The 57,671-nt window shown below is 40.6% G+C and carries 55 protein-coding genes and 1 pseudogene (1 of these 56 only partly in view); 25 read left to right on the plus strand and 31 right to left on the minus strand.

Going from position 1 to position 57,671, the window contains the following annotated elements:
- The 4 genes from ACM0OY_RS07260 to ACM0OY_RS07275 all read right to left on the minus strand — a co-directional run.
- Positions 1-1,048, minus strand: the 5' portion of a protein-coding gene (locus ACM0OY_RS07260; protein ID WP_414568186.1) for an SdiA-regulated domain-containing protein. 1,409 nt of this gene lie to the left of the window's left edge; 1,048 of the gene's 2,457 nt are visible here — the first part of the coding sequence; it begins with the start codon at positions 1,046-1,048; the stop codon falls past the left edge of the window.
- 645 nt (positions 1,049-1,693) lie between these two features.
- Positions 1,694-2,713 (minus strand): aldo/keto reductase, encoded by a 1,020-nt coding sequence (locus ACM0OY_RS07265; protein WP_414568187.1) that lies wholly within the window; start codon positions 2,711-2,713, stop codon positions 1,694-1,696.
- A 202-nt stretch (positions 2,714-2,915) separates the two neighbouring features.
- Positions 2,916-3,251, minus strand: a complete 336-nt coding sequence (gene petJ, locus ACM0OY_RS07270; RefSeq protein ID WP_414568188.1) for a cytochrome c6 PetJ — start codon at positions 3,249-3,251, stop codon at positions 2,916-2,918.
- Between the two features lie 150 nt (positions 3,252-3,401).
- Positions 3,402-3,626 (minus strand): hypothetical protein, encoded by a 225-nt coding sequence (locus ACM0OY_RS07275; protein WP_414568189.1) that lies wholly within the window; start codon positions 3,624-3,626, stop codon positions 3,402-3,404.
- 179 nt (positions 3,627-3,805) lie between these two features.
- On the opposite strand from ACM0OY_RS07275, the gene ACM0OY_RS07280 reads away from it, so the two are divergent.
- Positions 3,806-4,606 carry a histidine kinase gene (locus ACM0OY_RS07280; RefSeq protein ID WP_414568190.1) on the plus strand — a complete coding sequence of 267 codons (801 nt, stop codon included), beginning with the start codon at positions 3,806-3,808 and terminating at the stop codon, positions 4,604-4,606.
- A 191-nt stretch (positions 4,607-4,797) separates the two neighbouring features.
- On the opposite strand, the gene ACM0OY_RS07285 is transcribed toward ACM0OY_RS07280, so the two are convergent.
- The 4 genes from ACM0OY_RS07285 to ACM0OY_RS07300 all read right to left on the minus strand — a co-directional run bounded on the left by ACM0OY_RS07285 (position 4,798) and on the right by ACM0OY_RS07300 (position 8,288).
- Positions 4,798-4,989, minus strand: a complete 192-nt coding sequence (locus ACM0OY_RS07285) for a YqaE/Pmp3 family membrane protein (protein ID WP_414568191.1) — start codon at positions 4,987-4,989, stop codon at positions 4,798-4,800.
- A gap of 147 nt (positions 4,990-5,136) precedes the next feature.
- Positions 5,137-5,535 carry a phage holin family protein gene (locus tag ACM0OY_RS07290; protein WP_414568192.1) on the minus strand — a complete coding sequence of 133 codons (399 nt, stop codon included), beginning with the start codon at positions 5,533-5,535 and terminating at the stop codon, positions 5,137-5,139.
- Between the two features lie 214 nt (positions 5,536-5,749).
- The gene (locus ACM0OY_RS07295) at positions 5,750-6,115 is read right to left on the minus strand and encodes a 2Fe-2S iron-sulfur cluster-binding protein (protein WP_414568193.1); all 366 of its coding nucleotides are present in this window, start codon (positions 6,113-6,115) and stop codon (positions 5,750-5,752) included.
- A gap of 13 nt (positions 6,116-6,128) precedes the next feature.
- Positions 6,129-8,288: a Tex family protein gene (locus ACM0OY_RS07300; protein WP_414568194.1), complete on the minus strand. Its 2,160-nt coding sequence runs from the start codon at positions 8,286-8,288 to the stop codon at positions 6,129-6,131.
- Positions 8,289-8,602: 314 nt separating this feature from the next.
- On the opposite strand from ACM0OY_RS07300, the gene ACM0OY_RS07305 reads away from it, so the two are divergent.
- From ACM0OY_RS07305 to ACM0OY_RS07335, 7 genes are all read left to right on the plus strand, one after another.
- On the plus strand, positions 8,603-8,857 hold the full coding sequence (locus tag ACM0OY_RS07305; protein WP_414568195.1) for a hypothetical protein: 255 nt from the start codon (positions 8,603-8,605) through the stop codon (positions 8,855-8,857).
- Between the two features lie 2,076 nt (positions 8,858-10,933).
- Positions 10,934-11,314 carry a DMT family transporter gene (locus tag ACM0OY_RS07310; RefSeq protein ID WP_414568196.1) on the plus strand — a complete coding sequence of 127 codons (381 nt, stop codon included), beginning with the start codon at positions 10,934-10,936 and terminating at the stop codon, positions 11,312-11,314.
- A 37-nt stretch (positions 11,315-11,351) separates the two neighbouring features.
- Positions 11,352-11,708, plus strand: a complete 357-nt coding sequence (locus ACM0OY_RS07315) for an EamA family transporter (RefSeq protein ID WP_414568197.1) — start codon at positions 11,352-11,354, stop codon at positions 11,706-11,708.
- Between the two features lie 75 nt (positions 11,709-11,783).
- On the plus strand, positions 11,784-13,088 hold the full coding sequence (locus ACM0OY_RS07320; protein WP_414568198.1) for an NAD(P)/FAD-dependent oxidoreductase: 1,305 nt from the start codon (positions 11,784-11,786) through the stop codon (positions 13,086-13,088).
- Between the two features lie 41 nt (positions 13,089-13,129).
- Positions 13,130-13,954 (plus strand): glycosyltransferase family 2 protein, encoded by an 825-nt coding sequence (locus tag ACM0OY_RS07325; protein ID WP_414568199.1) that lies wholly within the window; start codon positions 13,130-13,132, stop codon positions 13,952-13,954.
- Positions 13,955-14,730: 776 nt separating this feature from the next.
- On the plus strand, positions 14,731-16,203 hold the full coding sequence (locus ACM0OY_RS07330; RefSeq protein ID WP_414568200.1) for a TldD/PmbA family protein: 1,473 nt from the start codon (positions 14,731-14,733) through the stop codon (positions 16,201-16,203).
- 219 nt (positions 16,204-16,422) lie between these two features.
- Complete coding sequence (locus tag ACM0OY_RS07335; protein ID WP_414568201.1) at positions 16,423-17,763, plus strand: TldD/PmbA family protein; 1,341 nt, start codon at positions 16,423-16,425, stop codon at positions 17,761-17,763.
- 115 nt (positions 17,764-17,878) lie between these two features.
- Here the strand turns inward: ACM0OY_RS07335 and ACM0OY_RS07340 are convergent, their stop codons facing one another.
- Positions 17,879-18,319 carry a pentapeptide repeat-containing protein gene (locus tag ACM0OY_RS07340; RefSeq protein ID WP_414568202.1) on the minus strand — a complete coding sequence of 147 codons (441 nt, stop codon included), beginning with the start codon at positions 18,317-18,319 and terminating at the stop codon, positions 17,879-17,881.
- 374 nt (positions 18,320-18,693) lie between these two features.
- On the opposite strand from ACM0OY_RS07340, the pseudogene ACM0OY_RS07345 reads away from it, so the two are divergent.
- Positions 18,694-18,867: pseudogene (locus ACM0OY_RS07345) on the plus strand (Uma2 family endonuclease); the annotation flags it as partial.
- Here ACM0OY_RS07345 and ACM0OY_RS07350 read toward each other — a convergent pair.
- From ACM0OY_RS07350 to ACM0OY_RS07360, 3 genes are all read right to left on the minus strand, one after another.
- Complete coding sequence (locus ACM0OY_RS07350; RefSeq protein ID WP_414568261.1) at positions 18,864-19,979, minus strand: aspartate carbamoyltransferase catalytic subunit; 1,116 nt, start codon at positions 19,977-19,979, stop codon at positions 18,864-18,866. The pseudogene ACM0OY_RS07345 and the gene ACM0OY_RS07350 sit on opposite strands and share 4 nt — an antisense overlap.
- A 171-nt stretch (positions 19,980-20,150) precedes the next feature.
- Complete coding sequence (mgtE, locus tag ACM0OY_RS07355; RefSeq protein ID WP_414568203.1) at positions 20,151-21,503, minus strand: magnesium transporter; 1,353 nt, start codon at positions 21,501-21,503, stop codon at positions 20,151-20,153.
- A 561-nt stretch (positions 21,504-22,064) separates the two neighbouring features.
- Positions 22,065-22,199: a hypothetical protein gene (locus tag ACM0OY_RS07360; RefSeq protein ID WP_255264324.1), complete on the minus strand. Its 135-nt coding sequence runs from the start codon at positions 22,197-22,199 to the stop codon at positions 22,065-22,067.
- A gap of 344 nt (positions 22,200-22,543) precedes the next feature.
- Between ACM0OY_RS07360 and ACM0OY_RS07365 the strand changes: the two genes are divergently transcribed.
- Both ACM0OY_RS07365 and ACM0OY_RS07370 read left to right on the plus strand, forming a co-directional pair.
- Positions 22,544-25,756: a glycoside hydrolase family 15 protein gene (locus ACM0OY_RS07365; protein ID WP_414568204.1), complete on the plus strand. Its 3,213-nt coding sequence runs from the start codon at positions 22,544-22,546 to the stop codon at positions 25,754-25,756.
- Between the two features lie 202 nt (positions 25,757-25,958).
- Positions 25,959-26,144 (plus strand): UPF0175 family protein, encoded by a 186-nt coding sequence (locus tag ACM0OY_RS07370; RefSeq protein ID WP_414568262.1) that lies wholly within the window; start codon positions 25,959-25,961, stop codon positions 26,142-26,144.
- A gap of 75 nt (positions 26,145-26,219) precedes the next feature.
- On the opposite strand, the gene ACM0OY_RS07375 is transcribed toward ACM0OY_RS07370, so the two are convergent.
- The gene (locus ACM0OY_RS07375; protein WP_414568205.1) at positions 26,220-26,585 is read right to left on the minus strand and encodes an ARC6/PARC6 family protein; all 366 of its coding nucleotides are present in this window, start codon (positions 26,583-26,585) and stop codon (positions 26,220-26,222) included.
- 73 nt (positions 26,586-26,658) lie between these two features.
- On the opposite strand from ACM0OY_RS07375, the gene ACM0OY_RS07380 reads away from it, so the two are divergent.
- Entirely contained in the window at positions 26,659-26,802 is a 144-nt protein-coding gene (locus ACM0OY_RS07380; RefSeq protein ID WP_414568206.1) for a hypothetical protein, read from the plus strand.
- 23 nt (positions 26,803-26,825) lie between these two features.
- Here ACM0OY_RS07380 and ACM0OY_RS07385 read toward each other — a convergent pair whose 3' ends face one another.
- From ACM0OY_RS07385 to ACM0OY_RS07400, 4 genes are all read right to left on the minus strand, one after another.
- Positions 26,826-27,491, minus strand: a complete 666-nt coding sequence (locus ACM0OY_RS07385; RefSeq protein WP_414568207.1) for a hypothetical protein — start codon at positions 27,489-27,491, stop codon at positions 26,826-26,828.
- Positions 27,475-29,442 carry a hypothetical protein gene (locus ACM0OY_RS07390; RefSeq protein WP_414568208.1) on the minus strand — a complete coding sequence of 656 codons (1,968 nt, stop codon included), beginning with the start codon at positions 29,440-29,442 and terminating at the stop codon, positions 27,475-27,477. The genes ACM0OY_RS07385 and ACM0OY_RS07390 overlap by 17 nt, the downstream gene beginning before the upstream one ends.
- Before the next feature lie 4 nt (positions 29,443-29,446).
- Complete coding sequence (locus tag ACM0OY_RS07395; protein ID WP_414568209.1) at positions 29,447-29,902, minus strand: hypothetical protein; 456 nt, start codon at positions 29,900-29,902, stop codon at positions 29,447-29,449.
- A gap of 299 nt (positions 29,903-30,201) precedes the next feature.
- Positions 30,202-30,516 carry a YkvA family protein gene (locus ACM0OY_RS07400; RefSeq protein ID WP_414568210.1) on the minus strand — a complete coding sequence of 105 codons (315 nt, stop codon included), beginning with the start codon at positions 30,514-30,516 and terminating at the stop codon, positions 30,202-30,204.
- Between the two features lie 272 nt (positions 30,517-30,788).
- Between ACM0OY_RS07400 and ACM0OY_RS07405 the strand changes: the two genes are divergently transcribed.
- From ACM0OY_RS07405 to ACM0OY_RS07415, 3 genes are all read left to right on the plus strand, one after another.
- Entirely contained in the window at positions 30,789-31,514 is a 726-nt protein-coding gene (locus tag ACM0OY_RS07405; RefSeq protein ID WP_414568211.1) for a MotA/TolQ/ExbB proton channel family protein, read from the plus strand.
- A gap of 47 nt (positions 31,515-31,561) precedes the next feature.
- Complete coding sequence (locus tag ACM0OY_RS07410) at positions 31,562-32,203, plus strand: ExbD/TolR family protein (RefSeq protein WP_414568212.1); 642 nt, start codon at positions 31,562-31,564, stop codon at positions 32,201-32,203.
- A gap of 487 nt (positions 32,204-32,690) precedes the next feature.
- Entirely contained in the window at positions 32,691-33,053 is a 363-nt protein-coding gene (locus tag ACM0OY_RS07415; RefSeq protein ID WP_414568213.1) for a phage holin family protein, read from the plus strand.
- A 68-nt stretch (positions 33,054-33,121) separates the two neighbouring features.
- On the opposite strand, the gene psb29 is transcribed toward ACM0OY_RS07415, so the two are convergent.
- Positions 33,122-33,829 carry a photosystem II biogenesis protein Psp29 gene (gene psb29, locus ACM0OY_RS07420; protein ID WP_414568214.1) on the minus strand — a complete coding sequence of 236 codons (708 nt, stop codon included), beginning with the start codon at positions 33,827-33,829 and terminating at the stop codon, positions 33,122-33,124.
- Between the two features lie 203 nt (positions 33,830-34,032).
- On the opposite strand from psb29, the gene ACM0OY_RS07425 reads away from it, so the two are divergent.
- On the plus strand, positions 34,033-34,629 hold the full coding sequence (locus ACM0OY_RS07425; protein ID WP_414568215.1) for a chromophore lyase CpcT/CpeT: 597 nt from the start codon (positions 34,033-34,035) through the stop codon (positions 34,627-34,629).
- 72 nt (positions 34,630-34,701) lie between these two features.
- Here ACM0OY_RS07425 and ACM0OY_RS07430 read toward each other — a convergent pair whose 3' ends face one another.
- Complete coding sequence (locus tag ACM0OY_RS07430) at positions 34,702-35,070, minus strand: STAS domain-containing protein (protein ID WP_073639831.1); 369 nt, start codon at positions 35,068-35,070, stop codon at positions 34,702-34,704.
- A 277-nt stretch (positions 35,071-35,347) separates the two neighbouring features.
- The gene (gene hemF, locus ACM0OY_RS07435; RefSeq protein ID WP_414568216.1) at positions 35,348-36,382 is read right to left on the minus strand and encodes an oxygen-dependent coproporphyrinogen oxidase; all 1,035 of its coding nucleotides are present in this window, start codon (positions 36,380-36,382) and stop codon (positions 35,348-35,350) included.
- Positions 36,383-36,835: 453 nt separating this feature from the next.
- Here hemF and ACM0OY_RS07440 point away from each other — a divergent pair, with 453 nt between their 5' ends.
- From ACM0OY_RS07440 to ACM0OY_RS07475, 8 genes are all read left to right on the plus strand, one after another.
- A complete protein-coding gene (locus ACM0OY_RS07440) occupies positions 36,836-37,360 on the plus strand; it encodes an SRPBCC family protein (RefSeq protein ID WP_414568217.1) in 525 nt (174 codons plus the stop codon).
- Between the two features lie 275 nt (positions 37,361-37,635).
- Entirely contained in the window at positions 37,636-38,706 is a 1,071-nt protein-coding gene (locus tag ACM0OY_RS07445; RefSeq protein WP_414568218.1) for an Mrp/NBP35 family ATP-binding protein, read from the plus strand.
- 142 nt (positions 38,707-38,848) lie between these two features.
- Positions 38,849-40,162 carry a rod shape-determining protein RodA gene (gene rodA, locus ACM0OY_RS07450; RefSeq protein ID WP_414568219.1) on the plus strand — a complete coding sequence of 438 codons (1,314 nt, stop codon included), beginning with the start codon at positions 38,849-38,851 and terminating at the stop codon, positions 40,160-40,162.
- 130 nt (positions 40,163-40,292) lie between these two features.
- Entirely contained in the window at positions 40,293-40,490 is a 198-nt protein-coding gene (locus ACM0OY_RS07455; RefSeq protein WP_073639826.1) for an NAD(P)H dehydrogenase subunit NdhS, read from the plus strand.
- Positions 40,491-40,589: 99 nt separating this feature from the next.
- Entirely contained in the window at positions 40,590-41,246 is a 657-nt protein-coding gene (locus ACM0OY_RS07460) for an HAS-barrel domain-containing protein (RefSeq protein ID WP_414568220.1), read from the plus strand.
- A 146-nt stretch (positions 41,247-41,392) separates the two neighbouring features.
- Positions 41,393-43,528, plus strand: a complete 2,136-nt coding sequence (locus tag ACM0OY_RS07465; protein WP_414568221.1) for a cation:proton antiporter — start codon at positions 41,393-41,395, stop codon at positions 43,526-43,528.
- A gap of 346 nt (positions 43,529-43,874) precedes the next feature.
- Positions 43,875-44,825 (plus strand): UDP-glucuronic acid decarboxylase family protein, encoded by a 951-nt coding sequence (locus ACM0OY_RS07470; protein ID WP_414568222.1) that lies wholly within the window; start codon positions 43,875-43,877, stop codon positions 44,823-44,825.
- Positions 44,826-44,973: 148 nt separating this feature from the next.
- Positions 44,974-46,362 (plus strand): UDP-glucose dehydrogenase family protein, encoded by a 1,389-nt coding sequence (locus ACM0OY_RS07475; protein WP_414568223.1) that lies wholly within the window; start codon positions 44,974-44,976, stop codon positions 46,360-46,362.
- A 307-nt stretch (positions 46,363-46,669) separates the two neighbouring features.
- On the opposite strand, the gene ACM0OY_RS07480 is transcribed toward ACM0OY_RS07475, so the two are convergent.
- Positions 46,670-47,464 (minus strand): DUF2993 domain-containing protein, encoded by a 795-nt coding sequence (locus tag ACM0OY_RS07480; protein ID WP_414568263.1) that lies wholly within the window; start codon positions 47,462-47,464, stop codon positions 46,670-46,672.
- A gap of 202 nt (positions 47,465-47,666) precedes the next feature.
- Between ACM0OY_RS07480 and ACM0OY_RS07485 the strand changes: the two genes are divergently transcribed.
- The gene (locus ACM0OY_RS07485) at positions 47,667-49,133 is read left to right on the plus strand and encodes a hypothetical protein (protein WP_414568224.1); all 1,467 of its coding nucleotides are present in this window, start codon (positions 47,667-47,669) and stop codon (positions 49,131-49,133) included.
- A gap of 94 nt (positions 49,134-49,227) precedes the next feature.
- Here ACM0OY_RS07485 and ACM0OY_RS07490 read toward each other — a convergent pair whose 3' ends face one another.
- The 10 genes from ACM0OY_RS07490 to ACM0OY_RS07535 all read right to left on the minus strand — a co-directional run bounded on the left by ACM0OY_RS07490 (position 49,228) and on the right by ACM0OY_RS07535 (position 57,446).
- Positions 49,228-49,434 carry a type II toxin-antitoxin system HicB family antitoxin gene (locus ACM0OY_RS07490; RefSeq protein ID WP_414568225.1) on the minus strand — a complete coding sequence of 69 codons (207 nt, stop codon included), beginning with the start codon at positions 49,432-49,434 and terminating at the stop codon, positions 49,228-49,230.
- A gap of 28 nt (positions 49,435-49,462) precedes the next feature.
- Positions 49,463-50,077 carry a hypothetical protein gene (locus ACM0OY_RS07495; RefSeq protein WP_414568226.1) on the minus strand — a complete coding sequence of 205 codons (615 nt, stop codon included), beginning with the start codon at positions 50,075-50,077 and terminating at the stop codon, positions 49,463-49,465.
- 10 nt (positions 50,078-50,087) lie between these two features.
- Positions 50,088-50,510, minus strand: coding sequence for a type II toxin-antitoxin system VapC family toxin (locus ACM0OY_RS07500; protein WP_414568227.1), 423 nt, complete (start codon positions 50,508-50,510; stop codon positions 50,088-50,090).
- Positions 50,497-50,757: a CopG family transcriptional regulator gene (locus ACM0OY_RS07505; RefSeq protein WP_414568228.1), complete on the minus strand. Its 261-nt coding sequence runs from the start codon at positions 50,755-50,757 to the stop codon at positions 50,497-50,499. The genes ACM0OY_RS07500 and ACM0OY_RS07505 overlap by 14 nt, the downstream gene beginning before the upstream one ends.
- Positions 50,758-50,805: 48 nt before the next feature.
- Complete coding sequence (locus tag ACM0OY_RS07510) at positions 50,806-52,056, minus strand: competence/damage-inducible protein A (RefSeq protein ID WP_414568229.1); 1,251 nt, start codon at positions 52,054-52,056, stop codon at positions 50,806-50,808.
- A 106-nt stretch (positions 52,057-52,162) separates the two neighbouring features.
- Positions 52,163-53,446, minus strand: a complete 1,284-nt coding sequence (glyA, locus tag ACM0OY_RS07515) for a serine hydroxymethyltransferase (RefSeq protein ID WP_414568230.1) — start codon at positions 53,444-53,446, stop codon at positions 52,163-52,165.
- A 386-nt stretch (positions 53,447-53,832) separates the two neighbouring features.
- Positions 53,833-54,084, minus strand: a complete 252-nt coding sequence (locus tag ACM0OY_RS07520; RefSeq protein WP_414568231.1) for a hypothetical protein — start codon at positions 54,082-54,084, stop codon at positions 53,833-53,835.
- Between the two features lie 3 nt (positions 54,085-54,087).
- Entirely contained in the window at positions 54,088-54,954 is an 867-nt protein-coding gene (locus ACM0OY_RS07525) for a hypothetical protein (RefSeq protein ID WP_414568232.1), read from the minus strand.
- A 163-nt stretch (positions 54,955-55,117) separates the two neighbouring features.
- A complete protein-coding gene (locus tag ACM0OY_RS07530; protein WP_414568264.1) occupies positions 55,118-55,894 on the minus strand; it encodes an RNA polymerase sigma factor SigF in 777 nt (258 codons plus the stop codon).
- 718 nt (positions 55,895-56,612) lie between these two features.
- Positions 56,613-57,446: a photosystem II manganese-stabilizing polypeptide gene (locus ACM0OY_RS07535; protein ID WP_414568233.1), complete on the minus strand. Its 834-nt coding sequence runs from the start codon at positions 57,444-57,446 to the stop codon at positions 56,613-56,615.
- Positions 57,447-57,671 lie beyond the last annotated feature (225 nt).

Raw genomic sequence — 57,671 nt, forward strand, 5'->3', positions numbered from 1 at the left:
CAAAGAAGTTGGCATCAGTTCCAGTCACAGTCAGGTTATTTGTTCCTAGTCCATCGTCGGTAATGGTAATGTCTGCCACTTTCAGCCGGGTTGTGGTGCTGGTGTTCTCCGCGATCGCTATAACCGGATTGTTCAGCACTACAGCAGTAGGGGCTTGATTCGGAACTGAGGAAGGTGCGTAGACCCAGAGTTGCGGGTGATTGATATCACCACCGCCGTTCTCACTGACGACATAAAGATAACCATCTTTGTCCATCGTCAGACCTTCATGCTGCTGATCTACAACAGACAGGGGATTACCTGGATTGGAGACAATCGTCAGTGAACTGTAGATATTTCCGGAGCGATCGATTTCGACGATTTTGCCTGATTCTTGGCTTAGCACCAGCAGGTGACTGTAATCAGCTTGTCCGTTCAAAGACGATAGATTCGACAACGCGTAAATATCCGCAAAGTCCAAAAGGTTGGCCAATGCTGGATTAAAAAGGTCAGTCGAGTTCACTGTGGTGGGTGAACCGTTTGTCGCGGTGCCGGCTGCAAAATCGATGCCTGTTTGAAATATTCCTTGTGGTTGCGTCTCCTTGACGGCGATGAATCCGCTCGTTAGCGGGTCATAAGATATGCCTTCAATCCCAATATTTCCGACCGTTGTACCGAGCTTGACGGTTTGCACGTCGTTTTTGGTAAGCGTAGTGTTTGGTACGTAAGTAAACAAGTTGGCCTGCCGATCTCGCTCCTCAATCAAGACGAATTTGCCGCCGCCGATGTAGGTAAGTCCTTCCGTATCATAGAAGTCCGTACCTTGGGGACTATTGCCAGGAGCCAACGTCATTGAGTCGATCAATTGCCCCGTCTTCGATACTTGAACGATGGACGTGCTACCGTCGCCGACGACGAACAGCGTATCGGTGTCCCAGTTGTAGGTCACGGCTGAGACTTCCTGAGCCAGCAGACTGTTGGCAGGTGCAGTGGTGCGCGTAGGTTCGGGCAGGTCGTACCGGCCGATCAGGGTATAGGTGGACAGATCGACTGAATTAATTGCTGACATTACTATTTGTCCTTAGAAGGGTAAAAGTTTGCAGGAGGATATGGTGCAGAGTGAGGTAACCCGTTGAGGTGGAACAGTAATATTCCCCTCGACCCTAACAAACCTGCAATATGGTCTGGGAAAACTTGCTATCAATAGCTTGTAGCGATTTTTAAGTCAGATTTATATGAGAGTGCAATTTTAGTGTGTGTTATCGCTACAAAAACAGAAGTGTTTATTAACTTGATTAACGATTTTTACCGCGCAATACTCATAAAATAGTTGAAACAACAGCTTTTACTGGACAATACACTTTAAATTCAAATAAAAGTTTAAGAAAAATTTAAGAAGAGTTTATGGATAATCGCAGATATGATGAAAAAAAATTAGGACTTACGCACTCATAAGGAGAAAGTAAGGCTTTGCGATTACTTCGCTCAGATCGTAATCACATAAAATCCTAGTCTATGCCTAAGTCCTGAAAATGTGACAATGTGAGACGTTGTAGAGTTAGAGATGAAATGAGCACTACAGCATTTGGGCAATGCATTGAAACTGACTTTAGTGGGCCATGACAAATATCATGAGATGGCAAAAAATGACTTAGATTTTGATAGTCTGAGCCAAGGATCGATGCTTGAAAGCATTGATTCAAAATTATGTCTGTTATCGTCGATATTCATCCCCACAATCGCCGATTAGCTGATATAAATCCCGTGATTGGCGAGAGACAGCATTAATGCGATCGCCATCCTCAGCATCTAAACTAAAACTAAAGATTTTGGCGTTATCTTCTATATGTTCAGATACGCCAAGTCTCGCACCAACTATTACACCTCCCACAGTTGGTCGATCTAAAATGTAACGCACTGCCACATTGGCAATACTTACTCCATGCTTATTGGCAATTTCCTTGAGGATAGCAAGCAACTCCTGAAATAATTGCCAACCACCCCAAGCATCAATCATATTTTTGTATTTTTTCAAGCTAGCGGTAGCTAAATCAAATCCTCGTGGTTCTGGTTTACCCAAATAGTTTTCTGATAACAAACCACCGCAAACTGTACCATAAGTAAAAAGTTTTATATCATGCTGCTGACAAAATTCAACCATCTTGACCTCGGGACGGCGATCGACAAGTGAAAATTGTACTTGGTTAGAAACAATTCTAATGCCTGCTTCGGTAATAATTTTTAAGTGTTCAGTGTCAAAATTAGTCAAAGCTAAATGCTTAATTTTGCCCTCAGTTTGCAGTTCTGCCATATATTTAAGGGCATCTAGATAATTTTTATCTCGATATTCCCACCAATGGAATTGCATCAAATCTAATGATTGCACATTCATCCTTCTCAGGGAAATATCAATATTTTCCTCGACGAATTGTTTGGTCATTTTCCCAGGACGAGGCACCCATTTTGTAAAAGCTTGTATTTGGGATAAAGCATCTTTGCCACGGGTATCAACTAGCTGACAGCGAAACTCACCAATAAAATCTTCTGCGGGCCCGTAATGATCTGCTAAATCCCAAGTGGTAAAACCTGCATCGAAATATTTGAACATACTATCAATGGCAGCTTGGGGATTAATACGCCCGTGTGCGCCAGAGACTTGCCACATGCCATTTAATATGCGGCAAATGTTTAAATCAGGGGTAAATTGGAGACGACTAGCTGCGGGTAAATTCATTTTCAAGTTAGGAGTTAGGAATTAGGAGTACAGACGCGATTAATCGCGCCTGTACAAGAGTTAGGAGTTAATAATTAGTGATCTGACAGGGTTATTTTTACAAGATTTTGCACTTTTCTACTTTATTATGAATCATTTAGGACTGCTAGAGGTAATAAGCACCAAAGTCTTAACTCCTAACTCTTAACTCCTAACTTTTTTTTTAACGCCAGCCTTTTTCAGCTTGTTCAATAACATAAGCAGCAACATCTTGAATTTGCTGTTCAGTCAGGCGGTCCTTGTAGGCTGACATATTACTTTTACCGTTGGTAACTATCGATATAACTGCCTCTATTGAATCCATACCATATTTCTTGAGGGCTTGCTTTTTGAGGTTTTTACCTCGCCTGACTATGTTACCACCATTAATATGACAACCAGCACAATGAATACTGAATATTTGTTCGCCGTTAGCTGTGTCTGCTGCATTAGCTGGGAACGTCAAAGTACTCATCAATAATAGAAAAGTTACTACTACCAATGTTAGGAGTTTTTTCACTCAGCTTCTCCGGATTTTAAAATACTGCTTGCAAAAAAGTGTCAGAAAACATACAGTAGATTTCAAGTCAATGAAGTACATAAACTAAGTCTCTAAGCCAGGTATCAAGGCTGTTTTAGTTCAGAATTATGACTTCTGAATTCTGCTGTTTTACAGAGATTCAAAGTCAGATGTGAATCCAGTAAATCGTGTACAATCTTCCTGAAAAGCTTCGGCATCACTAACATCGTCAATTTTATATGACATGATGCGGGTGCCGTCTGGCATTTTTTTGGAACCGATTAATTCACCTTGATATTTTTGGGCGATCGCTTTAAATTCAGTACCATAGACCTTCCAAGCATCAGCAGAACAAGTAATATTTACTCGCCACATATTTGATTCTCAATTACTACCAGCAAATATTCATCATCTCACAAATAGGCAACACTTCTTTGGGTTTGGGGTTCTCTATCTAAAGGAAGTGCCTAGCCAAATATCACCACGCCATAATGAGTATGTAGAAGCATGTCTATAAATTTTTATCCCAATTAGTAAAATCTCCAGAGTTGAAAATGCCTAACAATATCAAACAACAAATTCAAACAGACTTGCAACAAGCTAAAGAAACCGGACAATTAAGAACTGAACGGATTCGAGAAATTGTCAAATCCGCAGTTTCTCAAGTAGCTTCTGAGTTCAAACAAGGTTCTAGTGAAATTCGTAACCTTGTTAAAGATGCGGTTTCTGCTGTCATTGATAACTTCCAAGAAAAAGGTGGCGAACTCAAAGATGAAGTGACAGCTTCCATTGAAGGAGCCTTGGAAGGAATTAATAGTAAGAGGCACGAATCTATTGTTCAAACTCAGGCAGATATCAAGCGGCTACAGGCTCAACTAGATGGTGAAGAAGAACAACTTCAGCAAGAAGTTGATGTAATTTTAGCAGAAATTGAAGAAACAAATAAGGAAAAACCTGCTAGTACCAAAACTGCAATTGATTCTGCTATCAATGCCATTAAAGATAGTGATGAAATGGCATTGTTAAAGAAACGTTACGCGCAACTACAAGCACAGCTAGCCATTGTTCGAGCTAATATGGCTGCACGCTATGGCGGACGTTCTATGGAGGTTCAAGATTATCTAAACGAGGCTAAACACTGGTATAATCAAGCTCGTCCCCAAGCTGAAACTCTTGCTGCACAGGTAGGACAAAAGCGATCGCAGTTAGAAGACAAGCTCGGTGAAGCAGGTACATCTTTAGCTAGAAAAGAATTCCAGATTAAACAAACTTTGAGGGAGTTACTGTTAACTGCGGCTGACTTGTTCAAAGATAAGGAACCTGCTGATAAAGAACGGGAAACTATCCATAAATAGACAGCTTTAGTATTTATCTATTAACTGTTTTTTTATAGGGTGCGTTATGCCAAAGGCTAACGCACCTCTTAATTTATGTAATCGACTGCTTTAGCAACGTATCCGTATCATTCTTAAAATGAAATGGTGCGTTACAACTTTAGTTGTAACGCACCCTACTTCAGATTTCCGACAATAATTAATCTTGCCTATTAGTAAATACGTCCTTCTCGGCTAAGTTGTTCATCATGCTTGGCAATAGCCCAAACTGCATGAATACTACCAGGAAACCAACCAAGAAGTGTAAGCAAAATGTTGATAATCAGTGTTGGGCCTACTCCAACTGTCAAGAAAACGCCTAAAGGAGGCACTAACAAACCTAAAAGATAATGAACTATTTTCATGATGTTGTTACAATTGTGTGAATTTGTTTAATTACATTCTCTGGAAGATACCGAATTAGAAAATCCATCTAATGAGTTATCTTAATTCGGGGATTTTATTTAGGAGTAGAAAGGTGAGTAAATTAGCGTTTCTACTCCCGCCAATATTTATCTAGAAGGTAATTCACCTTGGGTTTTTACGTTTCCACTGCCGGTTAAAAGGTTTCTTTCAACAAAGTAGTTGTTAATCAAGGTGTTAGCAAAAGATAGAATCACAGGACCAAGAATAAAACCGATAAGTCCGTGAACTGAGAACCCAGGAACTAGGGCTGCTGCTAACCAGAAGCAAAAACCGTTGACGATCAGGGAAAATGCTCCAAATGTTAAAAAGTTGAGGGGTAGAGAAAGAGTAGAAATAATCGGTTTTAATGAACCGTTAATTAAACCGATTACGAAAGCGGCAATTAAAGCTGCGGGAAAATTAGCAATGTCAACATCTGGAACAATTAAATCAACAATTAACAAGCTTAAAGCTGTGGCTAGGGCAGTTAAAAATGGTGTCAACATTGTTTTTACCTAATAAAGATTTTCTCTTTTGAAACTTCTTATTTCATCTTTAACTAGGCGTTAGATTTTAACCTCTCTTGAAAGATAGAATTTGATTCTATCCTTAGGCCGAACATAAAAAAACTATAGTAGGGACGCACATCTGTGCGCCCCTACAGTGTAACGTTTTTCAAGTAGGGTTACATTTGTTTAACCTACCTGAAAAATTTAATATTTATTTAATATCATCAGGTAACGATCGCTCAGATTTTCCAGACTCAGGTTTATAGTAAAGGGCTGATTTATATAAAACTTGTTCTTGATGGGTTTCTAAAGTGCAATCAGACAAGGGATAAGTTACACAAGTAACAACATAACCAGCCTGGATTTCATTTGGAGGCAGAAATTTTTGCTCACTTTGATCGACTTTACCGCTGACAAGTTTGGCGATACAGGCAGAACATTCGCCTTGTTTGCACCCAGATGGTAGGCGAATATGAGCGTCTTCTGCCATATCTAGAATATATTGATCGTCTGGTACTGGAATGGTGCAATCTAATCCCAGACTAGCATTGATGAGTCGGACTTGATAAACTGCCATCTGCTGTTTCTAATTACTGCTTAACTGCTTTCATGGACAAACTAATTCGCTTTAATTTCTCGTTGATTTCTAGTACTCGCACTTTCACAACTTGTCCCACCTTCACAATTTTCTTGGGATCGTCTACAAATCGATCAGCAAGTTGGGAAATATGCACCAAACCATCTTGATGTACGCCGATATCAACGAATGCACCGAAGTTGGCGACATTGGTAATCATTCCTTCTAGTTCCATTCCTTCCTTTAAGTCGGTAATTTCCTTAATTCCTTCTTTGAAGGTGGCGTACTTGAACTCAGCACGGGGATCTCTCCCTGGTTTTTCTAGTTCGTTAAGGATATCGCGCAGTGTCGGTTCTCCGACGCTATCGCTTACGTATTTTTTCAGGTTGGTTTTTTTGAGTTTTTCGGCAATTTGCGTAACCTGATTTAATGGCACATTTAAATCAGACGCGATCGCCTCTACTACAGAATAACTCTCTGGATGCACTGCTGTATTATCTAATGGGTTCTCACCACCGCGAATTCGCAGAAAACCCGCTGCTTGTTCAAAGGCTTTTGGCCCCAATTTGGCAACTTTCAACAGTTGGCGGCGATTTTTAAAGGCTCCGTGCTGGTTGCGATGGGCGACAATATTATTGGCAACCGTTGGGGTAATGCCAGAGACGGAAGTCAGCAGTTCTTTGGAGGCGGTGTTTAAGTCTACACCTACGTAGTTAACGCAGCTTTCTACAGTTTCATCCAATTTCTTTTTCAACAACTTTTGATCGACATCGTGCTGGTATTGTCCCACACCGATAGATTTAGGATCGATTTTCACCAGTTCCGCCAAGGGGTCTTGCAAACGCCGGCCGATACTAATTGCACCACGCACAGTAACATCTAAATCGGGAAATTCTTCCAACGCCACTTTACTAGCAGAATATATAGATGCACCAGACTCATTCACTATCACCTTAATTGGTTTGCGTTCTATAGTTTGTAAGACTCCTGAGACAAACTCCTCTGTCTCTCGGGACGCTGTACCATTACCAATGGCGATTAACTCAATTTTGTACTTTTCAATCAAATTTTTGATGCTTTGTGCAGCTTTGAGTCTTTGTTCAGCCGCTTGGTGGGGAAATACAGCTTGGTATTCCAAAAATTTCCCCGTTTGGTCGAGTACTACAACTTTACACCCAGTTCTAAATCCGGGGTCTATGGCTAGAGTTGGTTTCATTCCTGCCGGTGCAGACAACAGCAACTCCCGGAGATTTGCTTCAAATGTCTTGATTGATTCCATGTCTGCATAGGTTTTTTTCTCAGAAATCACCTCTCCCATTAGAGAGGCTTTCATTAAACGGTTGAATGCATCCTTCAACATCGCCTGATAAAAATCCCGTATTGTCCGGACTTTAGTTTTAATTTCTTGGGACTCAAGATAATAAAGTATCGTATCCTCATCGAAAGCAATTTCAAAGCTTAATACTTTCTCAGCTTCACCCCGACACAAAGCCAGCATATTGTGGGGTGCAATATTTTTTACCTTTATTTGATAGTTTCGGTACATTTCAAACTTAGTTGTACCTTCGGGATAATCATCTTTGATGCGGGAGATAAACACCCCTTCTTCGAGAAAATAATCACGGATATGTGCGCGTAACTCAGCTTTTTCAGCTACCTCTTCCGCTAAGATGTCAGCAGCACCTTTGAGGGCTTCTTCTGCTGTTTTTACACCGTTGGTTTCAGAAATATACTTAGATGCTGCTTCTTCTAAAGAAGCACTTATAGCATTTTTGACATTTAACGACTTGATGAACTCCGCTAGGGGTTCGAGTCCTTTTTCCCTAGCGATGGTGGCGCGGGTGCGTCGCTTTGGTCGATACGGTAAGTATAGATCTTCAAGTTCTGTTTTTTGTAAACAAGATGTGATTTTCGCTTTGAGTTCGTCTGTAAGTTTACCTTGTTCAGCGATCGCATTCAAAATGACAGACTTACGTTCTTCCAGTTCTGTTAAATAAGTATATCTATCGGCCAGATCGCGAAGTTGCACTTCATTCATCTCCTGAGTGCGCTCTTTACGGTAACGTGCAATAAACGGAATCGTTGCACCCTGCGCCAAAAGTTCTAGGGCGTTTTGCACCTGATGGGGTTTGAGGTCTAATTCAGTAGCCAGTAATTGAGGAATGTTCAGCATCTAGTTTTTCAGTTGAAAATCCTACTTCTCAAGGTAATATGCTAAATGGTTTTCCCGACACCAGCCCAAAGTTTTAAGCTAATTTACCGGATAATTCCTTTCTTTAATTTCCGTAAGATAACAGCTAGCGTGCGGCTTTGTGTCACTCTCCTAAGGTGTATAATACAAAATTGCGTAATCTTGATTTTTTATAAGATTTATATCGATGGACTATTGTGGCTAAAACCTTCTTAGATGTAAAATTAACCACAACTCCAAAAACAATTTCAATTTTTTTATAAGCACCACAATTTTTAGTCCATAGGTGATTGACAATGGCTTTGTTTTTCCTGATACCACTGTGTACTGCTTTAGCTACTGGCTACCTATTTAAAAAGAGTAGTGATGAGATTGCATATCTCGCGGGTGTTTTTGCAGCTATTAGCCTGATTTTAAGTTTAGTATTAGCACCCTGGCAGATTCAGTTTGGACTATTAATCATTGTCTTGATTATTACTAACAAGCTTTTGCAAGAAAATGACTCTAAACAAACTCAACTTACACAAAAAACACCTAGAGAAACTAAATGATCTCAAGCAACAGTGATTAAATTTTTCTCAACTTTAAAATGCTGGCAATTATCAGACAGCTAAGCGAAGAGAGCCGTAAATACAGGCTTTTTTGCCTGTGAGCATAGTTCTGATTACCTTGAACTTACTTTTGAAATATAAAATTTCCTAACAAAGTAGCTCGATTTTCTCCTTCAGGACATTAACCTGATGGTAGGTAAGGCAGACCAAATTTTCAGACTGTAGTTACAACTAAGTTTCGCTATCAAATTGCCTTTGACGATCGAATTGGAAGTACGATTCGATGGTCGAGTTTGTATCTAAAGTAACTCTCAAAGAAGTTCGCTCTCAAATCTCCGAATTGGTAAATTATTACGGCTAGATAAAAAACGATTCAATTTCTCATTTTGTCTCTGTATTTTCCGCTCGAAAGCAGTATCTTTTAGTTCTATATTTAGCCATCGGTTTGGCTGCTCTTCAAGTTGAAATTCTGCTCTAGGAAAGTAAACCTTAGGCTTTATAATTTGTTTAGATTCTGAAGCTCAATTCCAGCTTCTCCAAGTTTTGTATCAAATAAGTGCTTTATAAATGTACACTTTTTCGGAGATAAAAATTTATCTAGCAGATTAAGTCTATTAGGTTTCTTGTAAAAGTTGTTCTTTTCGCTTTCTCCTTAGCACTTTTGCATTAGACAAAGAATGATTTATGCAACAGACTCTAGTGAGTTGCACTCGCTAGGAAAAATCAAAATTTTTCTTGCTTGCAATGCACCATGTACTATGCCCTATTTTTAATGAAACTACTGACGGTAAAAACCCATAACCAAAGATCAAAAAGGTTTCTTCGCCTATTCTCCACTCTCTACTTTCTATTTTGAAGGCAGTCTCTTGTATGAAGTTTTTGTTTAGATGGATTTTGATAAAGTAAATTTTTGATGTTGAACTACTATTTTTAGAACTTCAACAGCCAACAGTCAATAAAAATACATATTTTCGCAAGTAAAAATTTATATAGAAGAGACTGTCTATTTTATGAAGTTTTTGTTTAAGTAGATTTTCAGCAAGTAAATTTTTGATGAAGTGCGACGATAAATTTGCAACATGCCTTTCTCGTGGTATTCTAGTAAGTAATTACATGTAACAATAACTTTTGAGAAACAACTCGAGTTAAAAGTATATGTAAGCAATAAAAATCAATAAAAATCAATCAAACACAATACTAATCATGTAAAAAGACTCGAATCAAATTCAACTGCTATGAACTCCGATTATTTCAGCCGACGCTAGTTTAAATTAACGCTTACTCTCATCAGAGCCAGAATTTGGACATTGAGTAAAGTTTAGATAAAACTGTAAAGCAATTCATCTATTTCAAGGCTTTCTTCTAGAGTCTAAGAGATTTTGCTAATTCTTGTATTCCGATGTCCAAATAGAGCAAGTAAACAAATTCAGCTACCTAGTTTCCAGCCTAGCTTACAACTATATATGTGAGTAAGGAGACACTTTATATACACGAGCAAAAATTAATAAACTCTCCAGTATCAAAATTGAAGGAAATTATTAATTTAGGTAAGTTCTGATATAAAGTTAATGGCTGGACAATTTCAGTAGTGTATTCAACCAGATTTCTACAGGAAGATACATACAACTGATGAAACTTTATGAATGGATTGATCTTTTCGCAATCCATGTTTACTTGGTTAAATGTTAAGAATAAGTATTTACTCAAAACTTAGCGATCGCCCATTGGTAAACTTTATCTAAGGTGAACTTTTGGCAAGGCTCTTAACCTTTGCTACATTTGCATCCTTTATGACCTTTGTCTAGATATTAGTCCTGAAGTATAGCTGGGTGGCTGCGAAAATATGGGATGCTGGCATGATACAGCAACTATCCTATCTCCAAAGTCGATAGTACTTAGTTTTTAGCTTTTAGGATATGAGCTTCAATGGTCATTTTGATCTCAGTCCCTTCAAAGTAACCTTCTGAATTTTATTGTCTATTTACTGAAGTGGGAGGTCAAAATGTTAAGGAAGTGTGACCGAAATGCAAAATTTTTAAGTATATACTTACTATTACCATTGAGGTAAATCTATTTATGAAATCTATATTACAAATTTCCCGCTTTCAAATAACTTCGTATATCATCTTACTTGTCAGCATTTTATTTAGTATTTCTGGACAATTGCTGATGAAGCACACCATGACTAATAGTCATCAAGGACTATTGAATTGGGAATTTCTTCAACAATTGGCATTATCTGTGACTGTTTATTGTTTAGCAATAGTAACTTGGATATTAGCTCTGCGAACTGTCAAATTGAGTATTGCTTATCCAGTAACTAGCTTAAACTACGTCGGCATACTTTTAGGATCGTATTATTTTTTTAATGAGGTGATAACACTAACTCGAATATTAGGAGTTCTCACTATTTTTGCTGGTGTTCTTTTAGTGGTTATTCCTCTGAATAAGTCTTAATAATTTTATAGTTAATTATCACAAAAAGTATTAAAAAATGGACATCATTAACTGGCTAAATTTAATGCTTGTAGTTTTGTTTGGAACGGTAGCTAATGTATCGCTAAAGTATGGACTTTACATAACTAATTCTAACAAAGAAGCAACCGCATCCATCCGGAACCTGATATTCTCTCGTTATTTTGTAATTTGGTTTATTTGCTATGGATTCATGACCTTATTGTGGCTGTATGTATTGCGGACAGTTCCTCTGAGCCAAGCATTTCCAGTTCTGGGATTAATGTATGCACTTATACCTATTGCTTGTTACTATCTTCTCAAAGAGAAGGTTGTATTGAGCCAGTGGCTAGGAATTTCAATTATTATCACTGGTGTAATACTTGTTGTACATTAATAGCTGAATCCGCTATGTAATGTTAACAAAGTCGGAAGATAAATTTGAACAACATACCTAGAAAAATTTAATTTTATGAAAATAGGCATTATTGGCGGAGGAATAACTGGGTTAGTATTAGCGCAACGCCTTTCAAACCAAGGACATATAGTAACTGTTTTTGATAACAACAATCAGCTTGGTGGACTTACTACCTATCATGATTACGGGTTATTTACCTGGGATCGCTTTTATCACGTTATCCTACCTTCTGATACTCACTTAATAAATTTTATCAGAGATATTGGGCTTGGAGATAAACTACGTTGGCATCGGAGTCTAACAGGGTTTTATGACAAGAAAAAATTTTATTCTATCAGTAACGCTATAGAATTTCTGCGCTTTCCTCTGTTTGGGTTGATTGGTAAAATTAGATTAGCTTTTACTCTTTTATATGGTTCGCGCTTGAATAACTGGCGACGCTTAGAAAAAATTTTAGTTGAAGATTGGCTATTAAAACTCGGTGGTAAAAACACATACGAAAAGCTTTGGAAACCGTTACTTCTATCAAAATTAGGGGAGAACTATAAACGAATATCAGCTGTTTTTATTTGGGCTTATATCAGAAGACTATTTTCAGCGCGGGATTCTTCATTAAGTAAAGAACAACTTGGTTATGTTTCTGGCGGTTACAAGACTGTAATAGACCGTTTAGAAGAATTAATTAATTCGGCTGGAGGTCATATCCGCACAAGTACTGCGGTGGAATATATCGCACCTGCTCAAGAGGGTGGAATTTGGGTAGAATCTCAAGGGAAAAAGGAACATTTTGATAAAGTAATTTTTACTGGTCCGGTTAATATCTTGCAACAAGTTGTTGCCAATGAACTGGTGAAAGTTTCCCAGACTGGCGAAACAGTAGAGTACCTGGGTGTAATTTGCATGGTACTTATTACTCGTAAAGCATTAGTTCCTTATTACGTAGTAAATATTGCCGATAGAAATGTTCCGTTTACCGGAGTTATCGGTATGAGTAACCTAGTTTCTTTGCAAGAAACGTCAGGCTATCACATGACATTCCTACCAAAATATATACTTTCCACTGACCCGTTGTTAAAAAAGCCAGATGAGGAATTACAGCAATTATTTTTCCAAGGTCTACGTTTGATGTTCCCAGAACTCAAACAAGATGACATTGTGGCAGCACACATAAATCGAGCTATGAAAGTACAGCCATTGCAAGTTTTAGACTATTCCAGTCTTGTTCCCAAAGTGAGTACTGAAAACGCTGATTTTTTTGTTGTCAATACATCACAGTTCGTGAATGATAGCGTCAATAACAACGCAGTTGTCAGACACGTTGATGAATTTCTCAAAAAATCAACATTACTAAATTATTGAAATTTGAGTACTGATATTTTCAAAATCACACGAGGCATTTTATGAGTCTTTTTGTTCTTTTACCTGCATACAACGAAGAAGAATCAATTCCCCCATTGTTCCAAAGATTTCAGGCATTGCAGGAAATCTCTCAGATGGACATCCAACTGATTTTGGTTGATGATGGCAGTAGCGATCGCACTGCTGACACTGCGATAGAAGAATCTCAATCGCTGGGTATATCGCTGAAATTAGTACAACATTCTAAAAATGCTGGTTTAGGTCAAGCAATTAAAACAGGCTTCACAACTTTCTTGGAAATTTCTCAAGAAGGAGATTTTTTAGCCGCTATGGATTGCGATGATACTCAACCACCAGAACTCTTAATCAAGATGTATGACACTATGATCGCTGGTGGTTATGATATCGCGATCGCATCTAGATATCGCAAAGGCTCTAAAGTCATAGGGTTATCAAAATTTAGAGAGTTCATGAGCTACGGAGCCAGTTGGCTATTTAGAATTGCAGCCCGCGTACCAGGCGTGAGAGATTACACTTGCGGCTACAGACTGTATAACCGCACTTTCCTCAGTAAACTTGATATTTATTATGGCGACAATCTCTTTACAGAAAGTGGATTTGCTTGCATGATAGATTTACTGCTCAAAGCCAAAGTATTCAAACCCAGAATCGTAGAAATTCCAATGGTTTTAAGATATGACCAAAAGCCAACTGCTAGCAAAATGAAAGTTCTTAAGACTATTGTTCGGACACTGAAGGTTTTGTTTAAAAATCTATCATCTACAAGACCAATTCCCAGTTTAGATCAAACTTTTGAGGGTAGAGAAACAGTCAGAATTCCCTTGAAAATAGCAAATCGTAAATAAACCTGACAAGGAGAGTGTGGATCGAATTAACTTCATCAGCAAACAAAATTACATATTTACTAGGAGTTATAATAATTCCTAATTCGCAATTATCACCCCATCCCTGTTAGCTTTTTGTAGCTCTTTTGGTTAACAAAAGTGCAAGCCAAATAGATATAAGTGCATCTCATTTATTTGAACCACAATCTCCTCACGGGGCGTACATATGTACGCCCCTTGATGGTTTAATTGGCTCAAAATTAGACTTCTTGCAGAAGTTTTGATGAATCTAGGTGTAGGTTGGGTTGAGGAACGAAACCCAACACCAATATTTATTGGCAATGCTATGAAACTCTTAGCCGTATTGTCGCAAAATACAGTTTACCAAACTATAATTTGATTTCGATTCGTGGATCATAGCGATCGCTCCCTCAAGTGCATTACTTAGAGATCTTTGCTCTCCTCGTGCAGCTACGGTGTACACACAAGTCAGATCCAGTTTTATTCCAATACGCTTGGGATAAGCCAGAAAGCCCTCATGTAGAGACGCGATTTATCGCGTCTAAAAGACTGACACGTTCACAAGACGCGATAAATCGCCGTCTCTACAGAGAATTTACTCGTCAATTATTCGTTCACAGACTACTATTTCCGACTTGTGTGTACACCGTAGCCTCGTGCGGTGAGGAAACCCCTACTGCCTTGCTGCCACCTGTGGCTTTCACTCATTTGTTAGACTGAACACACCAGGATTTTTCAGTCAAATCTCTGAATTCCGCCAGCAGACGAGGCTACCCATGCTTACAAGTACGCTACTTCTCTCGAATCAACTTCCCACTCTACAATATTCTTCCACCCCAGAGCGTTTCGATGAAACCTGGGAAGCCCCACTGGCTACCCTCCTGGGACTAGGACGCGCCGCTGGTGCTGACTTCATTGAATTCTTCTTAGAACGCCGCAACTACATTAGTTGTCTTGCAGAAGAAGACGCCATCACCAGTATCTCACCGAGTTTGTCTACAGGCGCGGGAGTCAGAGTATTTCGCGGTAAAGCCGACTGCTACGTCAGCACTAATGACCTTTCCTTTTCGGGTTTGAAAGCAGCCTTAGAAAAAGGCCTTTCGATTATGGGATTACAACTACCCGCACCTAGTTCCTTTATCCCAGAAATCAACCTCGAATTACTTAGAGATTACGCCACCAAAAGAGCCAAAGATGCATGGCTACCAGTATGTAGTTCCATTCGCGAAATGGGAGAAGTCCTGCTGGATGGTACTGCTTACCTGAAGCAAAAAGCTAGCCATGTGCAATCGCGCCGTGCTAGTTATTTTCGAGATTGGCAAGAAGTCTTAATCGCCGCCAGTGACGGTACTTTTGCTCGTGATATTCGCCTGACTCAATCAGTAGGATTTAACCTGTTGTGTGCCGATGGTGCTAATCGTACCTCAATTGGCGATCGCGCTGGCAACACTAGTGATGCAGACTTCTTAAGAACCTGGAATTATCAACAAGCTGCTGAAAAAATAGCAGAATCCGCAGGAAAAATGCTCTACGCAGATTACGTGGAATCAGGAACTTACCCCATCATTATGGCCAATCATTTCGGCGGCGTAATCTTCCACGAAGCCTGCGGACACCTCCTAGAAACCACTCAAATTGAGCGCAATACCTCTCCCTTTGCTAACAAAAAAGGCGAAAAAATTGCCCACGAAAGTTTAACAGCTTGGGATGAAGGACGTTCTGAAAATGCCTTCGGAACAATTGATATGGATGACGAAGGTATGCCCGCTCAAAGAACCCTATTAATTGAAAAAGGCGTTCTCAAAAACTTCTTAGCAGATAGAACAGGTTCTACACTCACCGGACACCCTAGAACTGGAAGCGGACGCCGCCAAAATTATAACTTTGCCGCCGCTAGCCGGATGCGTAATACCTATATTGATTCTGGCGAGTACACCATTGAAGATTTATTTGCCTCTATTGATAAAGGCATTTACTGTAAAAAAATGGGTGGCGGTAGCGTTGGTGCCACAGGTCAATTTAACTTTGGTGTTGATGAAGCTTATTTGATTGAAAATGGCAAAATTACCAAGCCATTAAAAGGAGCAATTTTGATTGGTGAAGCCACCGAAATTATGAATAAAATTTCCATGTGTTCCCAAGATTTAGAAATTGCACCAGGTTTTTGTGGTTCCGTCAGCGGCAGTATTTACACCACAGTCGGACAACCACACATCAAAGTTGATTCTATTACCGTGGGCGGAAGATAATAATTTTGGATTTGAGATTTTGAATTTTGGATTATCAACCAGCCGAAACCACATCTAATTTGCATAATATTAAACCGTACTTCAACTGTACATTTATTGTGGGGTGGGCGTCTCGCCCGCCCAAGATATGAAAGTTTTATGTGGAATTGCTTAACATCCAAAATTCAAAACCTAATATTCAAAATAAATCTAAAATCTAAAATCTAAAATTGATTGACCATGCCGAATATTAATGAAATCGCAAATCACGCCAAGGAAAATGCTGATAGACTTGGCATCAAAAAATTTGACATCTATGGCTCAACAGTAGATGATACTAGCGTGCAAGTAGATAAAGGAGAGCCAAAACAAGTCAAAGCCTCAAATCGCTCTGGTGTTACTGTTCGTGTCTGGAATGAAGATAATACAATGGGTGTCACCAGCACCACAGATGTAGATCCCAAAGGATTAGAATTAGCTTTGAAAACTGCCTACGAAGCCAGTTTCTTTGGTGTTAAGGAAAATGTCCCTGATTTTAGTCCCGAAGCTACTATTCCTATTCCCAATAAACCTGAGATTAAAACACCCCAAGCACCTGTAGCTGAACTAATAGAAAAACTATTGGTAGCTGAAAAAGAGTTACTGACAGCCCATCCAGCAATTAAAGATGTACCATATAACAGCTTAGCCCAAAGAGATATTGACAGGTTTTATCTCAATAGCGATGGCGCCCTGAGAACTGAATCTCACTGCTTAGCATCGATTTATCTTTATAGCAAAACAGAAGAAGAAGGAAAAAAACCTCGCAGTGCAGGTGCTTTTAGAATCAACCACAGTTTAGATAATCTAGACATTAATGCTTGCATTAAAGAAACCGTAGACAAAACTATCAGCCACTTGAATTATGAAAAAATTCAAACCGGTAAATATCGAGTAGTTTTCTCAGCCGAAGCTTTCTTAAGTCTATTGGGCGCTTTTTCTAACTTATTCAATGCCCAAAGTATTTTGGATAATCAAAGTTTATCTACTCCTGATGATTTAGGTAAGCAAATTGCTTCCCCTCTGCTTTCAGTTTATGATGATGCACTACATCCAGCTAACATAGGCGCAGAAAGTTTTGATGGTGAAGGAACTCCAACCCGTCAAATTTCACTTATCGAAAATGGCGTTTTAAAAAGCTTTCTTCATAGTGCCGGTACTGCCAAGAGGTTAAATGCTCAACCTACAGGTAATGCCAGTATTGGAGCAAAAGTTAGCGTCAGTCCCAATTTTTATCACGTTTTTACGACAGCAAATCCTGAGCAGGAATTTAGCTTAGAAACTGCGGAAAACGTGATTCTGATAGATGATTTACGCGCCCTTCATGCAGGAGTTAAATCCTTGCAAGGTTCGTTTTCTTTGCCATTTGATGGTTGGCTAATTAACAAGGGTGTGAAGACGAGTATTGAGTCAGCAACAGTCGCTGGTGATTTCTTGGAACTCTTGAAGTCAATTATTTATGTAGAAAAAGAGGTGGAGTTAACACCAGGGGGAGTTTGTCCAAGAATCTGGGTTAATGAACTAGCGATTACTGGGGAATAAAAAATTTGAGATTTTAAATTTTGGATTTTGGATTAAAAATTCAAAATCCAAAAATATTTGATAAAATCCTGATTTTATGTATTGGAGTAATCTAAAATCTCAAATCCAAAATTGATTAATATTCACCGCCAACACTAATAGCAGTATTAAACACGTCAGCACCGCTTAAATCGATATTAGCCAAAACAGCACCATTGACATCAGTATTATATAAACGAGAATTACTCAAATTAACGTTGGTGAGATTAGCATTACTTAAGATAGTATCGCTGACGAATGCTTCTGTGAGATTAGCAGACATCAAATTAGCACCTGTTAAATCAGCACCTTCTAAGTTAGCACCTTCCAAATTAGCGCCTTTTAAATTTGCATTTCTTAAGTCAACACCTATTAGATGAGCACCTTTGAGGTTTACTCCTGTTAAATCACATCCAAAACATTCTCTAGTTTCCAGCAAACGCCGGACAGGGGCGGAGTTTTCAGCTTTGACGGGAATAGGAGCAGCTAAAGATAACGTAGTGAGTAAGGCTGCTGCCGTCAAAAATATTGGTTTCATATTTATTTACCTCCGACACTTCTAAAAGTCATGAAATTCTTGACTTCTATAGTTAAAGTGTCCCAAAATTCCAGAGTTGCGTCTTCATGCGATCGAAAGAATAAATAATTTCTCTGAGAGTATGTATTTTTCTCTAAGATAGGCCTATGGGATTAAAAATCAAACATTGCTACCAATAACTTTAGGCATATATAGCAATCCAATCAGCCGTAAAAAAATCAAAATAGTATTATCATCGCCACTATTGAAATTAACTTTATGGTTTCTAGTCCTTTGACATTAAACCTAGACACAGTTCACCTCACAGACGAACACTTCTACCAGTTATGTCAAAATAATCGCGAGTTGCAATTGATTTAGAAATCCTGCGCTAGAAAATGCAAGAATATCTGGATGCAGGCATGAAATTGGCATGGCTAATTAATCCCCAACAGCAGCAAGTAGAAATTTACCGCCAAGGACAGAATACAGAAGTACGAAATCTGCCTACAAAATTATCTTGTGAAAATGTATTGCCAGGATTTAGCTTGAGTTTATCTTGTTATTAAGCTTTACCACTACCTAACAAATACAGCAATGCCATGCGAACAGCGACACCACTGGTAACCTGTGATTGAATGAGACTAAATTCTGGGTCATCCATCAACTCAGAACTGATTTCGACACCACGGTTTACTGGGCCTGGATGCAAAACTTTGACATTAGGTTTACAAAGTTGCAATTTTGTGCTGGTGATACCAAATAGCTGATGATATTCTCGCAAGCTTGGCAATAAATGAGCAGTCATCCGTTCCTTTTGCAAGCGCAAAGTCATCACAAAATCGGCGTCCTGTAAAGCTGGTTCTAGCTGCCAATGAAGGAATAGTTGAGGAGTGCAATCGGAAGATGACGCGGAGAAATTTTCATTTTTACTCACCACGTTGTTGTGTGCCTGTGTCCCTGTATCCTCTCCATTCTCCGTGTCCCCGCATCCCCGCTTCCCCGTGTTCTCTTCCCCTGACTCTTCCAAGATGTACTCAGCAAATAACTTGGGTAAGAGGGTGGGCGGTGCTGCCAAGTGCAGTTGGGCACCACTGGCGATGAAACTCCAGATATTCGATCGCGCGACACGAGAATGCAAAATATCCCCCACGATCGCAATCTTTTTACCCTTTAAAAGTTCCAGTCGCGGATGATTTGGGTCAATCAAACTACAAATGGTAAATAAGTCTAGCAGTGCTTGGGAAGGATGTTCATGTTGACCATCACCAGCATTCAGCACACTAACTCGAACACCTAAACGATCCATTTCTTGGGCGATCGCATTTGGTACTCCCGCCTCTCGATGCCGGACTACCATAATATCAGTTCCCATAGCCAAATAAGTCTTCGCCGTGTCGAGAATTGTTTCTCCCTTAGTCATCGAAGACGTAGCTGCGGCGAAGTTCAATGTATCTGCACTCAAGCGTTTAGCAGCAAGTTCAAAACTGCTACGGGTGCGGGTAGAAGGTTCAAAAAATAAATTCGCCACCACCTGTCCCTGCAACGTTGGTACTTTCTTGGTGCGCCGCGATAGCACCTCTTGAAAAGAAGCCGCAGTTTGCAAAACTGTATCGTATTCAGCCGATGTGAAGTCAGACAGAGACAGAACGTGATGACGATTCCAAGTTGTTGTAGGCATATTTTGGATATTGGGCATAGGGCATAGGGCATGGGGAGATGAGGGAGTGAGGGATATGAGAAAGACAAGGTGGACAAGGGGAATAACTCCGAGCGTTAACAGTCAACAGTCAACGCTCCCTGTTTGCCCAGTGCCCCATGCCCCATGCCCAATGCCCCATGCCCAATTTCTTCAAGTTGGTAAGTGAAAAACGTTTAAAGCTAGAGAAATTAGGCTGAGGAATGTTAAGAACCCAATTGTATCTAGCATTGTAGTCACTAATGGCCCACTAACCAAAGCCGGATCGAGCTTTAAGCGCTTCAAACCCATTGGCAGTAAAGTACCAAGAGTCACCGCCACTATTGTATTAGTTGCCATGACCATGCCGGCAATTAAAGCCACCCATCGTTCTTGGGGTCGCGCCCAAATTAAGGAAAGCAAGATCATTGTTGTGGCTAAAGCTACGGCTGTACCTAAACCAGCGAAGATTTCCTTGCGGAGAATTTTCACAGTGTCTTTGGGTGTCACCTCGCCGACACCCAAGCCCCGGATTGTCACCGTTAATGCTTGAATTCCTACAGTACCGCCGGTATTGGAAAAAATCGGCATAATCACTGCAAGAACTGGCACTGCGGAGATTACAGACTGAAAAGGGGCGATCGCGCTGGCTGCACCAATATACAAGGCCATGATCCCCAACAGCCAAGGTAAGCGGTTGCGGATGGTGAGTAGCGGAGAAGACAAAGCTGCTTCATCACCACTCACACCCGCGAGTTTTTGAATATCTTCTGTGGCTTCCTCTTCCAAAATATCGATCACATCATCGATAGTGACAATGCCAACCAATCGGTCTTCCCGGTCAACTACGGGAATGGCGATTAAGTCATAGCGCTTCATGATTTGGGCGACTTCTTCTTGGGAGGTTTCGGTTCTCACCTTAATGACGCGATCGCTAGCAATATCTCTGATGTAAACATCGGGAAAGGTAAACAACAGCTGGCGCAGTGAAACCACTCTCACCAGTGTTCGGTTGTCGTCTGTGACGTATGCGTAGTAAATCGACTCTTTGTCTTCGTCTTGACGGCGGATTTTGCTTAAGGCTTCACCTACAGTTAATCCTTCTCGTAACCGGACATATTCGGTAGTCATTACTCGCCCAGCAGTGCCTTCCGGATAACCGAGAATTGTTGCTGTGGCTTGCCTTTGTTCTGGACTCAATTCCTTCAACAGCCGTTTAATTACTCCAGCAGGTAATTCATCAAATAATTCTGCTCTTTCATCAGGACTCATCGCTTCTACAAGTTGCGCTACTTGTACATCATGTAGGGAATTAATTAGTTCTTCCTGTACGTCTGTTGGCAGATATTCAAATACATCAATTGCCTGATTTTTGTTGAGTAAACGAAATGCGATCGCTCGTTGTTTTTCAGGCAATTGTGTAATGAATTCTCCTACATCCACGGGTTGTAATCGATTTAAATCCCATTTCAACTGATTTAAATCGGTAGTATCAATCAGTGCATTCCGAATATCCTGTGTGAGCATGATACATACCTCCTAATATCTCCCCCGCACTGGGAGATTGCCTCACCAGCTTAGAGGAGGTTGATACTGCCATCTTGTGGACTTTGGTCCATAAAATCTCAATAATTCAATATCGATATCCAATCAGGGCATCGCTAGTCATCATCCTAACCCGGAATCGCCATCTCCGGTAGATACTGGGTAATAGTATCGAGAATTTGTGACATTCTTCACCAGTAACCAACTTTAACCCTTGATTTTCAGGTAATTATCGCGTAACTTAAAGTAGATTTTACTACTGTTACAATCTCTGTCAAGCCAATCAATGTATTTAGTGCCAAATTTCATACAGCTAAAATATTTGGAATGGCTGAGTTTAGATAATTCAGATAAATAGATAGAAGCGTATAACAACTGTATGTTTCTACAGCTGTTCGTGTGATGCAGAATTTTTTGGCACAAAATCAAAGCCTCTGCATTTCTATGCCAGAGGCTTGGAAATCTGTTAACTACAAAACAAAAAGTTAGAGTTTGTTTTAGTTGAAAATAGAGAGTTACTAAGACTTAATTCCTAACTTTTACTTAGCCAATAGAACGCTTAAGTGAACCATCAGCGTATAGCTCTAATGGTACTAGCTCAATTTTGCCATTAACTTTTACTTGAGAGTAAACCACTTTCACTAACTGAGCATGATTTTCGTTGTAACGCAGAGACATAATTAATCTCCTTTTATACAGGCTTTTTTTATGTTAAAAAGTTTTGATACCTAATTATTTCCTCGATATGTTTCTGGCTAACGTTGCCTATTATCAAGTTATCACAAACAACTTAATAATTGGTATAAAAATATCTAAGTATTGATGAAGATTTGAACAAATGTTGTATTTGAGTCCGACTTCACTAAAATTCAGTAGCTAGAGGCCTACTAACACGAGATAATAAGAAACTCACACCACCCTGGGCTGTTGTCCTATCAACCATTACAGAACTTATTCCGGTTAGGTTTAGATCGTTCACTTCACAGTTACAGGCTCGATTGCAAGCTGCTCCCAACCCAATTATGAAAACATCTACCGAATTGCTAACTCGCCTAGAGTATTACTATCAACAAATTAAGAGGATCGTCCTCACTCGTCAAAATCCAATTACAGGTTTACTACCTGCGAGTACAGCAATTACAGCCCACGGTGATTATACTGATGCCTGGGTGCGAGACAATGTTTACAGCATTTTGGCAGTTTGGGGTTTAGCACTTGCATACCGCAAGATTGATGACCACGAAGGACACAATTATGAACTAGAACATAGTGTCATCAAGCTGATGCGCGGGTTACTGTTTGCAATGATGCGACAGGCTCATAAAGTAGAGACATTTAAACATACTCAATCGCTACTGGATGGGCTGCACGCCAAATACAATACCACCACGGGCGACATCGTTGTTGGTGATGATGAATGGGGACATTTACAACTTGATGCCACATCTTTATTTTTACTGATGTTGGCGCAAATGACTGCTACAGGATTGCAAATAATTTATACGATTGATGAAGTTAATTTCGTTCAAAATTTGGTTTACTACATTGGACGAGCTTACCGCACACCAGACTATGGTATTTGGGAACGCGGTAATAAAATTAATCGTGGTAATGCTGAGTTAAATGCCAGTTCCGTAGGCATGGCCAAAGCTGCTTTAGAAGCAATTAATGGACTGGATTTGTTTGGTGTTCGTGGTAGTCAAGCATCAGTAATTCATGTGCTACCAGATGAAATTGCCCGCGCTCGAATTACTCTAGAATCGCTATTACCGAGAGAATCTGGTTCCAAAGAAATTGATGCCGCGCTGTTGAGTATTATTAGTTATCCCGCCTTTGCAGTAGAAGATTTACAACTGCGCGATCGCACTTTAAACGATATTATCAACAAACTCGCAGGTAAATACGGCTGCAAACGCTTTCTCCGTGATGGACACCAAACCGTTTTAGAAGACAGCCAACGCTTGCACTACGAACCTTGGGAACTCAAGCAATTTGAGCATATTGAATGCGAATGGCCATTATTTTTTACTTATTTAGTTTTAGATGGATTATTTTGTGGCAACCAAGAACAAGTTAAAAAATACCAAGAGCTTTTAGAATCATTGCTCATAAAACAAAATGGTTTACATTTGTTGCCAGAACTTTATTATGTTCCTTACGAAAACGTAGAAGCAGAAAAATTAGCACCGCAAACTCAACCACGTTTACCCAATGAAAATATTCCTTTGGTGTGGGCACAAAGTTTATATTTCCTTAGTCAAATGTTGAGTGAAGGATTAATAGCAGTTGGCGATATAGATCCATTGGGTAGACATTTATGTGTTGGCAAACAGCGCGAAATATTGGTACAAATTGCCTTACTAGCAGAAGATAAAGATTTACAAGCCAAACTAGAAGTTCATGGAATTGAAGCACAAACACCCACCCAAATAGAACCAATTCAGGTGAGAAAAGCTGGGGAACTTTCAGCTATTTATACCCAAATTGGACGTAACAACAAACTTGGTTTAACTGGGCGTCCAGTGCGGCGTTTGCGGAGTTTAACAACATCGAGAATATTTCGGATTCGCAATCAAACAATTGTATTTTTGCCATCATTTCTAGATTCCCAGCAGTTTTACTTAACTCTCGATTACCATTTTTTGCTGGATCAAATCAGAAGTGAATTAGCTTATATTCAAAAATATTGGAGCGATTTAGGGCGTCCTACCTTGACTTTAATGTTAACTCATACCATGTTAGAAATCGGTTCTGAGGCATTACTGGAACTGATGCAAGAACTTAAAGATGGTATTTGTAACGGCGTGCAGGTAAAATTAGGGCGGCTAAATCAGTTAATGCTAACAGCTGGAATCCAAAGAATAGATTTTCTCGAAGATGTGGAATTTTCTCTTTCACCAGTTAAAAATACCAGACCACGTTGCGATTATCTTGCTTATCATCCTGAGAAAAGCTGGCGCTTAGGGCATACCCAAGAATTTAAAATGGAGTGTGAGACAAACTTAGGATTACTGCTTTCTTATTTGCGCTCATCAGAAAATATTTACGAGCAAATTGAGTTATTACAAACTTTGACTCGTTTGCAAGGAATCCAATTTGACACGGGATATGGCGGGCCAGGATATGCTGTTACAGTAGCCGATTTACTAGATGAAGTTTATACCAAAGCTGGAGATTTAGGCATTTGGGCAGTGGTACGTCGGGCTGCGGGGTTGCGCCAAATGGTTGATATCAGCTTATCAGATGCAGTAACGAGTATTTTGGTGCAAGGTAAGCAAATCGCTGTGGGTAAAGCATACAGTGAAGCGTCCTTAATTACCGTACCCATGTCCCACCATGAAATTGCTGATAAGATTAGCCATTTTTGTCGTGAAGATATACGCGATCGCGTCCTTACCCAAGAGATTTTAATCTATCTAGGAATCTTAATCAAATCCGAACCCGAACTATTTCAGGGACTACTGACGCTGAGAGTCGGCTATCTCATATTATTGATTACCAGCGAACTAGCGCAGGAATTACATGTCACTCAAGATGAAGCATACGATTACTTAATGCAACTTTCACCCTTTGAAGTGAAAATGCGCTTGCGTCAGGTATTAACTGGATATACTGGCATGAGTAACCTGTTGCGCCAGCAAGAGTCATTGCACGTCAAGCAAAAAGAAAGTGATATTGCTTGGGTGGTGTCACCAGCAATTTCAGAAGAAATCCAAGTTCCTTCAGGTGGTTGGCGGCGGTTTCGCCAAGGCGAGGGGGCGACGGGACGAGTAGCAAAAGACTTTTTTAAGCAAGTTTGGCTATTAATGCAACATTGCAAAGGCTTGGTAATTGGTGACAAATTAGAGCGCCGCAATCGTTTAGATAGTGAGGTAATGTTGTCAGAAATGACAGCCGGAGAAAGAAATTTTGCTTTGTTAGTCGAGCATCTGCTGAATAAAATTGAAGCTCCAGAATACCGCCAAGTTAATATTGAAGCATTAATCGAATTAGCAGCGATCGCTGCTAATAATCCCAAGCTGCAAATCGAAGAATATATAGTATTAGATGTATTAATCGGTCATGCAGTACGATTGGCATGGTTAGAACATTATCCCGATAGAGGCGATCGCTATGATGAAGATAAGGCGAGTGCGTGGCGATCGTTTTACAACACCTCTCCTACAGATTGTGCCAGTTATATTTTGAAAGCCTTGCGTTTCTTAACAAAATTTGCCGAAGTCAGTGCAGCTTAATGAGTGCGTGGCTTCCTTGGAGTGGAGCTAGTATAAATTCAAGGGTCATTCTAGCAGACGCCACGCAAACAGATATTTTTAAATTTTGAATTTTCAATCTCAAATCCAAAATTTAAAATCTAAAATTCAGCGATCGACCGAATACTAATTCTTTTGCAGAGGCAATAATATGAGTCAAATAACAGTAGAACTAGCCTAATATATTTCTACAGATGAGGCACGATTATTACTAGCTGCTAAGCTATTTGAAACTGGAAAGCGATCGCTAGGACAAGCTGCAAAATTAGCAGATTATTCCAAACCAACATTTATAGAATTACTGGGAAAAATGGAAATTCCAGTAATTAATTATCCAGCTGAGGAATTAGAACAGGAGATTAACCTTTGAGCGCACAAACGGTTACTAACAGTAACTATTTTAGTTGTCACAAAACTGTATCAAATTTTTAGTTTATTTACCTCATCAAGGTTGAATTTGTTCAGTATCAGCTATTTTCAAAGTACCATTTTCTTTTTTTAAACTAAATCTATAGTTAATGTCATATGTTTCGGTTTTTTTATAAATATCATTTTCATATAATTTTGCTTTTTCATTTATATTGACATCAATTTCTGCTTGATAGGAATTGTAATAAACATCCCTTAAAAGTTTTGTTTTTTTCCTGACTATGTATTGATAATACTGATTTTTTTGTTTTAAGGCGTCTATGTGACCTCCTGGTTTGGTTAACTGCTGATAAAATTCACCTGTAGCCAGACGTTCCGCAGGTTCCATATTATGATTAGGGCCAAACATCTTATCTTTCTCTTGTAAATATTGATCGATCAAAGTTAGTGCTTCTTCTTTAGTAATAACTTTTTGTGTCGATTGTATTGAAGAACTGACAATATAATTAATTATAATGACAGAGAAAAACCCACTTAAAACTATTAAACAAATTATTAGCCATAAACGATTTTTGGCTAGCCACAGTCCGAACCTTAAGCGGTTTGATGTAGTTACAAACTTGAATCTTCCACCGATTTTATCTTCTTTATTTGTGTAGTATTGCCATCTATTTAGTATAAATTAAATTACGTCTCTACGAGATTTGTTTTGCTCGAATGCTTCGGGTAAAACGTTGCGAACAATTGGTCGGTGAGACTCTGCAAACAATGTTGCAAATGCAGCTATAAAGTTGTCGAGTATAAAACTACGGCGTTTAACAGTTTCTAGATTATTAAATTCTTCATTATTACCTTCATCAGTTATTTGCTCTTTTCGTATTTGCTCAATTATTGTATCTTCTTGTTTATCTAAAGCAATTACAAAATTCACTTGAGCTTGCATAGCAAACTGTTGGGCGATAGGATATTCTTCATCGCCAAGCCACTGCATTAATATTTTTTCTATTTCAGTATATGGACGTTTTGAGTTAAGCCAAATTTGATAGCTGTTTCCGTTGACTTTAATTTCCCGATCGCCACCTTTAATAATTTTACGCTCCTCAAGATAAATTTCAGTGATGTTTTTGAGTATTTGCTCAAGTTCATTCCGCGTAAGTTCAGCGAGAAAAGCCTGTAAAGAAGGGGCAATTTTTTGGAAATCTTTTTTTTCAGAAAAATTCCTGATCTGCTTACAAATTGCGGCTATAACAGCCTTGCGTATTGAGAGATGCTGTCCTCCTGCTTTCAGTATTTTTGAAAAATTTGCAAACATCATCTCAATTGTAAGCGGCTCAATTACCTTGACCATGAAACTCTATTTCTCCGTAAGTCAGTGCTACAGTTGCCAGCAAGTGTTCATATTGGCTAATTTCTGCTACTTTTTTAGACATAGACAGTTTGTCACTTGCCTCTCTGTACCATGAATTAAGTAATTTTTGAACTTCATTAGGTCTTGCTTCATAAGCACGTGCCAATGCAACAGCTATCGGTTGATTCAATTCCTGGTATTTCTGCGTCCATTCTTTAAGCATCTGCTGTAATTGATCTAGATGTAATGAAACTAGGTAGTACAGTGTGTGGTAGCCAAAGTAAGCACGAACAATAAAACTTGGATTATTTGATAATTCTTTTAGCCAATTAAGAAATTTTTCCGAAAATTCCTGAGAAGAAACATTAGCAGCAGCATAACTAACACTGAGTGCTACCGTAGCTGCAATATAATTTTGCCAATCCGCAGTTTTTTGGGTATTATTTTCTTTTTCTATAGCTATACTCCAAAAATTTTGCAGAGTTATAAATACTTCTTTTTCACGACCGTCAAGATACCATCTAGCAATTGCTCTAGCAGCAACATCTTGTACCTCAAATGATGGTTCGGAAGCTAGTCTAAGTAAAAGTTGTTGAACTTCATTAGTTGCACTTGTAGATACCAAACCAATATCACTAAGCGTTTGACTGATGGTGTTACGTAAGCGTTCGCTACGGATAGAATTACCATACAATTCCCAGTTATAAGGGGGTTTTTCTACTGACTCTTTGACCATCTCCACTATTTCCGACAGTGCAGTGAAAATCTGTCTACGATGAGTCTCCCACGCAACTTTAAATAGTAATGGCCGGTCTTCAGTACGATCAATTTCAATCAGGCTGATTTCAATTTCTCTTGGGTAATCTGTTGTGTTGACAAATTTAAAACCTTTGGAGTTATTTACGTAAACTGTTATCTTAGAAAATTTAAAATAATTACCCAAATTTTCTAAATCGCAGTAATCCAGCGCACGTAGTGTTGAGTCACGTTGTTGCCAAACATTCTTTACCACCTTTTCTAAAGCTGCAAAAAACTGGTCATCAAAAAGACCATCAAATAAACTCAAACTCAGCGCCAGAAGTTGTTCGCGAATTTGTAAACTACGAAACCATATTTTAAGACTAATTTCCCTATCTTGTTTAGCAATATCAACTGTCTTACGAACTATCTCTTGTGAAATCTCTTTTTCAGCTAATAGTAACTGGATACAGTTTTCCACGCTAGCAACTGTGTTTAATTTCTCAGCTACAGTTTTTTGCAGATATAATTTAATCTCATTGTTGAGCGATTTTTTATTTTCTAATTTCTGAATGAGTGCTTTTCCTAAATCCTCTGGGTTATAAAGAGGATACTCTTTTGAAGGTTCCCACCAAAATAACCGCTTTTCTCTTTCTGTTATTGTTGTCCACTGATTAATTGGCACATTCGTAGTAGCAATAACATAATTTTTGCTTTTCCTGACAGCTTGCTGAATTTGGCTCAAATTGTATTGAGGTTTAAGTTCAGTTAAAACAAAAATTTGAGTAGCATGTTTATAATTTTTTAGTTCTTCATCTCCTTCTCCACGAATAGCTGCAACCAGGCTTTGTGGATTTGAATTTCCGTTCCATTCCCAGATAGGTATGCTATTATTTATTTGTTTGCGAAGCTTGGCAGCAAGATGCCAACAAAGTTCTTTTTTATCTGGGTGGATTCCGCCTAAAACTAGCAATCTTTGTTCGTAAAGTGTCTTAATTATTTCCTGAATTTTAATTGGACTGGTAAAGTATATTGAATCATATTCATCCAGATTTTCTCTCTTAAAAAAATCATTACGTTGCTGAAAAAATTGATTTACAGTCTGAGTAATGTCACCAACAGTTATATTCTCAGCTTGAATGTCTTTAACGGCTGTTTGCTCTACTTGATTATCATATCTAGCTTGATTGCTACTTTGAGATGCATCAGTCATAGATTTAAATTTCTTGTGTTAAATCACCAAATTTAATATTTTTTGCTTTGAGATTCTTTGCCATTTCTTGATCTCCAGAACCAGTCAAGTTTGATTTTTGAGTAAGATTTCCTGCTTCCAAAGTTTCTTCCGTTTCAACATCAGTCAGCATCTTCTGACGAAAGACCCCTGCTGCTTCAAGCTGTTGGACTAACTCTGTTAATTTCTCACCAAAATCTCGATCTTTAGTTATTTGCTGTTCCAGAACTCGCTTGAATTCTAACTGATTATCCGGTGTAGGCTCTTGTTCAGCGTCTGCTAATATGCCTTCTCTTTTAACTACTTTAAATTTTTCACGGATAGTAGTTATTAATTGAGTGATTTTTTCGGTAGCAGCTTCACCTAAAGCTTTTCCTGGTTGTTTAATAGCTTCAGTAAACATTAAAGCAACAATGGTGGTAGCAAGAGTTACAGGTTCCATAAACAACCCCAAAATTGAGTGATATGTATTTATTGTCTTTAATAATCAAAACAAATTTACAGGCAATCTCTACTGCGATCGCTGTTATTGATGTAGTATTTCGTTTTGTAATACAGTGAATATATACTGAATTTAAAATTTAAAATATAAAAAAACTTTAAATTTTTTACACCTGAGCAATCTTTCTAAATATCTTTGACTATTGACCGTTAACCAAAAAAATATCCCCTACTCATAAGCATGGTTACCAGCAGACGCTCAAAGTAGGGGGTTTATTAAATTTTATTTTATTGTTAAAACTACTTGACAGAAACAGCATCGACATCAATAGTGCTTGCAGTGGAGGTAGAAGCCTCGGGAGTATTGGCTGTTTCGGTATTCAGGTCACCTTTACGAGCTTTCCAGCCTTCAATCACTAACCCAGAGACCTCACTGACTAGCAGAGTCAAAAGGAAAACATCATCAATTTGTCCGACGATGGGAAAAACATCTGGCAGAAAATCAATTGGGCTGGCCAAATAAACTAATGTTCCTAAAATCACCCACCAGCGGTATTTGGGGTTACGAAGCAAATCACGATACCAGGTATAAACTGATTGAATTGAAAATTTCATGTTTTGAACCTCCAGTTATTCTTAATTTTGACAAATTATCTTTTAAATTCCTGGTGGGAATAACCGCCCAAATTAGTCTGGAAGACGCTACCAATTAAAAGGGGGGTGGCGAGTACGGAGGTAAGGGGAGGCAGAGGGAGAAATAACCAATGCCCCATACCGAAAATCTATGATGCAATTCGGCTCACGATTACGGTAGTTGTGCATTAATCTCTAAAATTAATAATGCTTGGGGATAGTTGCTTTAGTTTTGGAGGGAGGAAATTTAAACAGTGGATATTTTAGATTTATTTTACAAGGGCGGACCAGCGATGTGGCCTTTGCTGGTTTTGTCGATTTTATCTTTGAGTGTGATTTTTGAGCGTTTGTGGTTCTGGTTGCGAATTTTAACTCAGGAAAAGCAAATAGTTGATCGCGTCCTAGATGCTGCCCATGATAGTTGGCAAGTCGCTGCGGATATTGCAAGGCAGGCAAGCAATCAGCCTGTGGGGCGTTTTCTTTATGCCCCCTTACATTTAGGCAAAAGTGACGCGGAAACCTTTCGCTTAGCCCTAGAGTCCACAGCCGAAGATGAATTGGCTGGAATGCGGCGGGGCGAAAAACTTTTAGAAGCCGTAATTGCCCTAGCACCGCTGCTGGGATTATTGGGTACGGTTTTGGGTTTAATCCAGTCTTTGCGGGCAATTCGCATTGGGGATTTGGGAACTGAATCGACCGCTGGGGTAACTACTGGTATTGGTGAATCGTTGATTAGTACAGCAGCAGGACTAATCGTTGCCATCACTAGTTTGGTATTCTACCGCCTATTCCAAAGTTTTGTAGTTAACCAAGTCAAAGTCTTTCGTCGAGCAGGGAATGAGTTGGAATTACTCTACCGTCAGTCTCCACCAGATTTTAGTAATACAACATCACCAATTGCACGGGACAATTTCACGCCACCCCGCAAACAAGGGAAAAACAGGTTTTCCGAACCTCCTGAGCCGCCAATTCTACCTTAGTAATAGTCAAAAATTCAACCCTTAAAGCAGGCTATTAAATTGAGACAATGAAAGTTAATCTACATACTCCAATCGAAGAAGTCCAAATTCAAATCATTCCTTTAATTGATGTTGTTTTTTGTATTCTGACGTTTTTTTTGTTAGCGGCACTGCAATTTACGCGCCAACAGGCAATAAATGTTGATTTGCCCAAAGCCAGCGCCAAATCCGTATCTGGGATAACGTCACAAACTGGTACTCAGATTGTAACTATCGATGCGGTTGGCAACACTTACATAGAAAAACAGCCTGTAAAACGTGAAGATTTGGCGCAAAGGTTAAAACTGTATCTGCAAGCAAATCCCAGTGGCGTTGTGGTGTTGAATGCTTCACGCACAGCAACTTACAATGATGTGATTGAGACATTAGACTTGCTGCGGCAAGTCGGAGGCGATCGCGTTTCTTTAGGAATTATTCCCGGGCCATCTCAACCACCGACAAACCCACTCAACCAGTCTCCTGTACCTTCTTTCCCAATTAATCCTGGTGAAGCACCAGTTCCAGGCATCAACCCTGAAGGCAATCTTGCCCCCAGATTTCCCTCCGCACCTGGACAAAACATCAGCCCGATCAATCCTGGTATTTCCAACCCACCAGCACCCTTAGCACCTGTAGCACCTGGACAAAGCCAATCTGCTCCAAAAAGGTGAAATGGGCATGGGGCACTTGTACTGAGCGGCTTGCGTTGAGCGAACGCGAGTGCGTCTCGTAGAGAAGTCGAAACGAGCCGTTGGCGCAGCCTCTCGTAGAGAAGTATGGGTCATTGGGAAGAGGCAAGGGGGCAGGGGGAAGGGGGAGAATGAAAAATTACCTCTTTCTCTTCTGCTCCCTGCTGCTTAATCTCCCCATCTCCCCAGCGATGCACTGAGCTTGTCGTATTCCTACGGGGAAGCAAGCTACGCGGAGCGTCTCGTTCGCTCTTAGCGTCTCGTAGAGAACAGAAGTGTCCCCAGTACCCAATACCCAGCCCCCAATCCCCTGAAGCTTATGCCAAACCTAAAGACATCCAGAATAAAATTTGGTTAGAGAAAAAAATTCTGTTAATTTACAAATAATTGGTTAAGTTTGAAAGATTTTTCCATAGGTTAGGCTGAGTAGTTTATAACCAATTGCCATTCGCGTTTCAGGGGTTGTGGCATGAATATTGTGACGCTTTTAATTGTTTGGATAGTAACAGCTATCAGCTTGTTAATAATTAGTAAATTGCCTTTGGGAGTTGAAATTGACACCCCAGGTAAAGCCTTATTTTCCGCAGCAGTACTTGGTATCGTGACAGCAATAGTCAGACCAATTTTAAGCCTAGTCTTCGCAGTACCAAATTTACTCACGTTCGACTTGTTATCCAGCATTTTCACATTTATGATTGCTGTAGTTTGTTTTAGTATTGCAGCTTGGTTAGTCGAAGGCTTTCGTTTGCGCTACGGTGTTTGGAGTGCTGTTATCGGAGCATTTGCGCTGACTTTAATTAACAGCTTAATCTACAAAATATTGGGTGTATAAAATTCAAAGTTAGGAGTTATGAGTGAGGAGTTAGGAGCTATAGAAAACTCCTAACTCCTCACTCATAACTATTCATTGGAAGTTGGAGGAGCAACTTGAGTAGTTGATTGTTGTTTGCGTTGTTCACGTTTTTTGCGATCGGCTGAGAGCATATCTGCCATCACTATCAGTGCTTGCGCCATTTTGTCTAGATTAGAACGATATAGTTCCAAATCCTTGCTGAATTTGTCATCAGACAAGTGTAAGCCAGCAGCGATCGCTTTAAGTGCTTCAGTGAGTCGCTTTTCGTCTTTGACTAGTTCAGCATCTGACAATTCCAATAAAGAAAATACACCAATTGCAAACAAGCGGTTGTATTTAAAGCTAGAATTGTTGGCGATCGCTTGCAATTGTGCTTGCAAATCAGCATCTCGATCTAAGTTACTGGTTTGACTCAGCCACGCAATTAAATCTTTAACTGGTAAACCTTGAGCTATAGATCGCAATCTTTCGGCATCCTGTCGATAGCGTTGCGGGTCTTGTTGTATAGCCTGACATAGGGCGTTAAAAATTGATTCTCGATCCCGTTCTGGTTGATAGCCTTCCATGAAGCGGTCAAAAGTAGTGACGACACCCAAGGCATAAATTGGATTGTAGCTAAAATCAATATTTACTGACAGCAGATGCATTTCCACCATCAATTCTTCTACTACCCGACGATAAATAGTGTTAATCGGACGGGTATGCAGATTATAGAAAGTTCGCTTTGTATCAGAGACAGTACGGACGTTATTCACAAAGAAAATGTTAAGGGCGACGTATTTTTATTTTCCCGCTTAAAGGCTACTTTGCCAAGTTGAGGTTTTGGCTGGTGACGCTTTGATTTAGAATATAGACAAATCAAAATTAGTTTGTAAGTTAGTAGCCACAGGGACTAAGAACCTTCCCACCTCAACAAATAACCAAAAATTATAACTTTAAAAATTCATCGATCCCATTTATGAACTTCTCGCCACAGTTAATTGCTTTAGGTGAGTACCTAGCTGGTGAATTTGATAATCGGGAACAAGCCATAGGAGAACCAGTTTGGTATGTCCACCTGCGCCTGTGGCAAAGACCAGTTAATCTGTTCACAGAAGATAGCATCACCCTGTTTGCCGAACAGGCTAGTATTATTAACCTAGATCGACCTTACCGCCAGCGAATTATGCGCTTGCATCAGGGAAGCGATTCTCATGCGCCTCTAAAAGTGCAATATTATATGCTTAAAAATCCAGAAGCATTACAAGGCGCGGGTGATAATTCTGCCCTACTAAATACACTCTCAGTCGATCAATTAGATTTACTACCAGGTTGTATCCTCACAGTTAATTATGAAACACTAGCTGGTGATCGCTATAAGTTTACCGCTACCCCTTTACCAGAGAGTCGTTGCACCTTCACTTATCTTGACAATACCATCCAAGTTTCCTTGGGTTTTGAAGCCACAGCAGCAGAATTTCAAAGCTATGACAAAGGAATTAACCCAGCAACTGGACAAGCAACTTGGGGAGCAATTATGGGGCCTTATCGCTACACCAAGCGAAATCAGTATTGAGCAAGATCGAGTTATGAGTTATGAGTTATGAGTTAATTCCTCATTCGTCACTCTTAACTCCTAACTCTTTTCTTAGCTAGCAATGCTACGAGGTACACCTTCTAAAGCTTCCTCTTCGGTTTCAAAGATTTCAAACACAGTATCCATCATCGTCACTTCAAACACGAGTTTTGCTTCTGGATGTACATTACAGATGCGGAAACTACCCTTGACTTTATCTGCATCACGCATTCCAGCTACCAAAGATGTGAGACCAGAACTATCAATAAAATTGACCTGACCCAGATTCACAACTACATGGCGACTGAGTTTAGAAATACACTCTTGTAACTTGAGGCGAAATTGCCAAGCAGTGGTTATGTCTAGGCGACCTGCTGGTGTCAAGACAATAACGGTATTTCCGTCTTGGGTTGTATAAGTTTTTTGGTCTATATGAATCACTCAAGCCCTCCCCGTGGCATTCCTTTTAAATTGATTAGCTACAGAACCGTTATGATGCTGCCACTTGAGATTAACAAGCTACAGCTAAATTTGTCACTTTTTTATGCTAAGTGCTTATCTTTAGTAGTTTAACTCACCAAAACAGTGCTGAGTAGCAATTTTCAATGGGGCATTGGGGAGGCAGGGCATGGGGAAAGGGAAAGGGGTAAGGGGAAAAAGGGAAAGATTAAATTTATTCCTTTTCCCTTTAACCTTTAACCTTTTCCCTACCTCCCCACTATTTCCAATTGATCCAATCTTGAGGTTTCAAGAAGGTTTCATACAACTCGGCTTCAGGGGAATTGGGTTCTGGCTGATAGCCGTATTCCCAACGCACCAAAGGTGGTAGGGACATGAGAATTGATTCGGTGCGTCCGTTGGTTTGCAGACCAAAAATAGTACCTCGGTCGTAAACCAAGTTAAATTCTACATATCGTCCCCGGCGATAGAGTTGGAAGTTCCGCTGGCGATCGCCATACTCAATCCCATGTCGCCGTTCTACAATTGGTACGTAGGCTGGTAAAAATGCTCTACCACAGCCTTGCACAAAGGCAAATAGATCTTCCCAGTTACGTGGCGCTGGTTCTCCCACCTTGTTGCTATAAATAGCCGCTTCTCCATTGGGATCGGGACCACGATATAAAGTACCCCGACCATCTTGGTAATCAAAAAATAGACCGCCCACACCCCTTGTTTCACCGCGATGCTTCAGGTAGAAATATTCGTCACACCAACGCTTAAACACTGGGTAATATTCTGGGTGGTGTTGGTCACAAGCTTGTTTTAAAGTTTTATGTAAATGTGCTGCATCTTCAGCAAAGGGGTAATAAGGAGTCAAGTCCAGACCACCGCCAAACCACCACACTGGTCCAGCTTCAAAGTAGCGATAATTTAGATGGACTGTAGGCACGTAGGGATTGTGAGGGTGTAATACCATTGAAGTGCCCGTGGCATAAAAACCGTGTCCTGCGGCTTCAGGGCGTTGAGCTAAGATTGACGGCGGCAAATGGGAACCCCAAACTTCAGAAAAATTGACACCGCCTTGTTCAAATATTGCACCATCACGGAGCACGCGCGATCGCCCTCCACCCCCTTCTGGGCGTTCCCAACTATCTTCCTGAAACTTACCCACACCATCAACTTCTGTCAAAGCTTGCGTAATCTCGTCTTGCAGCTGTTTCATAAACTGACTGATCCTAGTCTGAGCGTCAGCTGGCGGCAAAGACTTGGATGATTCCGCTGGTACAGTTGGTGTTTGCGAGTTGATCAACATAGATTCCCGAACCTAAATTACAATTTCCAGAAAGCCACAAATTTCTGATCTTAAAATTTGGGGAAAACCGCGCCAACAATCAAGCTCTATTTGCCCAACCTGCTTTTTTCTTACTGGTCAAGCATTTATTAGGATTGATGGGCATCACTAGAGTTATTTTCCCTCAAATGCGTATAGGCTTGTATATTGAATAAGTTTTTTTTGAAATTTTTAATTGGAATATTCTGGTATTAACACTAAAATTTAGTCTTAACCTTGAGGTATCAAGGGTTTGACTCGTCTGCTCAAAACTTCTGCGCCATATTTGACAATCTTGGCGGTTGGCATCTGCACCGAATATACCATTGCTATGCCCAGAGGAATTTTGAGAAAGTTTTGGTCTAGGGGTTAAGTTTAGTTGCCAAAAATACCAGAGTTACCAGAAAGTGTCTAGCGAGGAGGAGGATTAGGAAAATGCAAGGTTGGTTATCCAAATTCATCCACCGCAAACGTCGTCGGTTTTGCGCTTCTCTGGTGCGGACGTATCGAGAGATTAGTTCTGCTTCTGTAGATGAACTGTGGCAAAAAGTGGTTGACTTAACAGATGTTTCCTGGCATCCACTACTAAAAAGTACTAATGTGCCTTACGGATTAGTACCCAAACCAGGATTAATTTTTCAGGCTGTAACACGCTTTTCACCGATTCCCATCCAGATTTTTGTGGAACGCGTCAATCCCAGAGAAATGCTGAGTATCCGAGTTCTGGCAATTCCTGGGATAGAAGAACGGGTAACTTACCAAGTAGAATCAACAGTTTGTGGTACTTGTTTATCTTATTCTGTAACACTACGTGGTTGGTTGTCACCCTTAATTTGGTCTTTATCTCGTCCTTACGCAGACCGCGTTGCACGTTCTTTAGTTGAAGCAGTAGAAAAAACGGCATTACCAGCAGTATCAGCTAAGAAAAAATCTCTTAATGACAGTTGTTTTGATTTTTAGGTATGGGACCGGGGAATGGGAAAATTTCTTCCCAATACCCAGCCCCCAATCCCGATCGCGAAAGAAAGTTAAGATTCTAATTAGGTAATAATCCAGTTTCCTAAGTTTTATTACGGCAGTAGTAGTGAAAACACCAATCTGCTCTTGCTTTTATTTGCATCCAGTTAATAGCTAAGATGCTGACTACGATTCTATTTCTTCATTTTCAACAGAAGTCAGGAGCTTCTGCCTTCCTTAAATCAGAACTTCGGTAAATTTTGAATTTTGAATTTTTTATGTACGATGTCCTTGATTCTCGCTCTGTCTTAGAAGTGTTGCGACCAGTGGAAGACCCAGAACTTCGCAAAAGTCTGGTAGAACTGAATATGATTCGCAACGTCAAAATTGATGCTGGCAAAGTTAGTTTCACTTTAGTGTTAACCACTCCCGCCTGTCCTTTACGTGAATTTATCGTTGAAGATTGCCAAAAAGCTGTTAAAAAACTACCAGGCGTTACAGATGTAACCGTAGAAGTTACAGCAGAAACACCCCAACAAAAAAGTTTGCCAGACCGCACTGGCATTTCTGGAGTAAAAAATATCATTGCTGTTTCCAGTGGCAAAGGTGGCGTTGGTAAAAGTACTGTGGCGGTGAATGTCGCAGTGGCTTTAGCCCAAACTGGAGCGAAAGTCGGCTTACTAGACGCTGATATTTACGGACCCAATGACCCGACAATGCTGGGGTTGGCTGATGCCGAAATTGCTGTGCGCTCAACTGAAAAAGGTGACATTCTGGAACCTGCTTTTAATCACGGCGTTAAATTGGTCTCAATGGGCTTTTTGATTGACCGAGATCAACCAGTAATTTGGCGTGGACCAATGCTAAATGGTGTAATTCGCCAGTTTCTCTATCAAGTGGAATGGGGAGAATTGGACTATTTGATTGTAGACATGCCACCAGGAACTGGAGATGCTCAGTTAACTTTAACCCAAGCAGTACCGATGGCAGGAGCAGTAATTGTCACCACACCGCAAAATGTAGCGCTGTTAGATTCTCGTAAAGGATTACGGATGTTCCAGCAGATGAACGTCCCAGTATTGGGAATCGTGGAAAATATGAGCTATTTTATCCCACCAGATATGCCAGATAAGCAGTACGACATCTTTGGTTCTGGGGGTGGTTCCAAAACAGCTGCTGAATTGCAAGTGCCACTTTTGGGCTGTGTACCACTAGAAATTTCCACGCGAATAGGTGGTGATAATGGTGTGCCAATAGTTGTTGCTGACCCAGATTCAGCTTCGGCAAAAGCACTTAAGGCGATCGCTCTCACCATTGCAGGCAAAGTATCAGTCGCAGCTTTGACATAATAAATTTTAATTTGTATCTGCTTCCTGGGCTATAGCCGGGAATACTAGGGACTGGGGATTGGGGACTGGGAAAGAATTTTCCTAATACCCAGTACCCAGTAACCAATGCCCAACAATTAAATCTAAAGTCTAAACTGACACAATGTTATTAAAACGATCGCTCCCCAAAGTTCGCTGGAAGTCTTGGGTTAAGCCTTGGCAATATGTAGATTGGTTGTTATTTTTTTTACCAGTAACTGTCAGCATTGTTGGCGGTATCATGATCCTCAGTACGGAACTGAAGCAGCCAGTAACTGACTGGTGGTGGCACTGGTTGGTGGCGGGTATCGGTGTGCTGATAGCACTTTTTTTAGCTCGTACCCGTTACGAAATCTTGATGCAATGCCACTGGGTAACCTACGCACTTACGAATTTCAGCTTAATCGCTGTGATGATTGCTGGTACTAGCGCCAAAGGAGCGCAGCGCTGGATTAGTATCGCTGGTTTTAATGTGCAACCCTCAGAGTTTGCCAAAGTCGGCATGATTATTACCTTAGCTGCCTTGTTACACAAGCGCACTGCTTCTAAACTCGAAAGTGTTTTCCGTGTACTGGCAATCACGGCTATACCTTGGGGATTAGTATTCTTACAGCCAGATTTAGCAACATCAATGGTATTTGGGGCCATCGTCTTGGGAATGCTCTACTGGGCAAATGCTAACCCAGGCTGGCTAATTCTGATGATTTCTCCTGTGGTTGCTGCGATTTTGTTCAGTATATCTTGGCCTTTAGCAGAGCCGATAGTTTTATTTAAGGAGCTATCTTTTGGCCCGTTAGGGATAGTTTGGTCAATTGCTATGGCTATTGTCGGGTGGCGAACTCTGCCCTGGCGTCGATTTGGTTTGGGTGCTATCGGTGCGTGGAGTCTGAATATACTTGGTGGCGAATTAGGAGTTTTTGCCTGGAATCATATTTTGAAACCCTATCAAAAAGACCGCCTAACTGTATTCATGGACCCCGATCACGATCCCCTTGGTGCTGGGTATCACTTGATTCAATCTCGCATCGCCATTGGTGCCGGTGAAATTTGGGGATGGGGTCTGTTCAAAGGCCCAATGACACAACTGAATTTCGTCCCAGAACAGCATACAGACTTTATTTTCTCCGCAGTCGGCGAAGAATTCGGTTTTGTTGGTTGTTTAGTAGTACTCTTTGTCTTTTGCTTAATTTGTTTCCGCTTACTACATGTTGCTCAAACTGCCACAGACAATTTTGGTTCGTTGTTAGCTATTGGTGTTTTGTCGATGATTGTATTTCAGTTAATTGTCAACGTTGGTATGACTGTCGGCTTAGCACCTGTAGCAGGAATTCCCTTACCTTGGATGAGTTACGGGCGTTCTGCCATGCTGACTAACTTCATTTCCTTGGGAATAGTAGAATCGGTAGCAAATTTTCGCCAACGACAGAAGTATTATTGATTCGTCATTTGTCATTTGTCCTTTGTCAGTTGTCAGTTGTCATTTGTCATTTGTTAGTTAACGAAAACCAATGACCAATGACTATTAACAAGTATTAAGCTATTAACAGGAAACAAGTGAGGCTAAAAAGATGATTCTGCCTGGAGCAACTGTTCGCGTCAACAATCCCGCAGATACCTATTATCGCTCTGAAGGACTCGTGCAACGGGTGAGTGATGGCAAGGTAGCCGTACTGTTTGAAGGTGGTAACTGGGATAAATTAATTACCTTCCGCCTGAAGGAATTAGAACTCGTAGAAACCACAGCTGGACGTAAAAAAGGAAAATAGATTAGTTAAGAAGTACAGACGCGATTAATCGCGTCTGTACAGGAGTTAGGAGTTATTATTGTTCAACTCCTAACTCCTAACTCTTAACTCAGCACTCCTATGCGCCTCCCACTACCACAGTTTGACAGAAGCGATCGCCATCCCAATCACTTTGCGGAGGTGATTGAAACTACTACTACTGAATTTTTGGCACAGTGTTTGGAACCAGAAGATTTAAGCTTCCCCTCTATGCCACCTTTTGGTAGTTGGGTGTGTGCTGTGGATGAAGAATCTGGCAATCTTGTTTACGCTGTGGTATATCATGCCACAACTATGCCCATAGATTCCGTACACCGAGCTAGAGCTTTGGGGCTGTCATTGCAGGACTTACGTGAAGAACAACCCCAGATATTTGCCATGCTGAGAACAGAATTTCGAGCTGCGATCGTTGGATTTGAACTATCTTCACAAAATCCAAGTTATAACCGAAGAGTATATCAGTATCTACCACCTCGTCCCCCGCAAATTCATCAAGCTGTTTACCGATGTGAACCAGAAGCGATCGTTAAATTTACTGAAGAACTAGATTTTTTGCGGACACTCCTTTGTATCAATAGTGCACCAGTGGACGCCTTGACCGCAGCTGCCATTCGAGATGTATACCAGTTACGTAAAGCTGACCGAGAATGGCTAATTAAAGCTGGCCGAAACCTGAGCGTATTACTTAAAGACGACTACGATCGCTTGCGGTTCATTTTGAGTCAAATCCACCCGTAGGTAGTTAGTTCAAAGACAATTGTCTAGTTTAGTGTAAGTTAAGATTTTTGATTTTTCGTCAGGCGGCTTCTAAATTCATTTATATCAATCGAGCGCTCGTCCTCAAGGCGATCGCAGTTTTACCATAGCCTCATCAATTCCTACCTATGGAACTCATATCACAAGTTCTTGCTCTGGAACCAACTTCCCAAATTCTTAGCAAGGAACCAATTGTTTCCTTTGCTATTTTGCTCGTGGTCATCTTAGTTATACCTATCATGTTTGAGCGACTAAGATTACCAGGATTAGTGGGTTTGGTTTTCTCTGGACTAGTACTTGGCCCTTCGGGCTGGCATCTATTTCAGTCCAACTCGCCGATGATTAATCTACTATCAGATATTGGCTTAATATACTTGCTATTTGTCGCAGGGTTAGAAGTCGATCTAGAAAAGTTCCGCAAGAGGAAAAGTCGTGCCTTTGGGTTTGCTAGCTTGACTTTTAGTGTACCGCTAGTCATGGGAACCTTAGTAGGTCTGATTTTAGGCTATAGCTGGACTACTTCGATTTTAATTGGCTCTCTATTCGCTTCCTACACCCTTTTGGCATATCCCATAATCACTCGTTTGGGAGTCGTAAATAATGAAGCAGTTACTGTTGCTATTGGAGCTACCATTTTTACAGATATTGCCGCAGTGCTAATATTGGGCGTTTGTGTAGCTGTAGGTCCTAATGAGGTATTCAGCTTAGCAAAGCTGCTCACCTTGTCAGGTTGGTTAACCATTTACTCTGTTGCTGTTGTTGCAGGATTTGATTGGGTAGGTAAAGAGTTTTTTCGCCGTTCCGGAGACGATGAAGGAAACAAATTTTTGTTTGTGTTGCTTTCTGTGTTTCTTGCTGCTGTGGGCGCTCAATTAATTGAAGTAGACAAAATTGTTGGTGCTTTTTTAGTAGGTTTGGCGGTAAATGAAGCTGTCGGTGAAGGCCCAGTCAAAGAAAAGGTGGTATTTATTGGCAGTGTACTGTTCATTCCGATTTTCTTTGTTGACATTGGTTTAGCGATCAATTTACCTGCCTTTTTAAATAACCTGAACGCCCTCAAGTTAACGCTATTATTTATAGTCGGTTTGATTGCCAGTAAATTGATCGCAGCTTTGTTGACAAAACTGGTTTACCGCTATAACTGGCAACAAATACTGACAATGTGGTCGCTATCAATTCCCCAGGTTAGTACAACTTTAGCCGCAACGTTAGTCGGATATCGGGCTGGATTACTATCATCGGAAATATTACACAGCATTATTATTTTAATGCTCGTGACATCGACTTTAGGTCCGTTCTTGACTAGTCGAATAGCTGTTGGTTTAACTTCCTCGTCAGCTGTAGATCCAGCACCAACTCTACCCGATGGTGATACACCAGAAACAGACGATGCTTTAACTATAGTTGTACCTATCTATAATCCTCAGACACAGCAGTATTTGATTGAAATGGCAGCGTTATTAGCGCGTCAGTCCAAGGGTAAAATTGTACCGCTAGCGATCGCTAATGCTGCTGCTCACATGGATGCACCCCAGTTAGAAGCTTCGCTAGAACGCAGTGAGCGGTTATTAACAAAAGCCACCGCCCAAAGTCGAATATTAGGTGTAGCTGCACAATCGGTACTGCGAATTGATGACGCTTTTGCTCAGGGAATTAGTAGAGCTGCTCGCGAACAAAAAGCTAGTCTAATTGTTATGGGTTGGGGTAAACGTACTGGGTTGCGAGCGCTATTATTTGGTAATGTTATCGATGGTGTGCTTTGGGCAGCGCATTGTCCTGTAGCAGTCACACGTTTGGTGGAATCACCAAAAAAAATTCAGCGTATCCTAGTGCCAGTAGAAAATTTAACAGCACCGATATTGCAGCCTGTACAATTTGCCCAGATGTTGGCACAAGCAAATCAAAGCCACGTTACTGTACTGAATGTGTGCGATCGCCGCACTAGTTCCAGTAAAATTGCTTCGAGGCGATCACATCTCTCACTATTAATATCTAAATTAGCTCTGCCCAATGCCCCCGAAATACAAATTATCGCTCATGAAAATGTAGCTCAAGCAATTTTGCAAGCAGCACGGTTATACGATTTAGTCGTTTTACCTTTTATACGCAATCGCACTAGTCCTGGAGGGTTAGCCATTAGCGATGTCACAACAGAGTTAGCCAGACAACTCACCTGTTCCATCGTCATGCTTGGAGAACCACAACGCACTCAAACAAATGTAGTTATTTCTAATACGGCTAATAGCATTATATCTGCTGTATGATATGAATCAGTAGATTGGGGCTGCCTTGGCCTAGCCTGCCGGAAGCATCGCATTAAAAAAAATCTTGGCAACAAATGAATCAGCTCTAATGGTTACAGTAAAAACACTTTATATTGTTGAAGATTTGATGAACTTTAGGTAAAAGACTGACAACCTTTAGACAATGTTTGTTATTTTGCTAGTTAAATTGTTAACAAAGCAGGTAAAAACATAACAAAAGTACAACTTTAAACAGTTTTTGATTAAGCGTTGTTCATTTTTAGTTCTGTATTTTTGTGCCCAAGCTGGGTAACCTAAAAGATAAGTGCAATAGCTACTGAAAATATTTGTAAGTAACTGGGAAACTATGAGAATTTTGGTGACGGGCGGTGCTGGGTTTATTGGTTCCCATCTCATCGACCGACTAATGAACGATGGGCATGAAATAATATGCTTGGATAATTTTTACACAGGTCATAAACGTAACATTCTTAAATGGTTAGGTCATCCGTACTTTGAATTAATCCGCCACGATATTACCGAGCCAATTCGATTAGAAGTGGATCAAATTTATCATTTAGCTTGTCCTGCTTCTCCAGTGCATTATCAATACAATCCAGTAAAAACCGTTAAAACTAACGTGATGGGAACATTGAATATGTTGGGGCTGGCCAAGCGCGTGAAAGCTAGGTTTTTCTTGGCTTCAACTAGCGAAGTATACGGAGATCCAGAAGTTCATCCCCAAACCGAAGAGTACAGGGGTAGCGTCAATCCCATTGGCATACGTTCATGCTACGACGAAGGCAAAAGAATCGCCGAAACTCTGGCATTTGATTACTACAGGCAAAACAAAGTTGATATTCGAGTTGCTCGGATTTTCAATACATACGGGCCAAGAATGTTAGAAAATGATGGCCGGGTAGTAAGTAACTTTATAGTCCAAGCTTTGCGGGGTACTCCTTTAACGGTTTACGGTGATGGTTCGCAAACTCGGAGTTTCTGCTACGTTTCGGATCTGGTGGAAGGATTTATTCGGCTGATGAATGGCGATTACATCGGTCCAGTCAATCTGGGTAATCCTGGTGAATACACAATTTTACAATTGGCACAAGCTGTGCAAAACGCCATCGATCCAGATGCACAGATTAAATTCGAGCCACTACCTTCGGACGACCCCCGCCGTCGCCAACCCGATATCACAAAGGCCAAAACTTGGTTAAATTGGGAACCTACCATTCCTTTGCAAGAGGGGTTAAAACTAACAATAGAAGATTTCCGCGATCGCATGAACAGCGATGCCAAGAATTCAGCCTCCTGAGCAGTGCTTAGCCCTGCTCTCAACTTTCGTGCAAGCTCATCCTATTTGGTAGCCGGTACTTTAGTGGCTGTGTTTCCTCTCGGTGTATAAGTGTCATATTGACTATTTCTTTTTTTAAACTAACGCTCAATCAAGCGAGGAGTTGAAAATGCGTGTTTGCGTAATTGGTACTGGTTACGTCGGTTTAGTTACAGGTGCTTGCTTAGCTCATATTGGGCATGATGTCATTTGCGTAGACAACAACGAAGAAAAAGTCAAATTAATGAAATCTGGGCAGTCTCCAATTTTTGAACCGGGACTCTCAGAAATCATGCAGTCTGCCATTCAAACAGACAAAATTCATTTCACAAGTGACCTCGCTGCCGGAGTTACCCACGGAGAAATTCTGTTTATTGCCGTAGGAACACCACCTTTACCAACTGGTGAGAGTGATACTCGTTACGTTGAAGCTGTAGCCCGTGGCATAGGGGCAAACCTCAACAATGGTTATAAAGTAATTGTGAATAAATCAACAGTACCCATTGGTTCAGGTGACTGGGTGCGGATGATTGTTCTAGATGGTATCGCTGAACGGCAAAAAAGTTTGGTAGCCGCAGGTGGGGTATCTGAAGAGAAGTTACCTGAGTTTGTAGCCGAGTTTGATGTAGTCAGCAATCCAGAATTTTTGCGCGAAGGTTCAGCAGTTTACGACACCTTCAACCCTGATCGCATTGTACTAGGAGGCAATAGTCCAAGGGCAATAGCCTTAATGGAACAACTATATGCCCCAATTGTAGAACGCAAGCACGCAGCCGATCCCTCTTTACCTCCAGTGCCAATTCTGGCAACAGACCTCAGTTCAGCAGAAATGATCAAATACGCTGCTAATGCCTTTTTGGCCACTAAGATTAGTTTTATCAATGAAGTTGCTAATATTTGCGATCGCGTTGGTGCTGATGTTACCCAAGTAGCTAAAGGTATTGGTCTAGACTCCCGTATTGGTAACAAATTTTTACAAGCTGGTATTGGTTGGGGTGGTTCTTGCTTCCCCAAAGATGTCTCCGCCCTCATTCACACTGCTGATGACTATGGCTATGAAGCTGAATTGCTCAAAGCTGCCGTCAACGTCAACGAACGCCAACGTTTAATTGCTCTGGAAAAACTCCAACAAGTCCTGAAAATCCTCAAAGGCAAAACTGTTGGGCTACTTGGTCTGACCTTTAAGCCTGATACCGATGATATGCGCGATGCTCCAGCGCTCAACTTAATTGAACAACTCAACCGACTGGGAGCTAAAGTCAAAGCCTACGACCCCATTGTTTCCCAAACGGGTATGCGTCATGGTCTTTCTGGTGTTTTAGTAGAAACCGATGCTGAAAGGCTAGCTGACGGCTGCGATGCTTTGGTACTCGTGACCGAATGGCAACAGTTCAACACTCTCGACTACCTGAAGATGGCAAAATTAATGACTCATCCCGTGATTATTGATGGTCGTAACTTCCTGGACCCCGAAGCAATGGTGCGGGCTGGATTCCAATATGTAGGTGTTGGCAGATAGATAATTTTGTTAGAAGTCAGAATTCATAATTCAGAATTCGGAAGATTGAATTTCAAATTTCTAGCTTTTTTCATGAAGTAGGGTCATAACAATGTTGTGACCCTATGATTTTTTTATATACATAGAATAAATCAAAATCTTGAAGATTTTTTCATATACACCAGATTTCAAGTTTTATAGAGCTAGACTCTCAGCCTAACCTATTCTAAATTCAGAATTCTGACCAGAGGCGGAGCGTCTGCGGCTCCGCTCCTGAATTCTGAATTCTGCTATAAAAATTTTGGATTTCATACTATCAATAATCAACTCAAGAGTTACGTGGAATTCGCTCAATCTCAGCATATCCACTGAAAATTAATTTTTGACCTTCCGTTTCTAATCGGTTGAGTCGCATCTTCACTCCATCAAGGTCAAATCGATCTAAATCGACCATATTATCCAAAATTTCTACCAGTGCTACGCTCAAGGTTTTAGAAATTTCCCGTTGTGCTTCTGGCACTTGGTCAAGCTCAATTTTCGGGTCTTTAAAAGAAACTCGCCGCCGCCTTTCAATACCTATGGTTAGGGTCATACTTAAAGGCACAAGTTCGCCATTATTTAAATCTGCTTTGGCTTCAAGCTGCAACTGATTTTCAGGCAATAGCTGTACCTTGACTTCCGTAAAGGAAACTGGTTCACCGCCAGATAATGCTGTCAAGGATGGTACAGAGAGGTTAAGCAGGCGCTTTTTCACCAGTTCAGCATTGAAGGCCTGGTTGATGCCTGCTTCTGATAGAATTACTTGAGCGACTGCTTGAGTAGGTTGCTTGAGAGTGAGTTTGCCGCTTAAAACCGAGCCAAAGTCAATAGCCACCGCATCGGTTTCAAATGACATCTCCTCGACCGCAAAATCCCTGCGGATTACTAAGCCACGACCGCTCATTTTGAAGCTATCAATGCTGCCTTGCAACAGTTTGCTGGAGGGATAGCAGCGCACAAAGACTTCTACTGACTCGCTTTGGGTAAACAAGTGGCGAATCGTTTGGCTAGCGACCGTGTTGAGCATTTGCTCTCCCCAATCTGTGCCTTTAGGATTTTGTAAACCAGTAAGTCCGCCGAACATGTGGTTTTTAGTCTCTAGAAGTTCTTTGTACTTTTGTAACAAATTGTGAAGAATACAGCAAGCGATCCCATAATTTATTGTGCTGATAGGTAGACATAGGATGGCTGATGATTGGAAATTAAATGTATCAAATATTACTTTTTGATTGGGAGATGGGAATAATTGAACTAGGTTATCGGTAAGATTCTCACCAATACTAAGTATGATACAGCTAAACATTCTAGAACTTGCCAAGCAAGGTGATACAAATGCGATTAATACTCTGGTAAATGAGTGGTTAGGCACACCTAGTATTACTACAAAAACGACTTTCAAACAAGATTGCTTACAGGTAATGCTGGAATCCGACAAAGTACCAGAACAACAATCATTAGTGCCACTAATTCATAATGGATTGATTAGTTTAAGTATTACATCTGTCAAAAAAGTTAAAATATACGGGCGAGAAATAGGTGAAGATTTTCCAGATTGGCAACAGGAGTTTGAGCTAGAACTAAAACCAAATTCACCTTTATTAATATATCAAACAGACGTTAATCTTGAATCCTCTAGTGCAATAAGCAAAACAACAGCAGATAGTGAATTATCCTTACAACAACCGTCTTTTTTTGGCTCGCTATTTGATGCAGTAGCAGGAACAGCAGGAGCAGTTGGTAATGCTGCCGTTCAAGCAGGACAAGCAGTTGCAGGAGCAGCAGTTGGTATTGGTGGTACAATTGGTGGTGCAGCTTTACAGGCAACACAAATAGCGGGACAGGCATTAGCGATTGTTGGTAATAATCCCCAACTGCAAGTAGCTGTAAAATCTCTAAATCAAGATTGGTTAAATCCTTTAATTCAACAGGTTGACTTAGTTAAAGCCGAAGCTGCTGTTAGAAAGTTACAACAAGAACATCCAAATGAAAAATCAGCACAAATTGCCCATCATCTTATGTTGGAAAAAGCTGTTTTAGCAGGAGGAACAGGGCTTGCTAGTAGTCTTACGCCTGGACAAGCAGCTGCAATGTTTGTAGTAGATTGGGCTGCTACATCTGCATTATCGGTGGAGTTGGTTTATCAAATTGCTGCTGCCTATGGGCTGGATTTAAAAGATTCAGAACGCAAAGGAGAAGCAGTAGCAATTTTTGGTTTAGGGCTAGGTGGAAAAACAGCAATCAAAGCAGGTTTGGGTTTACTACGAATTGTACCAGTAGCGGGAGCCGTCATTGGTGCTAGTTCAAATGCAGTCATGATTTACGCATTAGGCTATGCGGCTTGTCAATTTTATGAAGCAAAGCAGAATCCATTAACTTTAGAAGCGACTTTAATAGATGTTCAGGTAGAGAGTGAACAATATCTTGAAGCTGCTATTTCTCAAGAAAAGATTATGGATCAAATTTTGGTTCATATTGTCCTAGCGGGTAATCCCGATAAATCTTGGGAAGATATTTTGCCAGAATTACAAGCTGCTAATCTTAGTCCTGCCTCAATCGATGCGATCGCTTGTCATATTAAATCTCCACCATCTTTAGAAACCTTACTTCAGCAAATTAATAGTGACTTTGCTGTACCACTACTAGCTCAATGTCAAAAAATCGCTCATATAGATGGAGTAATAACGCCAGAAGAAGCTAGAGTGTTAGAAACGATTAACAAAAAGTTACAACATGATTTAGCCGCAATCAAATAACCTAAACATTACTTTTGAAATCTATTACCAAAGGCGATCGCAACTTCAATAAAAAATGCGATCGCACCACATCCACTAATCATAAAACTATCTCCTAAATTGCAAGACGATATCTCAATTCAGGAATTGGTTTACCTTCCATTTTTGCAGCATCTAACCATGCTGCTTTTGCTTGCAAAACTTCACGCAGTGCTTCTTCTTCTGTTAAACCAAATGCTGAACAATATTTCAAATCAGGAATATCAGCAATATAGCCATTATCTTCTTCACTGTAGAAGATATTAATATGATAGTTTTTCATTCTTTATACTCCAAAGTTGCCATATTTCTCAGCAACCTAGTATCGCCACCAAAATACGCAACAACTCTTCTATATCAGCAGGAACACGATATAAATTCAGGTCTTGAGTTATTTGTTTATTTTCTCGATTCAATAAGCCAAATTGCCAAATATCCCCTGTAGAAACAGCCCCCTGTAAATTCGCCTCTTGAGAGTCAGTCCACGCATCAATAGCAATCAATTCTACAGCAAGCTGAGTAAAACCTCTCGCCAAGTCAGCATTTTTAGCTTCTACAACTAAGAGTTTACGGTCTGCATGCAAATAATAGTCAAGGGAACCTTTTAATTGTTCTGTAACAATTAAAGGATATTCAATTCTAAGTTGAGCGTGGGTGTAGTGAATAATATCCAGTAAAATTGGTGCAATTAGTAGCTCTCTACGAGCAGCTTCACTAGTCAAACTAATATATGGCAAACTCTCCTCAATTCTAGATTTTAGATTTGCAAATCTGTCTAATTCAATGTTGGATTTTTGTAGATTCAGAGAAGAACGTTTTAAAGAATAACCAAATTCAGCCAGTATGTCTTCTGGCTCGAATGACATCTCAAAATAGCTTCTGAAAGTGTATGACTGATTTGCTTGGAGGATAGGAATTTTGCTCATAGCTGCATAATTAAACTTCCAACTGCATCAAATTTTCAAACGGATGCTGATTTTTCCAGCGGTAAGCATTAAAATCTCTAAAATCTATTGACAAAATTCTTCCATGCTGGAGGCTTTCTGCCAAAACCACTAGCGAAGCATCAGCAAGATCCATTGGTAAGTTTGCATATTTTTCCATCAGTTCACAAATGCGCTTACCATGATGGGGTTGCAAATTAAAAACCGTAAAGACCCCTAAGAATAAGTTATTAATAAAACTTACTTGGGCGCGATCGCCCATCGTTGTTAAGAGTAGATAGCAAGTTTCTGTTACGACAGGCCAAGTCGTAATCAGAGGTTCGTTGACATTGGCAAGTATCATTATTGCTTGAGTGTGGTATGAATCATTGCGATTTGCCAATGCTAACCAAAAGCCAGTATCAACGATAATCATACTTAGCTTTTAAGCCATGTCTCAAAATTGATTTGTAATTTACAGATAGATCCGGATCTGCCTCAGCGCAACCAATAAAGCCTGTTTGGCTGAGCATCGAGAAAGGATTCTTTTGCTGCTGCTGAAGTTGTTGGTAGTACAATTCCAGAGCAGACTTAATCACATCTGTTACTGCCTGATTAGTCTGCTGTTGAATATAGGCTAGTTTCTCAGCATATTCGTCATCTAATCGGGCATTAATTCTCATTATTAAGCTCTTTTGTCATACACTCGTATGACAAGCCTAACATATCTCCTACCTCGTCAACAACTTCCGGCGCAGATTATCCAACGCTGCATTCGCACTCACATGACGAATTAAAGCTCGACCTCGCACTGTACCAAACTGATACTCAAAACTTGTCACTTCATCTTTTGGCCCAGCCAAACCAACGTAAACTAAACCTACTGGCTTGGTATCTGTCCCTCCAGTTGGGCCAGCAATACCAGTGATACTCAATCCCCAAGTTGTTGAAAGTCGGGTTTTGACTCCAATTGCCATTTGTTCTGCAACACTAGCACTGACCGCGCCAAATTTATCTAAATCTTCCTGGTTAACCCCCAATAGCCGAACCTTGACTGAATTGTCATAAGAAATGATTCCACCCCAAAAGTAATCAGAACTCCCAGAAATCTCAGTTAACATTTGCCCAAGTCCACCACCAGTACAAGATTCTGCCACTGAAAGCGTTTCTTTTGATGCGCGTAACAACTCACCGACAACGGAAGCAGGAGTATCATCATTGATACCGTAAAAATCTAGTCCAGCAATTTCTTTAATTTGTTTTTCAATAGGCGCAATTAAAGCCTCTGCTGCTGCTTCTGAATTTGCTTTGGCAGAAACTCGCAATCTTACTTCCCCCTTACCTGCATAAGGGGCTACGGTGGGATTTGGCAAGTTCAAATAAGAAGCAACTTTTTCCGCCAAAGCAGATTCACCAATACCCCAAAATTTTAAACTCCGACTGTAAATAATATCCTTACCCCAACCTTGACTTTTGAGAAATGGAACAGCTGTTTCTTTCCACATCGGGTGCATTTCACTGGGAACACCGGGAAAGGTAAAAATAGTGATTTCAGGACGGGGTTGCCAAATGATACCGGGTGCAGTTCCAGTGGGGTTGGGTAAAATTTCTGCACCTTGGGGAATCAAAGCCTGCTTGCGGTTACTTGGTGACATCACCCGACCACGTTGGGCGAATTTCTGGGTTATGTCTTCGATGATTTCTGGGTGTTCTACCAAGGGGGCTTGAAAAAAATCGGCGATGGTTTCACAAGTGAGGTCATCTGGCGTGGGACCAAGACCACCAGTGAAAATGAGAATTTGCGCCCTGGAAATAGCAATTTCTATAACTTGCTTCAAGCGTTCTGGATTATCCCCAACCACAGTTTGATAGTAATGGGGAATACCTAGCTGCGCTAACTGTTGCGCCAAAAATTGAGCATTGCCGTTGAGGATATCTCCTAGTAGCAATTCTGTACCAACACAAATAATTTCTGCACTCATTGAATTGGGGAAGGGTGTAGGGAGTGGGGAGTAGGGAGATGAGGGAGCAGGGGGGCAGAGGGGCAGGGCGAGAATAACCAATACCCTATGCCCTATGCCCTATGCCCTAGACTAATGCTGGTACGGGAATTTCCAGGTGAGGGTATAAGGGGAAGCGATCGCACAATGCAGCTACCCGTCGTTTACAATCTTGGGTGACTTCCTCGGAATCTGGAGAAAGCAGGCGATCGGCAATAATATTTCCTATCTCAGTAAATTCTGCTACTCCTAAGCCCCGTGTTGTCATTGCTGGGGAACCTAACCTCAGACCACTGGTCACAAATGGCGACTGCGGATCGAAGGGAACAGTATTTTTGTTAGCAGTAATATTTACTGTGCTGACTAGCTGATCTGCTCGCTTACCCGTCATACCAATGGAACGTAAATCCACTAGCATTAAATGGTTATCAGTGCCATCAGACACAAGCTTTAAGCCACGATTTTGTAATTGTTCAGCCAAGGCACGAGCATTTTCAATCACTTGGGCAGAATAGGTTTTAAACTCTGGCTTGAGGGCTTCTCCAAAAGCTACCGCCTTACCAGCAATCACATGTTCCAATGGTCCGCCCTGGCTGCCAGGAAAAACCGATTTATCTAGCTTTTTACCCAGTTCTGCGTCTCCAGTCAAAATTAAACCACTTCTCGGACCGCGTAGAGTTTTATGGGTAGTTGTTGTTACTACATGACAATGAGGAATCGGGTCGGGATGAAGACCACTGGCAACTAAACCAGCAATGTGAGCAATATCGGCAAGTAAATAAGCGCCGACTTCATCAGCAATACTACGGAATTTTTCAAAATCAATTACGCGGGGATAAGCCGAATAACCACAAATCAGTAGCTTAGGACGCTCCCTTAGCGCCAGCTCCCGAATTTGGTCATAGTCAAGTTGTTCTGTTTGTTGGCTGACACCGTAGTGGCTAACTTGGAACCACTTACCTGAGACGTTTACAGGGGAACCGTGGGTGAGATGTCCGCCATGAGACAAATCCATCCCCATAATTTTGTCTCCTGGTTCCAGCAGGGTCAGAAACACAGCAAAATTTGCTTGTGCGCCAGAATGGGGTTGGACATTGGCATGAGCAGCACCAAACAGCTGTTTAGCGCGGTCGATGGCCAGTTGCTCGATTTTGTCGATAAACTCACAACCGCCATAGTAGCGTTTACCGGGTAATCCCTCGGCGTATTTATTTGTCAGTACTGAACCTTGAGCCGCCAGTACAGCAGCCGAAGTAAAGTTTTCACTAGCAATCAACTCCAAATGGTCTCGCTGACGCCCTAGTTCGTCATTGATTAATTCCGCGATCGCTGGATCGCTGGAGGTGAGAAAATCTGAATTAGTCTTAGTCACTTCAATTATCCTTATGGAAATTTGTACAACGGCTGATTTTGGTTGTCTCAGCACTTAAATAACAGTCAACTGCCCATAGCTCAAAGTCGTTCAATGGTTTTTGACTGCTCTAGAGAGGCGATTAATTGAATTAAAGTTAGACTCAAGCTCGATTAATGCATTAACAATCATAACGTTGCTTTTTGACCCTGCGTTATTCAAGTTTTTTGCGAGCGCTGTTATGAGATACAAAAAGCTAGAGAAAGCCGAGTGCTTGAGCGTAAAAACTGGGAATATGCGATCGTCAGCAACTAAACTCGTCTTATACCATAGCTATATGAAATCAAATAATAAGACTCCCGGCTTCTTAGAGAAATCGGGAGTCTGAGGCTGGCGATTTTCACAAATCAAATAGGATTCATATAGCGATTTTGATAGTAAGCCAAAATTTGGTTAACTCGTTGCCGACTTTCTAAAGTAGAGTTTGCTGTCCACGAAAGCCCTAAGCAAGCAATTTGGCTTTGATTGTAATCAAACTGTTGGGATGACTGAGGAATTAAATCTACTTCTACCCCTTCCACTTGACGTAAATGCGCTGCGATTTCTCGATAAACTGCTAAGGGCAAACCAGGGAATTCAATTTTTTCCTTAGTCTCCATCTTTTATGAAGCTCCCACATTAATTGGATTTTGAGGGGGCGTTGTCCCTAAAATAGAATTGCCAGTAGCAGATGCCGCTGATGGCGTTGAAGCTGATGGCGTTGAGTTGACAGGCCCTTCCCCTACCATTTTGGCAACTTCGATGCCATTTTGTTCCAAAATCACAATCGGGTTGGAACCTCCATTCATTTCAATGCGTTTAATCAGTACACCATTGGCTAATCGCTGTCCCGCCTGCACATACCGACTCGTCGGTTCATCTGGTACTTTAATAATTGCCTGGGGTTCCTTAGTAATCAGAACTACACCAGTCACAACCACTGCCCTTGCCAACTCAGGTTGTGGCGCTGGTGGCAATACAGATACTAAAGTCGGGTTGGGCACAACTTGAGGCAAAACCCTAGGTAAAACTGAAGTCAAAGTAGTATTGACTTTTTTTGGTACAGCAGCAATGTTATTTTTCTTTTGATTTGAAGCTATGGTACTTGTCGGCAGTTTTCGTCCTGGGATTGATGCGGTAGGTAGCTTAGGTAACACAGGAATAGGTCTTCCGGATATTTTAGGCACTCCAGCAACCGTCTGCCCAAAAATTTGGGCAAAGGGGTCAGTGCGGTTTTTTGATACCAAAACTACTCGTGCCCGTTCTGTAGCATTAGTAGATTGAATTAAGCTAAGACTTGCAGAAGAAACTTGTGAAACCTGTTTGGCAGGTACGACTGGATTCTTGAAGGATTGAACCGCTGGCTGCGGCTTTTTTGCTATTTTAGGAATCGGTGCCGGCTGTATGGCTTGTGGTGTTTCTTCAGAAGCACATCCCGCGATCGCCAAGCTTAAAATAGCTGCAATTGTAATTGTTAAATTTCTGCCCATGAGTCTTTCTCAAAAGCCATTGGAGAATTGAAAACTAAAAATCAACATGCCTGAAATTTGTATCCAAGGCAAAGTCTGTTCCCTTTATAACCTAATTTTTTGTTTTTCAATGGTTATTTTTCGCACTGCCAGCCTAGCATAACTGCGGGTTTATTTTTTGCAGCTAATCCTCTGCTACACCCATCAGTTGTTTCATCAAATCTAGGCCTTTCTTGACTCTACGGGAAACTGTTACTACACTGATACCCAGATGTTCTGCAACTTGTTTTTGTGTCAAATCTTGCAAAAACACGCATTCCAAAACATCGCGGGTGCGTTGTTCTAGCTGAACTAATGCTTGTTGCAAGCGAAGTTGGTCTTCTTGTGCTAGTTGAAAGCTGCGATAGTGAGGATCTGGAACTAATTCTCCCAAACAAGTAGAGCCTTCTTCTCCATCCTGGATTGGCACATCTAAACTCAAGGGAGCGCGATTCACCCATGCTAATTTAATTTCTTGCCATTCGTTTGGAGAAATTTTCAGTGCTGCTGCTAATTCCGAATCTGTTGGTTGGCGATTATGTGTTTCACGCCAAGAACGTGAAACTCCTATTGCTTGCTGTTGCAGTGCTAACCATCTGCGAGGAATTCGCACGGTGACGCCTTTATCTCGAAGATAGTGTTGAATTTCACCCCGAATGTAGGGAAGAGCATAGGAACTAAAGGCGTGTCCCTTAGAAAGTTCAAATCTTTCAATAGCCCTAATTAAACCCAAACATCCAACTTGGAGCAAATCATCATAGGTTTCATGACATTGATTTGTCCAGTAGTGAGCTTCTTTTCTCACAAGTCCAAAATTGAGTTTTACCAGTTGATTGCGAACATTTTCGGAGCGAGATTGCTGATATTCTCGCAACAACTGCCAAATTTCGTGTTTTAGTTCATTGGTGACTGTGGTAGGCATAGCACCGGGTTTATTGAGCAAATAAAGAATTAATAACTCGCGCTTAAACTCAGCTGCGATCGCACACGAGATCAGATAAAATATCGTGCTGTATGCCATGGTAAATATATGGTAAATAACAAATTTTTCGAGAAATTTGCCATAATTTACTTGACAATCAAGCAAGATTTAAATGTGCGAAATCTGTTGGATTTAGTTTGTTATCAGTCAACAATCCAGGAATCCTAAGCAGAGCTAAAGACACTGCTGAATTCCGGCTTCTGATTTATTCTTCAATTAATTTGGGTATTATCTGTAGTTGTGTTTTTAAAACTACATAGAAATAAAATATATAATTAATTACTAAATATCAAACCGAGATTGTACTTAATTTTATTAATTAATGCTGAAATTAAGTTGTAGAAACAAAACTATGAAAGTGGAAATTTTATTGGAAGAACAAAAATTGAATTGACAGTAAAATTACATATAGAGTTAAATAAATTTATTTAGCATTCAATAATTACTAAATAAAAGTTAATAAATAGTATGTATATTTACGCAACTAATAAAAAAAAGGGCATTTTGCCCTTTGTTGTAGTTAATTTATAGCTATTTCGCAAAAACCTACTTACCCCCGAAATAAAAGGAGATAAGGGTTAACTCTTGTGATGAAAGCTGATGCTGACAGAATTGTGGTTCTGAATGCCAATCAGTTAGGTAACTCAAGAGGATTTAGCTATGATTTGGATTCAACCCGACCGTAAAATATACCGCGAATCTTAACTTCTTTAGGTTCGCCAGCACCTAAATCAGTATCAGATGGCTGTTCACTCAGGAAAGTACCAGCAATTTCACCACTGGCGCTATCTACCTTAGCTACTTGCAGAGAAATCTTGCCGTTGAGAATTTCTGCACGCTTGACGTTAGTGCGGGTGAGTTGTTCATCATCCGCTTGGGCAGGCAGAGCCACGGCGTTATCATAGCCACTAACGACACCACGACCTTTGGGATCTAGGAAAGCAGCACCACGATAGGAAGGTACTTTGAAAGTGCCTTCAAAGTCAGTGGAGGTGTTAATACTGGTCAATTTGGGTTGGGTTTGAGCAACCAAGTTTTTGATAGTGAACAAGAAAGGTACTCTCTCACCACCAGGGAGTTGCACGGTAATGGCTTGGAAGTCAAGACCATCAGTTTCCACAAGAGTCAGGCTATTATCTGAGTTGATTTTTAGGTCGCCTTGTACCTGGTCAATGGTGGAAGTGTATCTAGTCAACAATTTGCCAGCAACAAATTCTGCTTCTTGGCGTTTATTAGCAGGTTCTTCTTTAACGAAGAAACTAGTTGGTTCCAAGCAAAGTTCTTTGATGGTATAGGACTGGCTAGAATCAAGGGGAATAGAACCACGGCTTGTTTCTGATAGTTGAGGGCATTTGTTAGCCAAGCCAGTGCCTCGAATTTGTTCATAAGTGAGTACATCCCTACCACTACTAGTAGCAGGAGCATCACTACAAGCAGTTATTAGCCCCAGGCACAAAGCCAAGAATGCGACAATTAAAGCGCGATACCTCATGGTCAACCTCAATCTCAAAAATTAATATCTAAGTTGTAAAACTGCATCGAACTGTGTTATGTATGTGACGCCACTACATACGCCTATTGTTTGATGGGTAAATCAGCCAGATCATACGATTTTTTTTAACTCAAAATCAAAGTACTCTATTCTCAAGCAAGAATGTTCTGATCCCCTCTAGCTCCCGTGAAGGCTGTGCTAAACGGTACTACGCTGTTTTAGAAG

The organism is Nostoc sp. CCY 9925 (genome assembly GCF_963920935.1).
In the GTDB taxonomy this organism is placed as follows: Bacteria; Cyanobacteriota; Cyanobacteriia; order Cyanobacteriales; family Nostocaceae; genus Nostoc.

Coding starts and splice junctions, on each gene's coding strand:
- ACM0OY_RS07365 (WP_414568204.1), top strand. CDS start 22,544: ATGAAAACATCTACCGAATTGCTAACTCGCCTAGAGTATTACTATCAA.
- rodA (WP_414568219.1), top strand. CDS start 38,849: ATGTTATTAAAACGATCGCTCCCCAAAGTTCGCTGGAAGTCTTGGGTT.
- ACM0OY_RS07495 (WP_414568226.1), bottom strand. CDS start 50,077: ATGAGCAAAATTCCTATCCTCCAAGCAAATCAGTCATACACTTTCAGA.
- ACM0OY_RS07360 (WP_255264324.1), bottom strand. CDS start 22,199: ATGTCTCTGCGTTACAACGAAAATCATGCTCAGTTAGTGAAAGTGGTT.
- ACM0OY_RS07280 (WP_414568190.1), top strand. CDS start 3,806: ATGCCTAACAATATCAAACAACAAATTCAAACAGACTTGCAACAAGCT.
- ACM0OY_RS07300 (WP_414568194.1), bottom strand. CDS start 8,288: ATGCTGAACATTCCTCAATTACTGGCTACTGAATTAGACCTCAAACCC.
- ACM0OY_RS07425 (WP_414568215.1), top strand. CDS start 34,033: ATGAACTTCTCGCCACAGTTAATTGCTTTAGGTGAGTACCTAGCTGGT.
- ACM0OY_RS07415 (WP_414568213.1), top strand. CDS start 32,691: ATGAATATTGTGACGCTTTTAATTGTTTGGATAGTAACAGCTATCAGC.
- ACM0OY_RS07475 (WP_414568223.1), top strand. CDS start 44,974: ATGCGTGTTTGCGTAATTGGTACTGGTTACGTCGGTTTAGTTACAGGT.
- ACM0OY_RS07305 (WP_414568195.1), top strand. CDS start 8,603: ATGGCTTTGTTTTTCCTGATACCACTGTGTACTGCTTTAGCTACTGGC.
- ACM0OY_RS07445 (WP_414568218.1), top strand. CDS start 37,636: ATGTACGATGTCCTTGATTCTCGCTCTGTCTTAGAAGTGTTGCGACCA.
- ACM0OY_RS07295 (WP_414568193.1), bottom strand. CDS start 6,115: ATGGCAGTTTATCAAGTCCGACTCATCAATGCTAGTCTGGGATTAGAT.
- ACM0OY_RS07315 (WP_414568197.1), top strand. CDS start 11,352: ATGGACATCATTAACTGGCTAAATTTAATGCTTGTAGTTTTGTTTGGA.
- ACM0OY_RS07455 (WP_073639826.1), top strand. CDS start 40,293: ATGATTCTGCCTGGAGCAACTGTTCGCGTCAACAATCCCGCAGATACC.
- ACM0OY_RS07505 (WP_414568228.1), bottom strand. CDS start 50,757: ATGAGAATTAATGCCCGATTAGATGACGAATATGCTGAGAAACTAGCC.
- ACM0OY_RS07470 (WP_414568222.1), top strand. CDS start 43,875: ATGAGAATTTTGGTGACGGGCGGTGCTGGGTTTATTGGTTCCCATCTC.
- ACM0OY_RS07490 (WP_414568225.1), bottom strand. CDS start 49,434: ATGAAAAACTATCATATTAATATCTTCTACAGTGAAGAAGATAATGGC.
- ACM0OY_RS07410 (WP_414568212.1), top strand. CDS start 31,562: ATGAAAGTTAATCTACATACTCCAATCGAAGAAGTCCAAATTCAAATC.
- ACM0OY_RS07525 (WP_414568232.1), bottom strand. CDS start 54,954: ATGGGCAGAAATTTAACAATTACAATTGCAGCTATTTTAAGCTTGGCG.
- ACM0OY_RS07460 (WP_414568220.1), top strand. CDS start 40,590: ATGCGCCTCCCACTACCACAGTTTGACAGAAGCGATCGCCATCCCAAT.
- ACM0OY_RS07350 (WP_414568261.1), bottom strand. CDS start 19,979: ATGCCTACAACAACTTGGAATCGTCATCACGTTCTGTCTCTGTCTGAC.
- ACM0OY_RS07335 (WP_414568201.1), top strand. CDS start 16,423: ATGCCGAATATTAATGAAATCGCAAATCACGCCAAGGAAAATGCTGAT.
- mgtE (WP_414568203.1), bottom strand. CDS start 21,503: ATGCTCACACAGGATATTCGGAATGCACTGATTGATACTACCGATTTA.
- ACM0OY_RS07440 (WP_414568217.1), top strand. CDS start 36,836: ATGCAAGGTTGGTTATCCAAATTCATCCACCGCAAACGTCGTCGGTTT.
- ACM0OY_RS07275 (WP_414568189.1), bottom strand. CDS start 3,626: ATGTGGCGAGTAAATATTACTTGTTCTGCTGATGCTTGGAAGGTCTAT.
- ACM0OY_RS07390 (WP_414568208.1), bottom strand. CDS start 29,442: ATGACTGATGCATCTCAAAGTAGCAATCAAGCTAGATATGATAATCAA.
- ACM0OY_RS07330 (WP_414568200.1), top strand. CDS start 14,731: ATGCTTACAAGTACGCTACTTCTCTCGAATCAACTTCCCACTCTACAA.
- ACM0OY_RS07510 (WP_414568229.1), bottom strand. CDS start 52,056: ATGAGTGCAGAAATTATTTGTGTTGGTACAGAATTGCTACTAGGAGAT.
- ACM0OY_RS07500 (WP_414568227.1), bottom strand. CDS start 50,510: ATGATTATCGTTGATACTGGCTTTTGGTTAGCATTGGCAAATCGCAAT.
- ACM0OY_RS07395 (WP_414568209.1), bottom strand. CDS start 29,902: ATGGAACCTGTAACTCTTGCTACCACCATTGTTGCTTTAATGTTTACT.
- ACM0OY_RS07310 (WP_414568196.1), top strand. CDS start 10,934: ATGAAATCTATATTACAAATTTCCCGCTTTCAAATAACTTCGTATATC.
- ACM0OY_RS07385 (WP_414568207.1), bottom strand. CDS start 27,491: ATGGTCAAGGTAATTGAGCCGCTTACAATTGAGATGATGTTTGCAAAT.
- ACM0OY_RS07520 (WP_414568231.1), bottom strand. CDS start 54,084: ATGGAGACTAAGGAAAAAATTGAATTCCCTGGTTTGCCCTTAGCAGTT.
- ACM0OY_RS07265 (WP_414568187.1), bottom strand. CDS start 2,713: ATGAATTTACCCGCAGCTAGTCGTCTCCAATTTACCCCTGATTTAAAC.
- ACM0OY_RS07290 (WP_414568192.1), bottom strand. CDS start 5,535: ATGTTGACACCATTTTTAACTGCCCTAGCCACAGCTTTAAGCTTGTTA.
- ACM0OY_RS07480 (WP_414568263.1), bottom strand. CDS start 47,464: ATGTTCGGCGGACTTACTGGTTTACAAAATCCTAAAGGCACAGATTGG.
- ACM0OY_RS07485 (WP_414568224.1), top strand. CDS start 47,667: ATGATACAGCTAAACATTCTAGAACTTGCCAAGCAAGGTGATACAAAT.
- hemF (WP_414568216.1), bottom strand. CDS start 36,382: ATGTTGATCAACTCGCAAACACCAACTGTACCAGCGGAATCATCCAAG.
- ACM0OY_RS07320 (WP_414568198.1), top strand. CDS start 11,784: ATGAAAATAGGCATTATTGGCGGAGGAATAACTGGGTTAGTATTAGCG.
- ACM0OY_RS07340 (WP_414568202.1), bottom strand. CDS start 18,319: ATGAAACCAATATTTTTGACGGCAGCAGCCTTACTCACTACGTTATCT.
- ACM0OY_RS07465 (WP_414568221.1), top strand. CDS start 41,393: ATGGAACTCATATCACAAGTTCTTGCTCTGGAACCAACTTCCCAAATT.
- ACM0OY_RS07285 (WP_414568191.1), bottom strand. CDS start 4,989: ATGAAAATAGTTCATTATCTTTTAGGTTTGTTAGTGCCTCCTTTAGGC.
- ACM0OY_RS07325 (WP_414568199.1), top strand. CDS start 13,130: ATGAGTCTTTTTGTTCTTTTACCTGCATACAACGAAGAAGAATCAATT.
- ACM0OY_RS07380 (WP_414568206.1), top strand. CDS start 26,659: ATGACAGAGAAAAACCCACTTAAAACTATTAAACAAATTATTAGCCAT.
- ACM0OY_RS07400 (WP_414568210.1), bottom strand. CDS start 30,516: ATGAAATTTTCAATTCAATCAGTTTATACCTGGTATCGTGATTTGCTT.
- ACM0OY_RS07535 (WP_414568233.1), bottom strand. CDS start 57,446: ATGAGGTATCGCGCTTTAATTGTCGCATTCTTGGCTTTGTGCCTGGGG.
- ACM0OY_RS07530 (WP_414568264.1), bottom strand. CDS start 55,894: ATGCCTACCACAGTCACCAATGAACTAAAACACGAAATTTGGCAGTTG.